Below are 57,671 nucleotides of genomic sequence, written 5' to 3' on the forward strand. Positions count from 1 at the left end.
CCTCGTCTCTCCCATTGTGGGATCTGACAAGACACCTTTTAATAAAAAGTAGAGGGACGTCATGTCAAATAAAAGTAGCAAGTTAAGTCGTCGTGAGTCGCGTGAAGCCGCGGCAGAGTTTATCCATAATTTAACCGGCCAGCCTTTTCCCAGCTCGCATAAAGTCTATGTCGAAGGTCAGCAAACGGGTGTGCGCGTGGGGATGCGTGAAATCACTCTGAGCGATACCTTTGTGGGCGGCACAGAAGAAGAGCCGGTGTTCGAACCTAACGATCCAATCCGAGTGTATGACACTTCCGGCCCCTATACTGACCCTGAAATCGATATAGATGTGCGCAAGGGCTTAGCAAAGTTTCGGGAGCGCTGGATTTTAGAGCGAGACGATACCGAATTACTCGACTCAGTTACATCGCAGTTTTCACAGCAGCGCATGGCCGATGAAGGTTTGGATCACATTCGTTTTGAGCACTTGCCGAAAATTCGCCGAGCAAAAGCTGGGAAAAACGTTACCCAGATGCATTATGCCCGCCAGGGGATCATCACCCCAGAAATGGAGTACGTAGCCATTCGTGAAAACATGGGCCGTGCTGAATTACGCAAAGAAATACTAGAGCAGCAACACCAAGGGCAGTCATTTGGTGCCAGCATTCCGGAGTTTATTACCCCTGAATTTGTACGCGATGAAATTGCTCGTGGCCGCGCCGTACTACCTAATAATATTAACCACCCAGAAACTGAGCCGATGATCATTGGTCGCAACTTTTTAGTGAAAGTAAACGCCAATATTGGTAACTCTTCGGTGAGCTCTTCCATTGAAGAAGAAGTGGAAAAAATGGTGTGGTCGACGCGTTGGGGCGCCGATACTGTGATGGATTTATCTACCGGTCGTTACATTCACGAAACCCGAGAGTGGGTGGTGCGTAACTCACCAGTTCCGGTTGGCACCGTGCCCATTTATCAAGCGCTGGAAAAAGTGAATGGGGTGGCCGAAGATCTGACTTGGGAAGTGTTCCGCGATACCTTAATAGAGCAAGCGGAGCAGGGCATTGATTACTTTACTATTCATGCTGGGGTATTACTGCGTTATGTACCCATGACGGCAAAGCGGGTGACTGGTATTGTCTCTCGTGGTGGCTCAATTATGGCGAAATGGTGTTTGGCTCACCATAAAGAAAACTTCCTCTATACCCACTTTGAAGAGATCTGTGAAATTCTTAAGCAATACGACGTTTGCTTCTCTTTAGGGGATGGCCTGCGTCCGGGCTCGATTGCCGATGCCAACGATGAAGCCCAATTTAGTGAGCTGCGCACCCTAGGTGAACTGACGAAAATTGCTTGGAAACACGATGTTCAGGTGTTTATTGAAGGCCCAGGTCACGTGCCAATGCACAAAATCAAAGAAAACATGGACGAACAGCTTAAGCACTGTGATGAAGCGCCGTTTTACACTTTAGGGCCACTGACCACAGACATTGCACCGGGTTACGACCACTTCACGTCAGGTATTGGGGCGGCGCAAATTGCTTGGTATGGTTGTGCTATGTTGTGTTATGTCACGCCGAAAGAGCACCTCGGCTTGCCCAACAAAGAAGACGTTAAAGAGGGCCTGATCACCTATAAGATTGCCGCTCATGCCGCCGATTTGGCCAAAGGCCACCCTGGCGCCCAAGTGCGCGATAACGCCTTGTCTAAAGCGCGCTTTGAATTCCGTTGGCACGACCAATTTAACCTTGGTTTAGATCCGCAGCGCGCACGGGAATACCACGATGAAACCTTGCCGCAAGAGTCTGGCAAAGTGGCGCACTTTTGCTCCATGTGTGGACCTAAGTTCTGCTCGATGAAAATTACCCAAGACGTTCGTGACTATGCCAATGCGTTGGAAGCCAAAGGCATTGATCCCAACAAACTGGGGGAAGAAATTGAGATCCAAATGGTGGATGTCGAAGCTGAAATGCAAGCCAAATCAGAAGAGTTTGTAAAGTCAGGTTCTGAGCTTTACCACAAAGCAATTTAATCGCGAGCTACTTTTCACTTGGCTTAGTAACGACTTATATAGTGGCATGCGGCAGCTGCCTTTAGCGAATACCGCACTCTGTGTAAGTGGTTGCTACAAAGGAGAAAAACTATGTCGAGGCAAGCAAAGGTTGCCATTTTAGGGTTTGGCTTAGTGGGGCGGGTTGCCGCACTGATGTTGGCCCCACGTTATCGGCTCAGTGTCTTTGAACAAAGTGCCGAGTCACAGCAAAGTAGTGCCGGCAGTGTCGCCGCAGCCATGTTGGCGCCACTCGCCGAGTCGGTGATGTGTGACGCTAATCTGGCTGAAACGGGGCTCAGAGCGATGGATTTATGGCCGCCGTTGTTGCAGCAGCTCGACACTCCGGTTTTCTTTCAGCAGCAGGGATCGTTAATCGTGGCTCACGGTCAAGATAAAGGCGATCTTCGCAGCTTTGCCCAGCGTCTCAAACCGTTGCAAGGGCATGAGCCTCAAGCCCTCAATAGCCAACAAATTACAGCGCTTGAGCCGGAATTATCTGGCACCTTTCATCAAGGGTTGTACTTACCTTGTGAAGGGCAATTAGACAACCAAGCATTTTATCGCAGCAGTTATCAGACGCTAAAAAACAGCGGAGTTGAGATCCACTTTTCTCACCCTTGTAACAGCCAACAAATCGCACAGCTACGGCGTGACTACGATTGGGTGATTGATTGTCGTGGCCTTGGTGCCAAAGATGAGCGACAAGGGCTCAGAGGGGTGCGTGGTGAAGTCGCTCGGATTTATGCACCAGAAGTGAGTCTGAACCGCCCAGTGCGCTTGATGCACCCTAGGTATCCAATTTATATTGCGCCTAAGCCTGAGCACCAATTTGTCATTGGGGCAACGGAAATTGAGTCGCAAGACTCGGGCGATATTACCGTGCGTTCGACCCTAGAGTTGCTTTCTGCCGCGTATTCTGTGCATCGTGGTTTTGCTGAAGGGCGCGTGGTTTCGTTGTTGGCGGGACTGCGGCCCGCGTTTCAAGATAATCATCCAAAAATTGAACGGCAGGAGAATCTAATCAGTATCAATGGTTTATATCGTCATGGATACTTGTTGGCACCGGAAATTGTCCGCCAAGCACTGTCACAGGAGTTATTATGAAAGTTGAATTGAATGGCGAAGAGATCCACCTTCATCGCTCACAAAACATTGAAGAATTTATTAGCGCCAGAGGTGCCCAGCCTCCTTATGCGGTGGCACTTAATGGCACTTTTGTTTCTCGTACCGAGCTTGCCAGCACCATGCTCAATGATGGTGATAAAGTTGAGCTGTTATCGCCTATTCAAGGAGGCTAGTTATGTCAGTGAGTACTGACGCGCCGCTTACCATTTATGGCGAGCAGTTTAACAGCCGCATGCTGATTGGCTCTGCGCTCTACCCTTCGCCTGACGTGATGCAATCTGCCATCACGGAATCTGGGGCTGAGATTGTCACGGTCTCCCTCCGGCGCCAACAAAGCCAACACGCTGGTGACGACTTTTGGTCGTTAATCAAAGAGCTAGGGCTAATGGTATTGCCTAACACCGCAGGCTGCCACAGTGTTAAAGAGGCGGTGACATTGGCGCAAATGTGCCGTGAGGTATTTGAAACCGACTGGATTAAGTTGGAGCTTATTGGCGATGAATACAATTTACAGCCCGATCCCATCGCTTTATTGCAAGCAAGTGAAATTTTACTGCAAGATGGCTTTAAAGTATTGCCCTATTGCACAGATGACTTGGTCTTGTGTCAGCGCTTAGATGCCCTAGGGTGTGAAGTGTTGATGCCATGGGGTGCCCCCATTGGCACAGGTAAAGGGCTATTAAACCCTTATAACTTGCGTACCATCCGTGAACGTCTACCCCATCAAACGTTAATCATAGACGCTGGCTTAGGGCTGCCTTCTCATGCTTGCCAGGCGCTTGAGCTCGGTTATGATGCGGTGTTATTGAACTCAGCGGTGGCTGGCGCTGGCTGCCCAATCACTATGGCGGGCGCTTTTAAAGCCAGCGTTAACGCTGGGCGTTTATCTTATTTGGCCCAAGCGATGCCGGAAAAAGAGGTGGCAACACCTTCGACCCCCACCATGGGGATGCCATTTTGGCAGCATAATTAACCTATAAATGCTAAGGAGTTTTCATTGTCTCATATCGTATGGAGTATTGCGGGTTCTGATTCAGGGGGGGGGGCAGGTATCCAAGCGGATCTAAAGGCAACCCAAAGCTTCAACGTGCACTGCTGTACCGTGATAACCGCGTTGACAGCACAAAATAGCTTAGGCGTTGAAGCGCTTAATCCAGTAGCAACGGATGTCATTGAGTCGCAGCTAATGGCGCTGGCTCAAGATATGCCGGCGGCAGTGATTAAAATTGGCATGCTCGCCAATGTGCAACAAATCCAATTGATTGCTGAACACCTGTCACATTATAAGGCCACATGGTCTGTGCCGCCGGTGATTGTTTACGACCCCGTGGCGATTGCAACCAGCGGCGATTCATTAACTGAAGAAGACACCGTAGATGCACTAAAAACCCATTTGCTGCCTTTAGTGGATGTGGTTACGCCGAACACCCATGAAACCCAGTTGCTTACGGGAGTGTACTTAATTGGTCCCAGTGCAGTAAAAGAGGCGGCTGCCAAGCTGCGTGACTTTGGTGCCAAGTCGGTGGTTATTAAAGGCGGGCACTGGGACTATCCAAAAGGATATTGTATTGATTATGCCACGGATGGTGACAACGAGTATTGGCTCGGCAATGAAAAAATTCAAACTCCACACAGTCACGGCACCGGATGCAGCTTGTCATCGGTGATGGCTGCGTGTGTGGCCAAATCATACCCATTCAAAGATGCGTTTATTTTGGCCAAAGCGTATATCAATGCCGGACTAAAAGCGGCACGACGTTATGGGGAAGGGGTCGGGCCTGTGGCGCATACTGGTTTCCCTGTGACGCTGGATGATTACCCGCAAGTAATTGAAGCCGGCTCTTGGTTGGCAGATGAACTTGAGTTTGCACTGCCTGAAGAGTTTAACTTTGCTGCGGGGTTTGCCAGCATTGATGAACCAATGGGGCTTTATGCTGTGGTAGACAGCGCAGACTGGGTAGAGAAGTGCCTGGCCTTAGGGGTGGATACAGTGCAGTTAAGGATAAAAGATCCACAACAAGCCAATCTTGAAGCGGAGATAGAAACAGCCATTGCCCTGGGGCAAAAATACGCTGCGAAGGTGTTTATTAACGATTACTGGGAGCTGGCGATTAAGCATGGAGCGTATGGCGTTCATTTAGGCCAGGAAGACATCGATAAAGCCAACCTAATTGCTATTCAAGAGGCAGGGTTACGCTTAGGTGTGTCTACTCATGGTTTTTATGAAATGTTGCGTGCCCATAACTATCGCCCCAGTTATTTAGCGTTTGGTGCCATTTATCCTACTGCCACTAAAGATATGACGGGGCAGATCCAAGGGCTAGAGAAGCTATCGCAGTTTGTGCCGTTGATGGCATCCAGTTACCCCACCGTCGCCATTGGCGGAATAGATTGCGAACGAGCTGCGGAAGTTGCGGCCACTGGAGTATCGAGCATTGCGGTGGTGAGAGCGATAACTGAAGCGCAAGACCCTGAGCTTGCCGTTGCGACATTAAAGCAGGCCATGGCCGATAATGACTGAGTTGAATGATAAAGAGCGGCTACGCTACAGCCGCCATTTACTCTTAAAGGAAGTGGGAGAGCAAGGTCAGCTGAGGTTAAAGCAGGCCCATGTGGCCGTGGTCGGTTGTGGTGGCCTAGGTAGTCCAGCCTTATTCTACTTGGCAGCCAGTGGCATAGGAAAGCTCACATTGATTGATGACGATGAGGTTGAGCTGTCTAACTTACAGCGGCAAATCTTGTATAAGATTAATCATTTAGGACAAGCGAAAACACAAGCTGCAAGCAAAGTGCTGGCAAGCTTAAATAATGAAATTACCCTTAACCCCGTGGCTTCTATGCTCAGTGAGCAGAATATTGCTGATTTACTTAACCAAGCCGATGTTGTGCTCGATTGCAGTGATAACTTTGCCACACGGTATTTACTCAATCGCTACTGTGTAGAGCAGAAAAAGATATTGGTTGCCGGCGCAGCAATAGCCACTGAAGGTCAGTTGATGTGCTTTGACTTTCGCCATGAGTCAGCCTGTTATGAGTGTATTTTTCCTTCAGGTGCAGCAGCGGCGCCGCAGAACTGTGATAACTTTGGCGTACTGAGCCCATTACTTGGGATCATCGGGGCCAAGCAAGCCATGTTGGCCATCAATACGCTATTAGGCCATCATCAAGGCAGTTTATTTATGTGTTTTGATGGTATGAGTTTAAAGCAGCGTCAGCTTCATCTGAGCAAAGACGCAAGTTGTGCTTGCTGTGGTCAATAACGGCAAAGGTGGAAGGTGGCTTGAGCGTTACCACTCAAGCCAAAGGGATTACTGATTGTGGATTTTTGCAAACGGCGTACCCATACGTGTGACCGTTTCAGGTTGTTCGCCGTCTAAAAAGTCTGCTTGATTTGCACCCCAAGCTAAAATAACAGTCGAGCCGAGTTTAAAGCGACCCATTTCTTCGCCCTTTTTCAGGGAAATGGCATTATCGCCGCTACTTGGGTAAGTCCAAGTAAAGACACTTTTACCAGCTGGTGGCGTCACTGTGCCTGCCCAAACGGTTTCTATGCTGGCGACAATGGTGGCACCCACCAGTACCATGGCTAACGGGCCAATTTCGGTATCAAAAATGGCGACCACTCGCTCGTTTCTAGCGAAGAGGTTAGGGACGTTTTGCGCCGTTAACGGGTTGACCGAGAATAAGTCCCCAGGCACGTAAGTCATTTTACGTAAGGTACCATCAATAGGCATGTGGATACGGTGGTAATCTTTCGGTGCTAGATAAATGGTGGCAAACTTACCGCCTAAATACGGGGTAACGTCTTCTTCTTGTCCACCTAACAGAGTTTGTAGGCTGTAATCATGGCCTTTAGCTTGAATAATTTGACCATCAACCACTTCACCTAGTTGGCTAATGGCGCCATCTACTGGATGGGCAATGATGTCTTGCTGCTCAGCTAGCGGGCGAATGCCTGGTTTTAACGGCCGCGTGAAAAACTCATTAAAGCTCTTATAGTGAGCCGGATCTTCATGCAATGCTTCGCTCATATCGATGTTGTACTGCTTGATAAACAGCTTAATAAGCTTGGTGGTTAATGCACCAGCTTCGGCTGCGGCGAGTTTGCCTACTAAGCGTGATACTGCATGCTTAGGCAGTGCGTATTGCATGGCAATTTTAAGTTTATCCAAGTTCACGGTTTTACGTTCCTAATTGGTTAGCTCTGTTACTGGCAAAGTTCCAGTCACTGTGTTGCGCGTCAATAATGAGCAAGATAAATTTTATCAGACTCTAGGGGCTCGCGCACCTGCTCGGCCATCGGCCATGGATTCTAAAATACGATGGTAACTGTCGTAACGCAGCTCGCTGATTTTTCCTTCGTCCACTGCCTCGCGAATTAAGCAGCCTGGATCGTTAAGGTGCTTGCAGTCTCGAAAGCGACAGCCACCAATAAACTCGCGGAACTCTTTAAAACACCAAGTCACTCGTTCTACCTCTAAATGCCATAAACCAAACTCACGGATCCCTGGGCTATCAATCAAGTTACCACCGGAGGGCAGGTGGTGTAGTCTCGAGACCGTGGTGGTGTGCTGCCCGAGGCCGCTATTCTCTGATACTTCTTTAGTGAGGATATCGGCATCCGGTAAAACTGTATTGACTAATGTGGACTTACCAACGCCTGACTGACCGACAAAAATATTGTTGTTGTCTTTAAGGAGAGATTTAAGCTCATCAATGCCTTGTTGGGTTTCATTACTTACTAGTAGCACGCGATAGCCTAGGTCACGGTAAATATCTAAGATATCGTCGACATACTCGAGCCCTTCTTGGTCGAGTAAATCGATTTTATTCAGCAGTAGAATGGGTTCGATGCCCATATCTTCACAGGCCACTAAGTATCTATCGATGATCTGTGGAGTAAACTCTGGCACCACGGCAGAAACCATAATAATTTGATCGATATTGGCGGCGACCACTTTGACGCCATCATAAAAGTCGGGGCGAGTCAGTTGGCTACGGCGCTCGTGCACTGCTTCTATTACGCCTGCTAAGTCTCCTTCACTAACTTTGGCACGGCGGAATAATACTTCGTCACCACAGACTAGGCTGGACACCGTGCGACGAATATTACAACGCAATATTTCTTGGCTGTGGGTCTCAATATCGGCGTGTTGGCCAAAACGACTGATCACTACGCCTGCTTCAGCTGGCCCCAGATTATCATTTTGCCATGAAATATCAGGTGCTTGCGTGTTTTTAGCAGTGCTGATGCGTTTTTGTTGATTGGCTCTGATCCTACGGGATTGGCCCTTACTGAGTTTTTTTTTCTTTGCCATGTCTATAATCTGTTTAAGCTATGGGGTGCAGAGCGTTCAAAATTAGGCTATAAATCAATAAAACGCCGCGCAAGGTAAAAAAAGCTTTAGGTCGAGTGTTGAAACTAATATGATATATCTAATTGCATTGGATCTAAAGGAAAGTACCGCTAAGGTAATGTATGTCTTTTCATGAATCAAATTTGATCTGGCTCGACCTCGAAATGACGGGGTTAGAACCAAAAACAGATAGAATCTTAGAAATCGCGACGGTGATCACCGACGGTGATCTTAATATCCTAGCTGAAGGTCCTGTTGTGGCAATTCATCAAAGCGATGAGTTACTGGATGGCATGGACGAGTGGTGCACCAACCAACATGGTCGCTCTGGGCTTACTGCACGTTGTAAAGCAAGTCAGTTCACTGAAGCGGATGCAATTAAGCAGACATTAGACTTTCTAACCGAATGGGTACCACCTGGTGCATCACCTATGTGTGGTAATTCAATTGGTCAAGATCGTCGTTTTCTTAACAAGTACATGCCAGAGCTGGAAGAGTATTTCCATTATCGCAACTTAGACGTTAGTACAATTAAAGAGCTTGCGCGACGTTGGAAACCTGAACTGTTAGACGATATTAAGAAGAAAAGCTCCCACCTTGCCCTTGATGACATTAAAGATTCCATTATGGAATTAAAGGTTTATCAGGAAAAATTCTTCAAAGTCTAAAAAAATACTTGCAAAGCAAATATTATCTTGTAGAATCCTGCCCCGCTTGAGAAGACAAGCCCTGCGGGGTTTTCAGGCTTTTAAGATGCGGCACTAGCTCAGCTGCTACAGGTGATAGACGCGACCTTGTCTTTGTTACCGACAACACAATGAGCTAATTATGGAATGCGGCACTAGCTCAGCTGCTAAAGGTGATAGACGCGACCTTGCCTTTGTTACCGACAATACAACGAGCTAACTATGGAATGCGGCACTAGCTCAGCTGGTAGAGCGCGACCTTGCCAAGGTCGAGGTCACGAGTTCGAACCTCGTGTGCCGCTCCAAACACTTTCTTATGTGTATAACTAAACTTTTGTGATGCGGCACTAGCTCAGCTGCAGTAGGTGATCAACGCGACCTTGCTTTGTTACCAACAAATCTAGAGCTAAATTTTGTGATGCAGCACTAGCTCAGCTGCTACAGGTGATAGACGCGACCTTGCGTAGTTACCGACAATTTGAGAGCTAAAAAATGTGATGCGGCACTAGCTCAGCTGGTAGAGCGCGACCTTGCCAAGGTCGAGGTCACGAGTTCGAACCTCGTGTGCCGCTCCAAACACTTTCTTAGGTGTATAAACTAAACTTTTTTGATGCGGCACTAGCTCAGCTGCAGTAGGTGATCAACGCGACCTTGCGTAGTTACCAACAAATCCGGAGCTAAAAAATGTGATGCAGCACTAGCTCAGCTGCTACAGGTGATAGACGCGACCTTGCGTAGTTACCGACAATTTGGGAGCTAAATTTTGTGATGCGGCACTAGCTCAGCTGGTAGAGCGCGACCTTGCCAAGGTCGAGGTCACGAGTTCGAACCTCGTGTGCCGCTCCAAACACTTTCTTAGGTGTATAACTAAACTTTTGTGATGCGGCACTAGCTCAGCTGCAGTAGGTAATCAACGCGACCTTGCCTTTGTTACCAACAAATCCAGAGCTAAAAAATGTGATGCGGCACTAGCTCAGCTGGTAGAGCGCGACCTTGCCAAGGTCGAGGTCACGAGTTCGAACCTCGTGTGCCGCTCCAACTTTCCTTTTATTCATACCTTGTAATACTGCTCAGATACGTTCAGATATATCGCCTTATTCCACCGTTTTTTTGCAATAAACTGATTGCTTAATTTTAGCACTACGCGTAAAATACGCGCTCTTTCGGCCCAACAATTATCGTTCCTTGCCTTAACCCGACTGGCCGAAACGGGACAAGGCTATATTAACCGTAAGGAATATCCATGCGTCATTACGAAATCGTATTCATGGTTCACCCAGACCAAAGTGAGCAAGTACCTGGTATGATCGAGCGTTATACTGGTTCTATCACTGAAGCTGGTGGTACTATCCACCGTCTAGAAGACTGGGGTCGTCGTCAACTGGCATACCCAATCGAGAAGCTTCACAAAGCACACTATGTTCTATTGAACGTTGAAGCACCTACTGAAGTAATCAACGAGCTTGAAACTTCTTTCCGCTACAACGATGCAGTACTACGTAACCTAGTTATGCGTACTAAGAATGCAGTAACTGAAGCATCTCCTCTTGCTAAAGAAGAGAAAAAAGAAGCAGCTTCTGCTTAATCGTTGTTGAGTTCGGATTTGACTAACCTCTTGAGGTAATGGTGAGTAATCAGGTTGACCTGTATACTAATCAATATCTGCTTTCGGGCGTGATTTGTAAAACACCAAAATTTAGTCAAAGCCCAGCTGGGATCCCACACTGCATATTTGTGCTAGAGCATAAATCAATGCAGCTAGAGGCAGACCTAACCAGAAACGCTTACGTGCGTATCCAAGTGGTTGCCAGCGGTGAACAGTTCCGAAACCAAACAGAGCATTTATACGTTGGGCAAGCATTACAAGTTCGCGGTTTTATCAATCGCCACGAGAGTCGAAACGGCTTGAGTCAACTGGTTTTGCACGCACAACATATTGAAAGAATTAATTGAGGAAATTACTCATGGCACGTTATTTCAGACGTCGTAAGTTCTGCCGTTTCAAAGCGGAAGGCGTACAACAAATTGATTACAAAGATCTGGCTACTCTTAGAAACTACGTAACAGAAAGTGGCAAAATCGTACCTAGCCGTATCACAGGTACTAGCGCTAAATACCAGCGTCAGCTAGCAACAGCTATCAAGCGTGCTCGCTACCTAGCCCTTCTTCCATACACTGACTTACACAAGTAAGCAGCTGATTACTAGTTTTTAAAAGGTGTAGAGACATGCAAGTTATTCTACTAGACAAAATTGCAAACCTAGGTGGCCTAGGTGATCAGGTTAATGTTAAAGCTGGCTTCGCGCGTAACTTCTTATTCCCTCAGGGTAAAGCAGTTCCTGCAACTAAAGCTAACATTGAAACTTTCGAAGCACGTCGCGCTGAGCTTGAAGCGAAAATCGCTGAAGAGCTAACTGCAGCACAAGCACGCGCAGAAAAATTAGAAGCACTTGCAGAAGTGACTCTAGTTTCTAAAGCGGGTGACGAAGGTAAGCTATTCGGTTCTATCGGTACTCGCGATATTGCTGATGCTATCTCTGCAGTAGGTGTTGAGGTTGCTAAGTCAGAAGTTCGTCTTCCTCTAGGTACTATCCGTGAGACTGGCGAGTTTGACGTAGATATCCAAGTACACGCAGACGTTACAGCTACGATCAAAGTAATCGTAATTGCTGAAGCTTAATAACTAATTAAGCACAAAAAGCCGTGCATGCTAATGCGCGGCTTTTTATTTTTATAGTCTCCAAAATACTACCCAGATACTGTGGGTGACCATTTTTATTTTATACTCCCTAACCCTTGCCATCTCAACTTACTTACTACAACTAATTAGAGAGCAAATGCTCCTACTCACACTTGCAAAGTGTACCTACGGCTCGTGTAGATATTGATGCCGGTGCAAAGTGGCGTCACGGCAACAAGAAGACCGTGGCTTACTAGTTGCTTTGTTGCGCCAGCAACCTTGGCGTGAGCAGCGTTATAGTCCCCTAACAAAATAACACTATGGTCCCCAGCACTTCCTTAGCCAAAGTTGATTTAAGTAGTCCGATAAAAAACTTTTCTTTGCTTTTAAACCTTTCTCGCTTTAGTTGACGTCTAATCCAGTACCAATAAGTTAAGTTAGCAAGTTGAAACAGGCAGTTGAACTTGGGTTGCTTTGTTTGCATCACGGTATGTGCGAAGATTAAGCCGTCAACTCAAAGGATAAAACGCATGATAATTAATGCCAAAGAGGCATTTTCACAAGAACAAACCGATGCGCTAGTGGCGAGGTGTCAGCAAGGGGATCAAAGTGCTTTTCGTACTTTATTCGAGCAACATCATCGGCGAGTGTACGCACTGTGTTTACGTTTACTGGCGGAGCCTGCTCATGCAGAAGATGCATGCCAAGAAGTCTTCGTACAAGTGTGGCAAAAGATTGCGCAATTTCAGGGGCAGTCACAATTTACCACTTGGCTGCACAGTGTCACCAGCAATATCGCCATTAGTTATTTGCGCAAGCAAAAAAACTGGTTACAGAAAGTGGTGAGCTTTGAGCAGTCAGGTCTAGATGAGCAAGCAGCAGCCATGCTGGGCGACCTAAATGGTCTCGATCAGCTTATTGTTCGGTTACCAGAGCGCGCCAGGTTAGTTTTTGTTTTACATGCGGTAGAGGGCTATCGCCATGAGGAAATTGCCAACATGTTAGGTATGGCTGTGGGGTCGAGTAAATCGCAATACCATAGAGCACGAAATTTATTACAGGAGTGGTACAACAATGAGTAAACCCTCATTCGATGAATTTATGCAAAATGCACTGGAACAAAAGTCGCAAGCGCAGCCACAACGCGATTTATGGTCTGGGATAGAGCGTGCGATTAACCAGCCAGCAGCGATTGAACCTACTCCAAGTAGTAATCACTGGCAGAAGTTATCGGGTATTGCAGCATGCACCATTGCCGGGTTACTCGCATGGCAGGTGGTGATGAACCAACCGCAGCAGGACTCGCTGGCTAACATTAGTGCCTTTTTTGAACAGCAAAAGCAGTCTTTATTGGTGCAGTATCAATCGCAACCGGCATTAACATCCGATTGGCAGGTGCAGCTACAGGAACTGGAAGACGCGGAGCAAGCGATTAAATTATCGCTTAAGCAAGACCCAGAAAACGCAGCGCTGTTAAAAATGTTAGCGCAAGTATACCAGCAGCAACTTGACCTAATAAACAAGGTTCATGAGCCACAATGGCAACAAATTTAGGAGAATGAGGATGAGAGCATTACTATTAACCTTAGCGGCATTACCTGCGTTGGCCCTTGCCGGAGAGCAGATAGACAAAGAATTAAACATTCCCAGTGATGGTAAAGTCATTATTGAAAACCAGCGTGGTGATGTAGTGATCAAAACCTGGGACAAAGGCGTGTTTAAGGTCACCGGTGAGTTAGATGACAAAGCAAAAGGCTATCGCCTAGAAAACCAAGGTCAGGTGACCGAATTTATTGTAGAAATGCCTAAACGCTATCAAAGCTGGGGTGGGCGAGGTGGCTCGGAACTGACTATTTTTATGCCGCGCACCAGCGAGCTAGATTTTGAGGGCGTAGTGGTTGATGTGGAAGCGGCGGATTTGCAGGCTGGAGCTCGTATTAAAACCGTGAATGGCAATATCGAGCTGCGCCAAGCCAGTGGCAAAATCACTCTGGAAACGGTGAATGGCGACATTGATACTCGTGACCTTTCTGGCAATATTCAGTTTGAGACCGTAAATGGTGATATTGAAGACATTGACTCTGCGGGTAAGCTGAGATTTAGCGCGGTCAATGGCGAAATTAAGACGCAAACCACAGCCAATGAGCTACGCCTAGAAAACGTCAATGGCGAAGTGGAATTAAGAATGAGTGAGTTAAAAGACCTGAGACTGTCCACGGTAAATGGTGAAATTGAAGTGTATATGGAGACCCTTGCAAGCAACGCTAACCTCAACCTCGACAGTGTCAGTGGCGATATTGAGCTGTACTTCCCGGCAGAGGTATCCGCCCGCTTTGATATTAATGCTCATTCCGGTGGCCGTATTAATAACCAATTGAGCTCAGATCAAGTGAAAAAAGAAAAGTATGGGCCAGCACGTTCATTGGAGTTTGTGTTAGGCGATGGCGATGCCGATGTTGAAATTGATACGGTCAGCGGCAATGTTGAGCTAAAGCGTCAGTAGTCGTGTTTATAGACAAGCTTTCTGAGCTTAAAGCCGGTGTTTTTATAGCACCGGCTTTTTGTTGTTTGCAGTTAATCTGAGACCAGATACAATAGAGGGCCGTCGACCTCTCATTGTTGTGATATGGCTAAATCTGATCTACAAGTTGATACCTTAAAAGTACCACCCCATTCCATTGAAGCCGAGCAATCTGTGCTTGGTGGTTTAATGCTCGACAACGAAGCATTTGACCGCGTGGCAGAATTGGTGGTGTCTCATGACTTTTACACCAGAACCCATAAGTTGATCTTTGAATCGATGGAAAAGCTGGTGGAATTAGGTCAGCCCATCGACTTAATCACCATTTCTGAGAACTTAGAAAAGAATCACCAACTGGAAACGGTAGGTGGCTTTTCTTATTTAGCTGAAATCGCTAAAAACACCCCGAGTGCTGCCAATATTGATGCCTACGCGAGCATTGTACGCGAGCGCGCCGTGGTGCGCGAGATGATTGGTGTTGCCAACGAAATCGCGGAGGCGGGCTTTAACCCTGAAGGGCGTGATAGCCATGAGCTATTGGACTTAGCCGAAAGTAAAGTGTTTAAAATTGCGGAGCAGCGCTCAAAAAGCACCGAAGGGCCGCAAAGCATTCATAACATACTGGAAAAAACCGTCGATAAAATTGAAGAGCTATACCAGTCGCCGCAAGACGGGGTGACTGGGGTGAGCACCGGCTATGGCGATCTGGATAAGATGACCGCCGGATTACAACCTTCCGACTTAGTGATAGTTGCGGCACGACCTTCAATGGGTAAGACCACCTTCGCCATGAACTTGGCTGAGCACGCGGCTATGACCCAAGACAAGCCGGTGCTTATTTACTCTTTGGAGATGCCCTCCGATCAGATCATGATGAGGATGCTGGCTTCACTAGGCCGTATAAACCAGACCAAGGTACGTACCGGGCAATTAGATGATGATGATTGGGCTCGCTTGTCATCCACCATGGGGCTGTTGATGGAAAAAGGCAAAATGTACATTGACGATGCCTCAGGCCTCACGCCAACCGACGTGCGCTCAAGAGCACGACGTATTGCTCGGGATCACGGCGGCATCAGTATGATCATGGTGGATTACCTGCAACTTATGCGAGTACCGAGTTTATCCGATAACCGTACCTTGGAAATTGCCGAAATATCGCGCTCACTGAAAGCCTTGGCAAAAGAGTTAGAATGCCCAGTTATTGCACTATCGCAGCTGAACCGTACCTTGGAGCAGCGGGCAGATAAGCGACCAGTGAACTCCGACTTGCGGGAATCGGGCTCTATCGAGCAGGATGCCGACTTAATCATGTTTATTTACCGTGATGAAGTATACAACGAAGACAGCCCAGACAAAGGCACAGCCGAGATCATCATTGGTAAACAGCGTAATGGTCCGATTGGTAAGGTTAGGTTAACGTTCCAAGGTCAATACTCACGTTTTGACAACTATGCTGGTCCTGCTATGGACGATGAGTATTAATAATTTACAAGAGTAGTAAGCATGCGATTAGCCTGTGCCGAAATTGACCTAACTGCGTTACAAGCCAACTTGAAGCGCACGCAACAGATGGCGCCCAACAGCAAAATAATGGCGGTGTTAAAAGCCAATGCCTATGGTCATGGTTTAGTGAAGGTGGCACAGCACCTTAACGAAGCCGATGCCTTTGCGGTCGCCCGCATTGACGAGGCGCTGGCACTCAGAGCTGGTGGTATCACCAAGCCGATTGTGCTGCTTGAAGGCTTTTTTCATGCCTCAGACTTACCGATTTTATTGGCTAACAACCTCCAAACAATTGTACATAACATTCAGCAACTAGAAGCCATAGAGCAAGCGCAGCTCGATGCTAAACTCACGGTATGGCTTAAGGTGGATACTGGCATGCATCGTCTAGGCGTTGAGCCAAGCGAGTTTTTAGCCTTTCATAAGAGGTTAAAAGCCTGCGCCAACGTTGCCGATACTATTCACTTGATGACCCACTTTGCCTGTGCCGATGATAAACACAATGATCAGACGCAGGTGCAGCAGGCGCTGTTTACTCGTCTCGTCGATACGCTATCTGGACCACTTTGTTTAGCCAACTCTGCAGCGGTGATTGGCTGGCCACAAACCCATGGCGATTGGATCCGTCCTGGGTTAATGCTCTATGGTATATCGCCCATGCAAAATGGCGTAGGCCAGCAGCATGGCTTGCAGCCTGTGATGCGCTTGACCACTAAGGTCATTGCTATTCGGCAGCTAAAAGCCAATAGCCCAGTAGGCTACGGCGGTCGTTGGCAAAGCCCGTGTGATACCCAGTTAGCGATTATTGGCGTGGGTTATGGCGATGGCTATCCACGCCACGCCCAATGCGGCACGCCTGTGGTGATCCGCAATAAACGCTACGGCATTGTTGGCAGTGTTTCTATGGATATGATCAGCGTTGACATTGGCGCCAACCCCGATGGCATTCAGGTGGGCGATGAGGTGGAAATGTGGGGGCCGAACTTAGCGGTGGAAGAGGTAGCCCGCTGCGCAGGCACCATCCCCTATGAACTGCTTTGTAACGTTACGCCCCGGGTGAGCTACGAATATTGCTGACCTTGTAAGGTGGCTATAAGCCGTCTGGCGCCGCCGTGGTCGCGGTGCTCGCCTAGGTAGACCCCTTGCCAAGTACCCAGTTGCAGTTCTCCATTAGCAATAGGCAGCGTCAATTCACAGCCCAGAGTGCTCGATTTGATGTGAGCTGGCATATCGTCATCGCCTTCATAATCATGGCGATAATAGCTTTGCCGTTCAGGCACAAAATGATTAAAGTGGCTTTCCATGTCCATGCGCACGGTAGGATCGGCGTTTTCATTAATGGTTAAACTGGCCGAGGTATGTTGTAAAAATAAATGCAGCAGGCCGACCTTAATCTGTTTAAGCTCTGGTAACTGTTGCAGAATTTCATTATCGACTAAGTGAAAGCCCCGGTTGCGAGGCTTAAGCGTGATGTGTTTTTGTTGCCAAGTCATCAGGAAGTGTACTTTACTGTTGTGCTAGTTTATCGAAGCTGACCTCAATGTTAGCGTTACCATCAGCGGAGGTGAATGGCATAATAAGCTTGGGCCCTTCGCATTTATGGGTAATAGTATGACCTGGGCCTGACACCACAACAGGTGTGGCCATATCAAATTCATAGCCTTTTTCGCCCAATAGATTCTTAGCACCACCGGTGACCATGTTAGTGATTTCACCTACCATGTCAGTGACGTCTTCATTTATGGAGTCTGGTCGTTCACCCAGCATGCGCTCCATAATGGTTAGCGCGAGGCTCTCATCAAACGTGATGGAAAATGACCCCTTGGTTTGTGGACCCACCATACCAATCAGTCCAGAAACATCGCCCTGTGCCACTTCGTCCTTCTTAACCTTGGGCTTACCCGGCGTCAATTCTGTTTGCGCCATCGTGGCTAAGACATTGATTAAAGATGATAAAAAGGGGTTGATGAACTCTACATTCATATTTGATTTCCCTTACGCATTATTTTTTAATTTGCCGTTGTTACTCTTAAGTGTAGAGGGATTTTTGCGCGCTCGCACTTAATCTTTACACTTTTCACAACGACCATGTGCTTCAATGGTTTGCTCTGAAACGATAAACCCCGTCTCAGCTGCTAGGTTATTTAACTCGTGCGAAATCGCACTAGAATGAAGCTCTTGAACGTGTCCGCAGCTGTCGCAGATCAGTAACTGAACAGGATGAATATGATCGAAGTGATGGCAAAGCATGAATGCATTGGTACTTTCAATCTTGTGAATAAAACCTAATTCAGACAGAAAGTCTAACGCGCGGTATACGGTAGCAGGCTTAGCTGCAGATTCGGTAAGTTTTAATTCTTCAAGTAAGTCGTAAGCGCCCACGCCACCTTGCTTTGAGGCCAGTAATCTAAATACTTTTTCTCTGATTGGAGTGAATCTTGCGCCACGGTTATCGCATACTTGTTTAGCTTTACTAACTAGTAGTTCTATATTCATGATTTAAATCCTTACACTGCTCTGCAATACTAACATATTATTTTTATTAGTCTTGTATTTCGCCGATTAATTATTTTACCGGCATGAGCAATGAAACTAGGAGCTCTGCTGTAACTTACTGTGCCGCTCCAGATAATAGTCAGTGAATTCAGAAGAACTTAAAGGCTTGCTAATGAGGTAGCCTTGACCAAAGTCACAATCCAGTTGTTCTAATGTCAAAAGCTGCTCAACGGTTTCAACGCCTTCTGCGACTACGGTCATAGATAAATCATGGGCCATAGTGATAATGGTTTTGACCAGTGCCATTGACTCTGAAGAGCTTTGCATATCATTAATAAAGCTTTTATCGACTTTAAGGACATCAAATGGGAAGTGTCTTAGGTAGTTTAATGAAGAGTAGCCGGTGCCAAAATCATCCAATGACAAAGTCAGTCCCAGACCGTGGAGTTGATCCAACACCGTGCGCGCTTTAGATTGCCCTGAGATCAACACCCCTTCGGTGATTTCAAGCTCGATATGACGTTTGTCCATGGGAATATCGTCGAGCATAGCCGTGACTTTTGCTACTAAACTAGGCTCTTTAAACTGCCTTGGTGATAGGTTAATGGCAATACGAAAACCGGGATGTAAGGTTTGCTGCCAGCTGAGCGACTGCTGAATGGCTTGAAATAGCACCCACTCACCAATGTCAATGATCAAACCACTTTGCTCCGCCACGGGTATAAACTCATCGGGTGAAACTGGACCGAGCTGTTCACTGTGCCAACGCAGTAACGCTTCGGCGCCAAAAATACTGCGGTCTGCGATGTTAAACTGTGGCTGGTAGAAGACTTCAAACTCGCCTTTGTGCAGCGCTACTCGCAATGCTTCTTCTATTTCTAAACGCCGGTTAAGTTGCCGCCCCATGGTTTGATTAAATAAACAGTAGGTGTTGCGACCAAGGTTTTTAGCGCTATACATGGCGGTATCTGCATGGCTCAGCATGTCGGTTGGGGTACGAGCATCGCCGGGGTAGACTGCCACGCCTAAGCTAATGGAAATATTAAACTCGCGCTCCATAACCGCAAGTGGTTGTTGAAATTGCTTAACCAACTTTTCAGCCACTGGTGTTACTGCGGCTACTGACTTAAAACCGCCCATTAAAACAATAAACTCATCGCCACCAAGGCGTGCTACGGTGTCTTGTTTTCTCAAGCTTTGGCTTAACCTATTCCCCGCGGCAATCAATACCTTGTCACCCACTTCATGGCCCAAGGTATCATTAATCTTTTTAAAATCGTCAAGGTCGATAAAAAACACCACCGCCACTTCTTTGTTACGCTCGGCGTCTAGTAATAGTTGCGAGAGACGCTCTAAGGCTAAAAAACGGTTGGGCAAATCGGTTAGGGTATCGTAAAAAGCGTGGTGTAAAATAACCTCTTCTTGACGCTTTTTTTCCGTTATATTGCGCACTGCTATTACTAGCAAGTCGGTATTAGGGATAGGGGACAATCTGGCTTCAAACAGTTTGCTTTGGCCGTCAAAGTCCAGCGAATACTCAAGCTGCGTCATACTGTGATATCGCGTAGACGAGTTAATCGCCTGATTAAACTGCTTAGCGACATGGCTTGGTAAAACTTCTGCTATGGTTTTATTAATAAAACTGTCGGGATCGACATACAAATCTTGCGCTTCACCGGCATGGTACTCAATAATTTTTCCTTCTTTATCAATGATAAAGAATAAATCCGGCAGCGCAGAAAAAATGCCATCAATAAAAGCCTGTCTTTGCCGGAGTTTATCAGTCGCTATGGCTTGCTCTTGCCAGTTTTCTTCCAAGGCTTGCGCCATGGTATTCAATTGCTTTGCTAGCACCGCAAATTCGCCTTTGCCATGTACCTCAGCCCGACTGCCAAGCGACTGTGAGGTGAGTTGTTTGCCAACTTTAATGAGGTAGTTAATAGGGCTGTGAATATAGCGGCGAATAAACACTAATAGGCCTGTTAATAGGGCCATCAACAGCAAAAAAAGCAGTGCTAGCTTAACCGTAAATTGCTGTTCTAGCTCCGCAATGACAGGTGATAAATCATACGTTGCGATTAACTGTAATGGCGCGGTATCAGTGGCATTAAGTGGCTCAATAGTGCGCGTGGCAACTATCGCTTGTTGGGCGGGTAGGTATTGAGTGCTTAAATTGTCTGAATAACCTACTTCTTGCAGCCACTGCTGGTTTTGCCGCTGAGCCAACCAAGTGGCGGCGGCTTGTTTGGTGGGGTTTGAATCTGCCGCAACCAATTGCTTGTTTTGCGCTAAAAAAAGAGTGATATAGCTGGGGTTTTCCAAGTAACTGTTGATAAGCTCCGCTGTGGCACTGTCTTGCAGCGGCTGGTTGCTGATGGCTTTGGCTAAATGGTTAAGCTCGGAACTTAGCTGCAATTGAAACGTAGAGATTAAACGCTCACGTTCGCTGACAAAGGAGGTGGCGACAATAATGAGCGAGAAAAATAAGCAAAAGGCTAGGGTGCCCCAAGTTAACGTTTTCTTTAAGTTAATCGCAATTATTCGATTTTCCATAAATACCTATGCGCGCCTATAAACAAATGTAAATACGGAACTATTACATGGATGCATTCCGTTACAGGCTGGAATGGCAGAGTGTGTTATCGAGTCCGTGAAGTTACCTTAGTTCAGTGTAGTTCAGCACTGCGGTTATGTAGCAATAAAGTCAAAAAACTCAGCAAAAATTGATATAAATCTATCCCTGTAATCGGTTCAATCTTGTTAAACGCTAAATTGAGCGCAAAGCCATTGCGACAGCAAACCTTTGTTAACTATAGTGGTTAAAAAGAGAGCAACAGAGAACAAGTAATGAAACTAACGCTAAGAAAAACCTTTACTGCTTTGTTACTGACCACAGTGAGTGTCAGTAGTTTTGCTTATGACCGCGTGACTGGTAAAGGCTTTGCCAGCCGCTCTGAGGTGATTGCCACACAAGGCATGGCAGCCACCTCACAGCCGCTTGCCACGCAAGTGGCATTAGACATCTTAAAGCAAGGTGGCAGTGCCGTGGATGCGGCGATTGCGGCAAACGCCATGCTCGGGCTGGTGGAGCCAACCGGTTGCGGTATTGGTGGCGACCTGTTTGCCATCGTCTGGGACGCCGAGCAACAAACCCTATCCGGGCTCAATGCTTCGGGGCGCTCACCGCAAAGCTTAACCTTAGAAATGCTACAGCAACAAGGTGATACGATCCCATCTTATGGGCCATTACCAGTATCTGTGCCTGGCGCCGTGGATGGTTGGTTTGAGCTACATGAAAAGTTTGGCAAGTTGCCCATGGCCAAACTATTGGCACCGAGCATTGAGTACGCCCGCAACGGCTTTCCTGTTTCTGAGCTGATTGCCTATTATATGCAGCGTTCGGTATCGGCTCGTGCTGAGTACCCCGGATTCAAAGAAGTGTTTATGTCTGATGGTGCCATGCCTAAAAAGGGGGAGATCTTTAAAAACCCCGCGTTGGCAAACACCTATGAGCTGCTTGCAAAGCAGGGCAGAGATGCTTTCTACAAAGGTGAAATAGCCAAAGAAATCGATAAATATATGCGTGAAAATGGTGGCTATCTTCGCTACGAAGACCTAGCGGCGCATCGCAGTGAGTGGGTAAAGCCCGTGAGCAGCGACTACCGAGGCTACACCCTTTGGGAGCTACCACCGAATGGTCAAGGCATTGCGGCACAACAAATTTTAAATATTCTTGAAGGCTACGATATTAAAGAAATGGGTTTTGACAGCCCAGAATATATTCACACCTTTGTGGAAGCGAAAAAGCTCGCCTTTGCCGACAGAGCGAAATACTACGCCGACCCTGACTTTAACGACATTCCCGTTGATTATTTGATCTCGCAAGCGTATGCCGATAAGCGCCGTGCTCTAATTAACCCCAATAAAGCAGCTAAGCGCGACCAAGCAGGGCCTGTAGAAGGAGACACCATTTACCTCACCACGGCAGACAAAGACGGCAACATGGTCTCGCTGATCCAAAGTAATTACCGTGGCATGGGCTCAGGTATGACACCAGAGAAACTGGGCTTTGTACTGCAAAACCGTGGCGAATTATTTGCCCTTGAGGAAGGCCATTACAATGTGTATGAGCCCGGTAAACGTCCATTTCACACCATTATTCCGGCTTTTGTCACCAAAGATGGCAAACCTTGGATGAGCTATGGCGTAATGGGCGGCGCAACACAACCGCAAATGCATGCTCAGATCCTGATTAATATGATTGATTTTGGTATGAATCTGCAAGAAGCCGGCGATGCTCCCAGAATACTACACACGGGCTCGACTCAGCCCACGGGCGAGGTAATGACCGATGGTGGCTACGTCAGCCTTGAAACGGGCTTTTCCATGGAAACCCGTCGCGAGCTCATGAAAAAAGGCCATACTTTACGCAGTGCTGTGGGACCTTATGGCGGTTACCAAGCCATTATGCGTGATCTTACCTCTGGCGTTTACTATGGCGCCTCTGAAACCCGCAAAGACGGCCACGCCGCGGGTTATTAAACCCGTTGCCAGCATTGTGAATTATTGCAATGCTGGCATTGATACGTTGCTTTTCTCCTTGTAAACATAAGCTCTTGAGTCACGCAGAGTGCTGTTCGCTACTATGCATTCAGTGCTACTCTTGAGCGTTCTTTTCTCTGACTCTAAGTGGTTCTATGGCGATGTTATGGGCTTAAAAGAGGAGCGGAGGCTCCATGAGAAAGTTTCCCTTTGAATTATTGTGATAGCTGGCCCTTTTTTAAAGGCCTTACCAGCATTAAAAAATAAAGAGGAATAATTTCTACGCCGTCAAAGAGAAGCCAATAGGTATGATCTATATGAAGTTAAATACATTGCAGAATATACTCACCACTTTAACCACCAGTTGGCAGTGATTAAAGTGGTTGGTTATGAATAGATATGGAATCTATTTTTAGCTAAGGTTTTGATTTTTATTGCTTTAAATAACAAGTTATAAATATATGAATACTATTCAATATTCTGGATCTGCTCGCGCATTTGCTCAATTAACACCTTAAGTTCAACGGCGGCGTTGGTGATGTCGCTGTTGATGGACTTCGAGGCTAGGGTGTTAGACTCGCGGTTGAATTCTTGCATCATAAAGTCGAGGCGTCGGCCGCAGGCGCCGCCTTTTTTGAGGATCTTGTGGGTTTCTTTTACGTGCGATTTGAGGCGATCCATTTCTTCGGCAACGTCTTGCTTTTGCGCTAGGTAAATGAGCTCTTGCTCAAGGCGGCCTTCGTCCACGTCTACGCTCAGCTCTTCCAGCTTCTGCGAGAGCTTTTCGCGTTGCCACTTGGCGACTTCTGGCATATGGCTTTCGACAATGGCCACTTGCTCTAAAATACCATCAAGGCGGGTGGTGAGCATGGTTTCTAGGTTCTCACCTTCGCTGGCGCGGGCCGCTTTAAAGTCTTCTACCAGTTCATCAAAGCCACTAAGCAGAGCGCCGTTGACGGTGTCTAAGTCGATTTCTTCGGCTTCCATCACACCTGGCCAGCGCAAGATGTCTACTGGATTGATGTCGCCACCGCTTTGCGTTTGCACCCATTTGGCGCTTTCAACCAGCTGTTTGGCTAATGAGTCATTTACGCTCAGTTGACCAACATGAGCTGGGTTGGCGGTGAACTTTAGGAATACTTCGACCTTGCCGCGTTGAAGGTGTTTGCGCAGGCGTTCGCGTATTACTGGCTCTAAGCCTCTAAATTGTTCTGGTGCGCGGATAAAGGTTTCAAGGTAGCGTTGATTAACCGAACGAATTTCCCAAACCCCAGTGCCCCAATCACCTTTCACTTCTTTGCGGGCGTAGGCGGTCATACTATGGATCATATAAAGTTCCTAAATTAACTTAGTTTAACCGGGCCATTATAGCCGAATTTCCACACAGCTCTAAAGTGAATTTTATTTTTCCGGCAATCGCGTGGCATAGTGCGGGCGATCCCTTTATAATGAACGGCAAATTTTGATGATGGGAGAACGTGGATGCGTCCAAGCGAAAGAACAGCAAAGCAGATCAGGCCAGTTACTTTTACGCGTAACTATACAATGCACGCTGAAGGCTCAGTGATGGTTGAGTTTGGCAATACTAAGGTGCTATGTACAGCGTCGGTAGAAGCTGGTGTGCCACGCTTTATGAAAGGCCAAGGCAAAGGCTGGATCACGGCAGAATACGGCATGCTTCCGCGTTCTACACATACTCGCAATAATCGTGAGGCGGCGCGCGGTAAACAGGGCGGTCGTACTATGGAAATTCAACGCTTAATCGCTCGCGCATTACGTGCCGCGGTTGACTTAAAAGCGCTAGGCGAGAACACCATCACTATCGATTGTGATGTTATTCAAGCCGATGGTGGTACACGTACCGCTTCCATTAGCGGTGCCTGTGTGGCCTTGGTTGATGCCCTTACACACATGCGTGCTAAAGGCATGATTAACGTTAACCCGCTTAAGTTTATGATTGCGGCTATTTCTGTTGGGGTATATAAGGGTGAGCCAATCACCGACTTAGAATACCTAGAAGATTCAGAAGCTGAAACCGACATGAACGTCATCATGACAGAAACCGGTAAACTGATTGAAGTGCAAGGCACAGCAGAGGGCGAACCTTTCTCGTTTGAAGAGTTAGATGAGCTATTGGGCTTAGCTAAGCACTCTATTCGCGAAATCATCGATCTACAAAAGCAAGCGTTAGCGTAATCATACGGGCAGCACAACATGAAACAGTATCAAAAAGAATTTATTGAATTTGCACTTGAGAAACAAGTGCTTAAGTTTGGTGAGTTTACTCTGAAGTCAGGCCGTACTAGCCCATACTTCTTTAACGCTGGGTTGTTTAATACCGGTCGTGATTTGGCACGTTTGGGGCGTTTTTATGCCGCTGCGCTAGAAGACGCTGGGATTGCATTTGATGTGCTATTTGGCCCTGCCTACAAAGGCATTCCAATTGCTACCACCACTGCGGTTGCACTCGCTGATCACCACGACAAAGACGTACCCTATTGCTTTAATCGTAAAGAGAAAAAGCAGCACGGTGAAGGCGGCAACTTAGTGGGCAGTGCCCTTGAAGGTCGTATTATGCTGGTAGATGATGTGATCACCGCAGGTACTGCGATCCGCGAGTCCATGGAAATTATTGCTGCCAATGGTGCTGACTTAGCGGGTGTACTTATCGCGCTAGACCGCCAAGAAAAAGGCAAAGCCGAGCTTTCTGCGATTCAAGAAGTAGAGCGCGACTTTAATACTCAGGTGGTATCCATTGTAAAACTGGCTGATTTAATTACCTATCTTGAGCAGCAAGGCGACATGGCTGAGCACTTAGATGCGGTAAAAGCGTATCGTGATAATTACGGGGTAGCCTAACTCGCGGTCCGTAACCTGTCCTATACTGACGATGAATACCAGCCAACGGCTGGTATTTTTTTTTCTGCACTGTAATGTTTTACAGTCAACAATAAAGTCAGCCACCAATAAGCTGAGTATGTTAATCTAGAGTGCAATGAAGAAATAAAGAACAATTACGCATGCATGTACATATTTTAGGGATTTGCGGCACCTTTATGGGAGGTATCGCCGCCATTGCCCAGTCACTGGGTCACAAAGTTACCGGTTCAGATCAAAACGTCTACCCGCCCATGAGCACGCAATTAAAGTCGCTAGGTATTGCGCTTACTCAAGGCTACGACCCGGCGCAACTGGCGGATGAACCCGATGTGGTGATCATTGGCAACGCCATGAGTCGTGGTAACCCCTGTGTCGAATATGTGTTAGAAAAAGGCTTACGTTATACCTCCGGGCCTGAGTGGCTAAAAGAACACGTACTGCGTGACGCTTGGGTGTTAGCGGTAGCAGGTACCCATGGTAAGACTACTACCGCCAGCATGCTCGCTTGGCTTTTGGAGTATGCAGGGCTGCGACCGGGCTTTTTAATTGGCGGCATAGTACAAAACTTTGGCGTGTCGGCACGCACGTCAGATACGCCATTTTTTGTCATTGAAGCCGATGAATACGACACTGCCTTTTTTGATAAGCGCAGTAAGTTTGTTCATTATTTGCCGCGCACCTTGATCATGAACAACCTAGAGTATGACCACGCCGACATTTTCCCAGACTTAGCGGCCATACAAACCCAGTTTCATCACCTCATTCGTACCCTACCTGGACAAGGCAAAGCCATTTATCCTGCCGATGACGTCGCGTTACAAGAGGTGGTGGCACGAGGATTTTGGAGTGAGCAGGAATCGCTGGGTAAAGAGTGGTCGTATAACTTGCTCAAGGAAGATGGTTCGGTGTTTGAAGTATTATTGCATGGCGAAAGCCAAGGGCAAGTGAACTGGGATGCCATTGGCGTGCACAATGTGAAAAATGCCCTGATGGCCATCGCTGCAGCCCGTCACGTAGGGGTTGCGGTCAGTGTCAGCATTGCTGCCTTAAGTGAATTTAAATCACCCAAACGCCGTATGGAAATAAAAGGCGAAGTCAATGGCGTAACCGTTTACGACGACTTTGCCCATCATCCAACCGCCATCAAAACCACTTTGGCGGGACTTAGAGCTAAAGTGGGCGAGGAGCCCATCATTGCTATTTTAGAGCCGCGCTCCAACACCATGAAGTTAGGTGTTCATCAAGACACCTTATTGGCTTCACTTGATGCTGCCGATGAGGCCTTTTTATATGAACCAGAGGGGCTAAGCTGGTCGTTAAAAGCGCATGCCGAAAAAGCAGGCCGGCAGTGCTTTAAAAGCATCGATGACATTGTGGCGGCGGTGGTTGCCAAGCAATCGAGCAATACGCATGTGTTAATCATGAGCAATGGTGGTTTTGCTGGCATTCACGACAAACTTTTAACCGCATTAAAGAAATAAGTTATGACAAAACAAAACTTTAAAGGGCCAATTACCTTGGCTTTTAGTGGCGCATCGGGCGCGCCTTATGGCTTGCGTTTGCTGGACGTTTTAGTGTCGTTAAACTATCAAGTGTACGTGCTGATCTCGAGCGCCGCACGGGTGGTGCTGGACACCGAGTCCAAGGTAAAATTGTCGGGCAATGAACAAAAAGCCAGTGAGCAGCTAACGGCTCGATGTAAAGCGCAGCCGCAGCAAATACAGGTATTTGGTAAAGATAACTGGTTTAGTCCGGTGGCTTCGGGCTCAGCGGCGCCAAAACAAATGGTGGTGTGTCCTTGTAGTGCCGGCAGTGTTTCGGCGATTGCTTTAGGCGCTTCAGATAATTTACTTGAGCGAGCGGCAGATGTGGTGATTAAAGAGCGCGGACAGCTTATTTTAGTCCCGCGAGAAACGCCTTTTAGCCCAATTCATCTAGAAAACATGCTCAAGCTTAGCCAGCTGGGGGTCACCATTATGCCAGCTGCACCCGGATTCTATCACCAACCACAAAGCATTGACGATCTTGTGGATTTTATGGTGGCAAGAATATTAGACCATCTCAATATTGAACACCAGCTAGCGAAACGCTGGGGCTATGGAGACTAATAACAAGATGACAGTAGCACTGAATATTAAAGACCTAAGAAAGGTCTATAGCAACGGTGTTGAAGCCGTTAAAGGCATTGACTTGGAAGTCCAAGAAGGGGACTTTTTTGCTTTGCTAGGCCCAAATGGGGCTGGTAAATCCACCACCATTGGGGTAATTGCGTCTTTGGTTAACAAAACCGCAGGTAGTGTTGAAGTGTTTGGCCACAGCATAGACACCGACCTAGAAGCGGCCAAGTCTCATTTAGGTTTGGTACCGCAAGAGTTTAACTTTAGCCAGTTTGAAACCTTGAACCAAATCCTAGTTAACCAAGCCGGTTACTATGGTGTGCCCCGCGACCTTGCGCATCAGCGGGCTGAGAAGTACCTAAAACAACTTGGCTTGTTTGACAAAAAAGACAAGCAGGCGAGAACCTTATCTGGTGGTATGAAACGCCGCTTGATGATCGCCAGAGCCTTAATGCATGAGCCTAAGTTATTGATTTTAGATGAGCCTACCGCAGGGGTCGACATCGAGCTGCGCCGCTCTATGTGGGACTTCTTACGTGAAATCAACCAGCAGGGTGTGACCATTATTTTAACCACCCACTACCTCGAAGAAGCCGAGCTATTGTGCCGCAATATTGGCATTATCGATCAAGGCATTATTGTCGAGCACACCACCATCAAAGCACTGTTGGCGAAGCTGGATAAAGAGACCTTTGTATTGGATCTCAAGCCACCAATGCAGCCGGTGACATTAAACGGTTATGACTTTGCAACGGTTGATGACCACACCATTGAAGTGGAAGTGGCCAAGTCACAAGGCCTGAATGGCGTCTTTGCACAGCTATCTGAGCAAGGCAATCAAGTATTAAGTATGCGCAACAAAGCCAACCGCTTAGAAGAACTATTTGTTGGCTTATTAGAACAGGGGAGAGGGGCATAATCGTGTTTAAATACGGCGTCGCGTTAAAAAGTATTTGGATTAAAGAGTGTATTCGGTTTTTGCGCATTTGGGTGCAAACCCTAGTGCCACCGGCCATTACCATGACATTGTACTTTGTTATTTTTGGCAGCCTCATCGGCTCGCGCATTGGTGAAATGGGTGGCTTTAGTTACATGGAGTTCATTGTCCCAGGCCTTATTATGATGTCGGTGATCACTAACTCCTACTCCAATGTGGCTTCGAGCTTTTATTCCACAAAATTTCAAAAGAGCATTGAAGAGCTATTAGTAGCCCCCGTACCAAACTATATTATTGTGCTGGGTTACATGGGCGGAGGAATGGCTCGTGGCATGTTGGTGGGACTGTTAGTGACACTGGTGAGTTTATTTTTTGTTGATATTCAAATTCATAATTTGGCGGTGATTGTGCTGACGGTGATTTTAACCTCGGCGGTATTTGCCCTCGGCGGTTTAATCAATGCGGTGTTCGCCAATAGCTTTGATGACATCAGCATTATTCCAACCTTTGTGTTAACCCCACTGACGTACCTCGGTGGCGTGTTCTACTCTATCACTTTGCTGCCAGAGTTTTGGCAGGGAGTGTCGCAGATCAACCCGATCATTTATATGGTTAACGCCTTTCGCTTTGGCTTTTTAGGGGTGTCGGATGTGGATATTACCGTGGCGTTCTCTGTGCTAGGCGTATTTATTTGTGGCTTGTTCTTTGTTGCTCTGCAGCTTATCAAGCGCGGTGTTGGCCTAAGACATTAAAAGGTTTGTGCTGCTGGGTGCCATCACAGCAGCGCAATCACATAAATTCGGGTAAACTAGTCACCATTCAACCTTAGATAAAGTTAGGTTATGACAGAAGCAAATTCTCGTTCTATTACCACCAATCAGCAAGGCCTGCACGACAAGCTGGATGACATAGTGCTAAAGCATGTGGCAGCTGAGTTTAAAAAGCCCATTGCCGCCCACACGCAAACGGCCTTTGATGAAGTGAATGCGCAAGTGCAGGTATTTACTGGGCCTATTATTCTTGATTCGTGCTGCGGGGTTGGTGAGAGCACGGCTAATTTAGCCAAGCGCCACCCAGATGCCTTAATCATTGGTATTGATAAGTCAGCGCATCGCTTGGAAAAACACGACGTTGAGTATAAGCAAACGGAGCAAGGCCAGTACATGCTGGTTCAGGCCGACCTCAATGACTTTTGGCGCTTAGCTGTGGCGGCAAAATGGCAGATAAGCCATCATTACTTGCTCTATCCCAACCCTTGGCCCAAAGCCAAGCACATTCGGAGACGTTGGCATGGCAGTGCGGTATTCCCCTTTATTATTAAACTGGGTGGTCAGCTGGAGCTGCGCAGTAATTGGGATATTTATGTCAAAGAGTTTGCTCGAGCATTAGCGCTTTGCAACATTAACGCCGAGGTTGAGCCCTACAGTAGTGATGAAGCGATCACACCGTTTGAACGCAAGTACTGGGCCAGTGGCCAATCGAGTACTCGCCTTCGTGTTAACCTAGAGTCAGCTAAATAAGTTCATATGCTGCCAGCTCGATGTCTGGCAGCGATGCTTAATTGTGCACTGCATTGGTGTCGATATTAATGTGACCACTGGGCTTAGCTACCCAGTCACCTTGCAACCGGGTGACGCCCAGTGCAATTAACACTTCAGCTTGCTTACTTGAATTTACCCCTGTTACCGTTAAAGTGATGCGCTTGGCATTACAATGTTTGGCCTGATCGGCGATGGAGCTTTGCAACGTTGGGTCTTCAATCAGCAGTTCGCAGCTTCCCTCATCTAAGCAGATGGCATCCAGAGGCAGTTTTAATAAGCGGCTAACCGTTAAAAAGCCGCTGTTTACTCCACTGACCGCAACTTGAGCCCCCTTGGTTTTAAGCGATTGCATGATTAAACTCATGTCGCTAAAGTTTTTTAATACGTCACTTTCATCAAATTCGAATGTGATTAACTGGGGCTGTGGATAGCGTCTAAGTAGCTGGCACAAAAAGTCAAAGTATTCCGGATCGGCGGCCTCACTGTGGCTAAGTGTTAGTGCCCATGCGTGATTACTTTTACGAAACCGCGTAAAGCAGAGCTCTAACAGCTTCATGGTTATTTTGCCGTGTAGTTTCGGCTGCTGTATTACCGGGTAAAACTCATTGATATCAATGATCGCGCCATGTTCACTTAATACTCTTGCAGTGCAAAAATACTGAATATTGTTTTGGTCAAAGCTGGCCCGTCTGGCGGTGTAAAATGGGATGATGCGATCCGACTCACAGGCATGCTGCAACAATCGAGTTAAGCGTAAGTTCTCCACTTGCTGTTGCGGATTGAGTTGCCGCTGGGTCTCAAAGTAACACACGCTCAGGTTTTGCTGTTGTGCTTGCCGCAGTGCTAAAAAAGCATTTTCGAGCAGTAGGGCGCAATTGCCCTTAGCAACACCGGCACATAGGTTTACATATAAGTGTGGCGCTTCATAAATGGGTTTAGTGCTAGGAAAAGACTCACTTAAGTTAGCTAAAAAGCGCTCGCCATTTTCAACGCTGGTTAATAGCGCCAATTTTGAGGTAGTGACGCGATACACTGCAAAAGGCTGGGTAAACTCAGAAAAGTAATGCATGACTTTAGCCATGATATTATCTCCCACCTCAGTGCCATAAAAACTCATAATATCTTCAAGTTCTTTTACCCAAACAACACTCAAACACAGGTGCTGTGACTTGGAGTTCTTAAGGGCTTGCTGCAAGGCGATGCGGTTGCCAAATCCAGTACGGCTGTCTGTGGTTAAGGTTTTGCGGTAGTAAATAAAGTACAAACTCATCACTACTAAAAACAGCACTAAAAAGAAACTGGCATCGATGGCGGCGGCCACTACACTGGCGTGTAAACGCGATTCTAAATCATGGATGGTAATATCGGCGCCTGCAATGTAGGTACTGCCGTCGGGGAGCACAAAGGGAATAAACACGCTTTTAAAGTAGCCCCATTGGTCTTGGGCTACTTCAAATACCGGCTCGGTGGAGTGGAATGCGCTTTTTAGCGTAACCGACGCTTCAGAGTAAATATCATGATATTGAGTGAGGCGATTTAGCCTAATATCTTGGGCGGTAAAGCTCGAGGCGGTAAAATGCACATGGGGCGGTTTCAGCTCCATGGTGTAAACGTACTCAACCCCTAATGCGTTGGCTAATTGCGTGAGTTCCTGGCTTTTTTTCTGGAACTGCTCACGCGACACCGAGTCGCTCTGCTGATGATACTGCTGGCCGACAATGACATTGGCACTTTGCGCGGCATCAATCAGTTGGGCATCAATACGCGCCATAATATCGCTGCGCGTTTCATAATAACTGGCAACCACATAGGTGGATAGCGCAGCAATAAAAACCACCGAAGCTAATAGTAACCAAGCGGATGGCAATCGAGTGGTAAACCCCAGCCAATTGTTAACCGGTTTAAAAAAGTGGTTGGGGCGCTTTAAGCGCGACTTTAACGGCTGAACCAAGCTCCGAGTATTCATGATAGTCCTTTACCTTTGCAGGTGTGCGCAGAGTTTAATCCTCCGCGTTTAAATCAGTCATCGTGCACGTACGATATTATAACCATACTACATAATCGCCATCTTGCTAACACAATTGCGGCAGCTCAAGCTGGCTTGGTGGCGTTGCGTACTTATACCTTAACCGGATGTGCAATTGTATCTAGTTATGTAAAACAATGATTAATGACGTAATATCACTTAACTTTCGCTGTAATTTCATTAAATTGTCAAGGTATCGTGAAAATTAAGGCGACAAAACAAGACAATTCTCTTTCTTTACAGTAAAGTTAGCCATTTCATAGTTCATAATCTCTTGTGTCAGCAATATCGGTTGTACTTTGCGTGCCTAGTGAGCATCGCAGCAATCGCTATTATCCTGCACTGTTTGATGTTTAGGTAGTATTGATGGGTCCAAAGCGTTGTGCCGTTGCATCTGAAGAAAGCTTAATGCGTATATTTACTGTGCCTGAAGCACCAGATTCAACCTTAAGCAGAATCGAGCAAGAAATCTCGAGCAATTTGGCTGGCTTTTTAAATGAAAACATAGCGGCCGTCGAAAAGCCATTGCACGAAATTGAAAAAGATTTCCAGTCTGCGGTGATCCCAGAAGTGCCGATGTTTGTCTCTGACTACGCACAAGATATTATGGAGCAGCTGGTGGCACATTCAGTGCACACCGCTGCACCTAGCTTTATTGGCCATATGACCTCGGCACTGCCGCATTTTGTGCTGCCCTTATCAAAGCTCATGGTGGGGCTGAATCAAAACCTAGTTAAGATCGAAACCTCAAAAGCCTTTACGCCCCTTGAGCGTCAAGTGTTGGGCATGATGCATCACCTAGCCTATGGTGAAAGCGATACCTTTTACGATAAGTGGATGCATAGCGCTAAAACTTCGTTAGGGGCTTTTTGTTCCGGAGGCACTGTGGCGAATATCACCGCACTGTGGATTGCACGGAACCGTTTATTAAAAGCCGATGGCGAGTTTAAGGGCATTGCAGCTCAGGGCATGGTGGCTGCTATGTTGCACTATGGCTACCGTGGATTGGCGGTATTAGTATCTGAGCGCGGCCATTATTCTCTAGGCAAAGCCGCCGATGTTTTGGGCTTAGGACGCGATAACTTTATTTCAGTCCCCACAGGCAGTGATAACCGCGTAGATGTTGCTGCCATGCGTGAAAAGGCGCAGCAGCTACAAGCGCAGGGGATCAAGGTAATGGCTTTGGTGGGCGTGGCTGGTACCACGGAAACCGGAAATATCGATCCACTTCATGACATGGCCGATTTAGCAACCGAGTTAGACTGCCATTTTCACGTCGATGCCGCATGGGGTGGAGCCACTTTACTGTCTAACAATAACCGTCATTTACTCAATGGCATTGAGCGGGCAGACTCCATTACCATAGATGCCCACAAACAAATGTATGTGCCAATGGGGGCGGGCATGGTGTTATTTAAAGACCCCGCCGCTTCTGACGCCATTGAACACCATGCCGAGTACATTCTCCGTAAAGGCTCAAAAGACTTAGGCAGTCACACCTTGGAGGGCAGTCGTCCGGGCATGGCGATGCTAGTTCATGCTTGCTTGCGAGTGATAGGGCGGCAAGGTTATGAAATGCTGATTGATAAGGGCATTGAAAAGGCGCGTTATTTTGCAGAATTGATCAAGCAAACTGCGGATTTTGAGCTGATCTCAGAACCTGAACTTTGTATTCTTACCTATCGTTATGTGCCAGAGCCAATCAAGCAAGCCATCGCCAAAGCCGATGAACAAGAAAAAATAGACATCTATGCTGCGCTCAATCGTTTCACCGCTAGCATGCAAAAACGCCAACGTGAGGCGGGACGCTCGTTTGTTTCTCGAACTCGGTTGACACCAGAGCAGTACGATCACCAGCCTACGGTGGTGTTTCGGGTTGTTTTAGCCAATCCGTTGACCTCAGAAGAGATGTTAAAAGAGATCATGGCGGAACAGCAAGAGTTAGCGGCCAGCGATCCGGTGTTTAAGAAATATCTCGCCAAATACCTCCCTTAATTTAACCCAGGCGGGATGATTATTGCATCATCTCGTCTAATTCCATGTGTTTTTGATGCCAAGGCGGTTGCTCCTCTTATTATTCATATATTTTGTTGAAACACTGAGAAATCCAAACATTATTAGCGAATTCACTCTATTTGCTACTATGCTTAATGAACTTGGCGGGTTAAGCTAACAAAAAAGGCACTCTCTTCGTATTATGTTGAAGAATTTCAGTACTGTTACTCAAAGATTGCGGCGATTAAGCTCACAAGAGCTTGATGTATCTGGCTCTCATCAAAGCTTTTTAAGCGATATTCTTGATGAAGGCAAATTAACGCTGGATGTCAGTCGAGTAACGGTGTGGTTGTTTGACGACTTAAACCAACCACAACAACTAGTGAATGTGGCCAACACCGACTGGCTCTCTGGTGATATTCCTGAGCAGTTACCGGCCTTACAATATCAAGATTTTCCCGCTTACTTTGCTGCGATTAATAGCGGTCAGTCAATTAATGCAGATGACGCAAGAATTGATGAGCGTACCAAAGAGTTTGAAACCCCTTACCTTATTCCTAATAACATTGTCACTATGCTTGATACGGTGATTTTTAAAAATGGTATTCCCCATGGCGTGGTCTGCTGTGAAGGTCTTGGAACAATAAGACAATGGCATAAGGACGAAATTGCTTTTGCTGAAATGATTGCAGACTGTTGCAGCCGTAGGTTGTTGGTGAAAGAGCTGTGGCAAATGCAGCAACAGTTAACCGATATGGCGTTTAAAGATCCATTAACGGGCCTTAAAAATCGCCGTTACTTAATGGACTGTGCGGCGCGTGAAATCAGCCGCCATGCACGTTTTGATCATCCCCTAAGCGTGATGATGTTAGACATTGACCATTTTAAAGAGGTCAATGATAACCATGGCCACGAAGTAGGCGACCTAGTATTGCAGCGTTTTGCACAAGTGTGTGAAAGCACCTTGCGACTAGAAGACTGCATGTGCCGCTTAGGAGGCGAAGAATTTGTGGTGTTATTACCCAACACCGCTTCCGGTGATGCCCTTATTATTGCTGAGCGTCTGCGTCAAGTGTTACAGCAATCTGCCATTGCAACGCCCAGCGGGGAAATCTTTATTACCTCTAGCTTTGGGGTTGGGCAAGTGAACACCAATATGGCGTTTAGTCATGCTCTTAAAGCCGTCGATCATGCTGTCTACCAAGCCAAAGCCGCTGGGCGTAACTGTGTTATTGCCGCTCAGTAGGACCATGACGGCGAATGGCTCTTACTCTGATGTTTAGCCAGTGGCGCAGTAGATAAGCATAAGCCCAAGCGCTCAATGCGGTTAAATTTTGATGGCGCTGGTACAACTCATCTGGGGTAGTGAATATCCCTAAGTCTTCACAAATGCTCAGCTTTTGAATATAACTTCCCGTCAATGAAAACTGGTTGTCTGGGCTGTGCAGACAAGTGGTGGCAATGCCAAAGCCAATAAACTCTTGCTGCTGTGGATAGTGCCGCTGCACTTGCTTAAGGTACGCCGAGTCAATGATATAACCCTCTAATTCTACCCAATGTTGGTCTAGCCACACCTCCACCCAGCTATGGACAATGGTTTTCGGTGCCAATAGTCGCAGTGGTGCTGGTAATAGGCCGCGTTTTAATTGTTGCTTTACTTTGAAACCATGCACTCGCGCGGGTATCTCACAGGCTCGTAACAAGGCCACTAATAAGGTGCCTTTGGTGTTACATTGACCATAGCCTTGCGTTAGCACTTGGCTGGCGGTTTGCTGGTCGTTTTTACTGTAGCCAAAAGCAATTTCATCTCTAACAAAATTATAAATTTGCTCAGCGGCGGCAATGGCAGCTAACTGCTTCCAGCCTCTGGATTTCACTAGTTGTTGAATGTCAGGGTGAAGGTAATCTACTAATGGAGTAGGGGTTAAATATGCTTGCATAAGTGTGCTCCTCTTTTTTATTAGTGTGAGTGAAGAGGGCGGGTGGTGGCTTGAATAAACTGGCTACATTTTAGACTTTTTCTTTATTTCTGAGTGTGTAATGCCTCACTGGGGGTTAAGCCAAACTGGCGTTTAAAGGTACGGCTAAGGTGAGCGCTATCGGCAAAACCTGCAATGGCTGCAGCCATAGTGAGGTTATCGCCTCGCTGTAATGCTCTAATGGCGCAAGTTAAACGATGCCAGAGAATATAGGGCCGCCAAGGGGTGGCCATTTGGGCTTTAAATAGGTGTAAAAAGCGGCTTTCAGACAGGCATAATGTTGCTGCCACATCGCGGGCATTAATGTGCTGAGGCTGTAGGCAAGCTTGGCCACTGGCACAGGCATCAAGTTGTTGTAATAGCGAGACGATTCTGGGGTCTGTGGCCACCGGGTTGTTGCCACTGAGCTTTAGTAAGCCTGTCAATTCACTGAGCTGCATGTCGGCGTTGATCACGCTCTCGAGTGCCACTTCCATACCATTAGCTTGTTGTAACCTGGCTTTAAGTTGTTGCCCGAAATGACTTTGCGGCTCTACTAATAGCACCCATCCTGCCGCCATATTGACACGGTGAAGGACATTGCTGTTAATAACGCTAGCACCTGTGATGAGCTGCTCAGGTATGTGAGTAATGCAACCGCCATTGGCGAGGTTGACTTGGATCAGGTGGTGGCGATGCCACGTCGCATTGAGGTTGTGAGTATAGGCGGCAAACAGGCCTAGGGTAAGAATGAACGGCATAAATAAAAATGCCGAAGCGTTCACTTCGGCATCTCATTTTAGCTGGCAAAGGCGTCTTGCAATGGCGGAACCACTTGCTTTTTACGGCTCAATACGCCGTCGAGCCACACTTGGCTTGCTTCAGTCGTCACCTCGTAGGCGTTGGCAATAATGGCTTCATCATCAGATGCAATAAGCACTTGTGAGCCTTCTTTCATGATGTCTGTTAGTAGCAGCATCACTGTATGGCGATCGCCTTCTGCTTTTAGCTTAGCGATATCGGCGTGAAGGTCTTCTTTAATGTCATCAAATACGCTTAAATCAACCACTTCTAGCTGACCAATACCAACTAGGTTGCCATTCATGTTGAAGTCTTTAAAGTCACGCATAACGAGGTCACGTACTGGCGTGCCATCAACTGCCGACTTCACTTTAAACATTTCCATACCCAGAGCTTCGGCATCATCAACACCGGCAATTTCTGCTAAGGCTTCAACGCATTTGATGTCGGCTGTGGTGCACGTTGGTGACTTGAAGATAACGGTATCGCTTAAAATCGCACACATCATGATGCCAGCGATATTGGCTGGAATTTCAACACCATAAAAGTCATACATCATTTTAATGATGGTGTTACTACAGCCAACTGGGCGGATCCAGCACTCAAGTGGCGTTGACGTTGTTAAGTCGCCAAGCTTATGGTGATCAACCACACCGACTACTGTGGCTTGGTCAATGTCGTCTGGCGCTTGTGTTTTTTCAGTGTGGTCGACGATGTAAACGTCTTCGCCGGCATAACTCATTTTGAGTTCAGGTGCCGCAAAACCAAAGCGGTCAAGAATAAACTGCGTTTCAGGTGACACTTCGCCTAAACGCGTTGGAATGGCTTCTTCGCCAATTTGGTTTTTTAAATGCGCAAGCGCAATTGCGCCGCAGATTGAATCTGAATCAGGGATCTTGTGACCCACTACATACATTGCCATGGACGGAACTCCTTAAAATTTTGCCCTCATTCTAGCAAATAAAAAGCGCAGTTTAATAGTTTTACCTGTGTCCAAACGGGGAGTTTTTGCTGCTATTAGACTAAAGTCAGCTATCGCTGCACAGAGAAGTTGTTTTGTTACTTACTTTTGCTGTTGCGGCTTTTTTTATACACTAACAAGGAACTAACCGCAGGAGTGTGTTGCATGGTAAAAATGAGCCGCAAGGCTTGGAACAATGTGGTCATCTTTTCCATGTTGCTGATGATTTTCTTTCTCAATGGTTTGCACTACAAACTGAACCCCAGTGATGAAGCGTTGGAGGTGGAGTCGGTGTTACCAGAGCAGAGCTTTGTTTTGGCGTTGGCCTTTCCCGGTTACAAAATTGAACGCATTGGCACCAGCTGGCGTATAGAGTTACCGCAAGGCAGCGATAGCCGTTACTCAACCGAGCAATTACAGCAGTTAATTGCCAAGTGGCAGCAGCTACAAGTACAAGTGATTAAAGCCCCCGAGCTTGAAGACCAGCAAGCGCTAACGGTGGCGCGGTTTTGGCTTGCCACAGAAGAGCTGCCTTTGAGTTACCAGCTATTTCGCGAAGGTAAGTATTACTACCTATTTGATAAGCGCGGTAAGCGTTGGTTTGAACTTGAGCCTGCCCAAGCACAAGCGTTATTTTTACCGATAGCCATTAGCAATTAATGATTAAGAGATAAGCCCCCTTATGCCAGAGTTACCTGAAGTTGAAGTAAGCCGATTAGGTATTAAACCCTATTTAGAGCAACAAGTTATCCAACAAGTGTGTGTTCATAATGGCCAGTTGCGATGGCCGGTGCCGGAGCAAGTGCAATTGTTGCAAGGCGAGCGGGTGTTGGCAGTGAAGCGCCGCGCGAAATATCTGCTGCTGGAGACCAGCAAAGGCACCGCCATTCTCCATTTAGGTATGTCTGGCAATCTGCGTGTGGTTGATTGCCATGAAGAACTGAAAAAACACGATCACATTGAGATTAAGTTAGACTCGGGTAAGTCGTTACGGCTCAATGATCCGCGCCGCTTTGGTGCGTTTTTGTGGCAGGAAATCGACCAGCAACATAGCGTGTTGGCGAAATTAGGTCCTGAACCCTTAACTGAAGAGTTTACTGCGGCGTCGTTATTTGCCCAAAGCCGTGGTAAAAAACAGGCCATCAAGCAGTTTATTATGGACAATCATGTGGTGGTCGGTGTGGGCAATATTTACGCCAACGAATCCCTATTTAAAGCGGGGATCCATCCGAAAAGAGAAGCCGGAAAAATTTCACTGCAGCGATATGAGCGCCTAGTGCCGATAGTCAAAGCCACCCTAGCCGCTGCCATTAAACAAGGCGGCACCACCCTTAAAGATTTTGCCCAAAGTGATGGCAAACCGGGCTACTTTGCTCAGGAGTTATTAGTGTATGGCCGTAAAGGAGAGCCATGTAGTGAGTGTGACACCACGCTAAAAGAGATCCGTCTAGGTCAACGTAGTACCGTATACTGCCCTAAGTGTCAGCGCTAGAAATCATTCCAACCCACATCTATACCCGCCCAAGGTAGGCCACTTAATAAAGCGAAACGGTACAAAAAAGCGCAGCCGAGTGCTGCGCTTTATTAACGGTTTGAGTTACAGTTTAAAGGGCGCCACGCCCTTGGCCTGCATCATATAGCCTGTTTGCGCGATATCGCCTTTCCATGTCGCCACCTGCATGGTTCCAGTCACTGTGATGGCATCGTAAAGGCTTTCGATTGGTACACCGCCTTTGATTTTGACATGCACAATTTGGTTAGGTGGTGGCGGTGGCACATGAATACAAGCACCAAAATAAGGCACCAATAAAAACTCGGTGATCACTTCACTGTCGCCTTCTAGAGGCACCACGAACCCAGGTAAGCTTACTTCTTTGCCATCAAGTGCTTTCACCACAGGTGCGTCTAAGTCTGGTTGCACCCAGTTTTGCTCAGCACCTTCGTGGCTAGCGGCGTCTTGATTGCTGATCTGCACATGTCCTTCGGGGATCAGATCTTCCCAAAAGATTTCTTTTGCTGGCGCCGCTTGTGCAGCGGTAGTAAACAAGGTGGCAAGCAGCAGCGCCACACTATATAAAAACTGAGTCGATACCTTTAACTGCATCTTGGTCCTCTTATGTTTTGATTTGCATGCCATCGGCAAGCGAGTAAAAGTAAGCTCGAGCGGCGGGGATCGCGCCGATGATTGTACCTGCCACTATAATACCGCCAAGCAAGGTAAGTTCATACCCTGTGAGGGCATTGATACTAAGGACAATACCAAACTGGCTTTGCAAGCCCGCTTGTGCAGCCAGTAGTAAGATATAAAACAGTGCCACGCCGGCCAGGCAGCCAAGCACGGTGATAAATATCGCTTCACTGATCAGCAGGCCAAAAATATGCCAAGGTCTTGCCCCCACCGAACGCAAAATAGCCAATTCTCGGCGGCGTTGATTGAGGGTGGCAAGCAAGGAGGTGAGCATACCGAGTAGGCTGATAAGCACCACAGCAAGGCTAATCAGTAGGAGTATTTTCTCAATAATGTCGAGCATATCCCACAGCTCTCTGAGTGTCACCCCTGGCATAATGGCCAACAGCGGCTCGTCCTGATATTGGTTAATATTGCGACGTACTTGCAAAGTATACAGTGGCGAGTCAAACCCAAGCAAAAAGGCGGTAAGCTGTGAGGTGTTGCCGATCAAATCCCCAGGCTCTGTGTCGAGGTTGCTTAACCGCGCCGCTTCATTAGACTTTTCATGGTCATGGTCATGGTCATGGTCATGGTCATGGTCATTGGAAGCGGGTTTGTTGATCATTCGTCCTGGGCTGCGGTGACCGTTATTATGCATGGCTTCAATGGCGCTTAAGGGCACATGCAAGGTTTTATCTACTGGGGTGCCTGTGGCTGCTAGAATACCGGAGATCACCAACGGATTGTCGTCATGGTGGTGAAAGCTGGTATTGCCCATGCCATGAGAAATGACAATTTTTTCACCTAATTGATAGCCAAGCTGCTGGGCTACGGTGGCCCCTAATACCACCTCTTGGGCGTTATGAAATGGCCGTCCGGCGGCAAAGGTAAGGGCTTGCTTTTTGGCATACTGGTAATGTTTGAAATAGTTATCATCGGTGCCCAATACCGCAAAGCCTTTATGGCTGTCGCCAAGGCTAATTGGGATACTCCAAGCGACACCGCGCTGCGACTTAATGTATTCATAACTTTGCCACTGCACGGCATTATTGGCATGGCCAATTCTAAACACGCTGGATAACAATAATTGAATATCGCCGGTTCTGGCGCCAACAATTAGATCGGTACCCGAAATGGTATTGGCGAAGCTGGATTTGGCATCTTGGCGAACTCGCTCAACACTGAGCAGTAACATCACACTGATGGCGATAGTGGCAAGCGTTAGTAAGACACTGGCTTTACGATTAAGGGTGCTTTTGTAGGCTAAATTAAGCAGCATTGTTGCCCCCTTGGTTAATCGCTAACAAGCTGAGTTGCTTATCGAACAGTGGCGCTAAGCTTTTATCGTGACTGACAAAAATAATGGTGGCGCTGTATACCCCGCCAAGTTTAAACAACAGCTTGATAAAATCATCACGGCTATCGGCGTCCAGTGCCGAGGTAGGCTCATCGGCAATAATAAGTTCAGGGCGGCCAATAAATGCGCGTGCGGCAGCAACGCGCTGCTGTTGACCGATGCTGAGCTCGGCGACACTGCGTTGTTGTGTTGCGGCATCCAACCCCAGCTCCGTCAGTAGTGACTGCGCCTCTTGTTTAAGCGTATGTCCTTCAGCTTGCACCACTTGAGTACGTTTTTTTGAAAACTCACACCCTAGAGTGACATTTTCAATCGGAGATAAATAGGGCAGTAAGTTGAAGTTTTGAAATATGGTGCCAATGTGATCGGCACGAAAGCGATCGCGTTGTGCGCGATTGAGCTTACTTAATGCCATACCGGCGATGGTGATGTCGCCGCGTTGACAATCTAACGTGCCGGCTATCAGTCCCAATAGAGTCGACTTACCGCTGCCGCTAGGGCCATGTAAAAACACATGTTCGCCGCGTGCAATAGTAAGCTGTGCGATGTCCAGTACAGGATCACTTTGATCCGGCCAAGTAAATTGCAATTGGTTTATGGTCAGCATGTTACGTTTCTTCCACTTAACAGTACTGTGATGGTATAACAATTGTGCTAAAAGCAAAACCAACATAAGTTGGGCAACAAGCGAATAAGTTAAATTGTGATTTTTCCTCAGCTCGACTATCATAGAGGGCCTAACCCCCTCATTATTTTGTGCCCTTTAGCAAGGCGCATCCTGTCATCGGAGTAACAATGAGTAGCTACAAAGTTTTAGACGTCAATGACGATCTTCCTATCCGCACTAAAGGTGCGGTTCACAGTGGTAAAGTACGTTCAGTATATTGGTTAACCGACGCCGATAGTGCTCGCCTAATTGCAGAGAAAAACTACGATGTACCAGCCGACACAGAATTAGCGATTATGGTGATTTCCGACCGCATTTCTGCGTTTGACTGTATCTGGCAAGGTGAAAATGGTTTAAATGGCGTGCCTGGCAAAGGCATAGCCCTAAATAGTGTCGCCGCACACTGGTTTAAACTATTTGATCAAGCAGGCTTGGCGGGTAACCACATTGTTGATATTCCGCACCCTTACGTTTGGATTGTTCGTAAGGCCAGCACCGTAAAAGTTGAAGCCATTGCGCGGCAATACATCACCGGTAGCATGTGGCGTGATTATGCCAAAGGTGTGCGTGAGTTTTGCGGCTTACAGCTGCCTGAAGGACTAGTGGCAAACCAAAAGCTAGATAAGGTGCTAATCACGCCATCTACCAAGGGCATTATCACTGGGCTGGACGATGTTCCTGCGGTGGATGATGTCAATATCTCGCGGCAAAACATTGACGATAACTTGGCGGCATTTAACTTTAAATCTGCCGCTGACGTCGATAAGTATGAACAACTGCTTACCGAAGGGTTTCACCTTATCAGTCAAGAGCTTGCGAAACTTGACCAAATCTTTGTTGATACCAAGTTTGAGTTTGGTTATGTCGAAGACAGCGATGGCACTGAGCGCCTTATTTACATCGATGAAGTTGGTACTCCAGATTCATCACGTATTTGGGATGGTCCGGCTTATCGTGATGGCAAAATTATTGAAAATTCGAAAGAGGGCTTCCGCCAGCTGTTGATAAACAATGTGCCTGACAGTGATGTGTTATTGAATAAGGCGCGTATGGATGAGCGCGAAGCCTTAGCCCGGGAGTACAAGTTACCCCAAGAGGTGATGATGGCCGTGAGTGATACCTATGTGGGCATTGCAAGCAAGATCGTCGGTCAACAGCTGGAAATCCCAAGCGATCCACGTCAAGAGGTGATCACCATTCTTGATAAACACTATGGCTTAATTGCTTAAGTCATTCCAGTTAAGAAAGTTGCCCTAATATCAACTATATTGGGGCAAATATCTTAAATCACTTGCAATTAGTCTTAAGGTCTCTTTTACTTAGGGTAACTAATGCAATTTACAGAGTTAGAAATGCGCTTTTCCGTCCTCGCTCGGCTAGTTTGTGCTTTACTGACACTGATGGCCGTGGTTGGCTTTACCGCTAACGCCACACAGTTAACCATTACTGATGCCAGTGGTGAACCGCTGCAACACGCTGTGGTTGAGTTGCCACAGCCGGTGCAAACACCTGATTCAGTGGCAATTATGGATCAAGTCCATAAGCAATTTGTGCCTTATGTGCTCACCATTCAAAAAGGCCAACAAGTTAATTTTCCCAACAGTGATGACATTCGTCACCATGTTTACTCTTTTTCCCCTACCAAGCCGTTTGAATTGAAACTGTACGCCGGAACTCCTAATGCGCCATTACAATTTAATAATGCCGGTGTGGTGGTATTGGGGTGCAATATTCACGACTCCATGGTGGGCTATATTTATGTCTCTAATGGTAACCAAGTGTTAATTAGCAATGCCAAAGGCGTGGTGCAAATACCACACAATGTGGATAGCGTGACGGTATGGCACCCAGAGCAGCAAGATGAAATAGCCAGCCGTAAATCGGTCACTTTGCCAAGTGGTGTTGATAGCCATACAGTGATGATGAACACCGAACCTCCAGCGCCAAGAAACACCTTTGGTGAGCGCTTTGGAAACAATGAATGAATAATAGCTTTAAGAATAAAATCATAGGCTTGTGTGTGGTGCTTATTCTGCTCACTGCAGTGATGAGCTTAGCCAGCTTTTGGTGGTCTACCAGCCAGTTCAACCAAGCCCAAGTACAACGAAAAATTCAAGTTGCGCAAAATGTCTATCAGCAATACTTAAAAGCCCGTGAGCGACTTTTGGTCACCGCTGCCACGGTACTTACCGCTGACTTTGGCTTTAAACAAGCGGTGGCTACTCGAGACGCACAAACCATTAGCAGCGTACTGCTTAACCATTCTCGCCGCATCGATGCAGATTTAATGCTGCTGTTAGATGTGAAAGGTCAGTTGATCTCTGCCAATGTTGAGGGGCTAGACTTTCCAAGTGGCACCCAGAGTTGGATGACCGCACTGCAAGATCATAATGATCATTCTGCTTTTGTGGTGTTAAATGAGCAGCTCTATCAAGTGATTATTTTGCCGGTACGGGCTCCGAGAACCATCGCCTATTCGGTAATAGGGTTTCAAGTCAATGAGGCTGTCACCGACGACTTAAAAGAATTAACTGGCATGGAAACCAGCTTTGTCGGTCAAGCCGATAACCTCAAAGCCAGCTCATTACCTGCTTTGCCTCCTGGCGAAGACCTATTTTCGTACCTAGAAAATCAAAAAACACAACGCTGGTTGGGGGAGTACCCAGTTTATCAAAGTGCTGAAGTGGCGCTGCCGTCACTGGCATCCAATGCCATTAGCTTAGTGTTAAGTGCCGACTTAACTACCCAGTATCAAGAGTTTGATAAAATGGTGCTGACCATCGTACTGCTAAGTGGCGTAACCATTTTGCTCGGCTTTATCACCAGCGGTGTGCTGGCAAAAAACCTCACAACACCACTGAGTCAGCTGACGGAATTGGCGAAACGTTTTGCCACCGGTGACTACTCTGCCAAGTTAAAAGAGAGTCGTCCAGCTCGAGAAATTTGCCAATTGGTGGATGCCTTTAATGATATGGGTGAAAACATCCAAGAGCGGGAAGAAAAAATTCGCTTTCAAGCCAGTCACGATAGCCTTACTGGGTTCTTTAACCGCAATGCCGCGCTGGATAAGTTGCATGGCATGCTGAAAAGTGGCGCAGAGTATTATTTTATTGCCATTGATATAAAAGGCCTACGTCATATCAATGATAAGTTAGGGCCGCGGGTTGGCGATGACTGCATCAAGGTGGTGGCGAAACGCATCGCCAGCATCAATACCACAGGGCTCAATATTCGACTTGGGGGGGATGAGTTTTTAGTGGCGCACCAGGCTGGTGGAGCTGTCGACCCACAAGAATCGGTGCTATGCATTGTGGAATATGCCGAAAAGCTTCATGACGCTCTGTGCCAGCCTTATGTGGTGCAAGGGTTAGATATTGCATTGCACTTTAGTGTTGGTGTGGTGCACTACCCGAAACAAGCTCACACCCCTGAAGATGTGGTACGCCGCGCCCTTATCGCAGTAGACACCGCCGCCCATGACGGCCACGATGTCTATTACTATCAATCCGGTGAAGATGAAGCACACTTAGAGCGCTTGCAAATCATTGATGAATTAAAGCACGCCATCCAAGAAGATGACGGTCAGTTATTTATGACGTATCAGCCTAAGCTCAATATGAAAACGGGGCAGATTGATAAAGTAGAATCGTTGATCCGCTGGCAGCGTAAAAGTGGTGAGTGGGTGTCGCCGGAATTATTTATCGACCTGGCTGAACAGTCGGGGTTGATTGTTGATTTAACCCAGTGGGTGGTAAAAACGGTGGTTGCGCAAGTGGCGCGCTGGTTGCAACAGGGTGAAAACATTAAGGCGGCGATTAATGTCTCGGCGCAAGATATTGCCGATAAACACTTTTTACCTCATCTTGAGCAATTGCTTGGCGACATGAAGGTGAAGCCTGAACTTATCACCATTGAGCTCACTGAGCGCGATATGATCGAAAATGAAGAAAAGGGTATTTTAGCGCTGCAGGCGTTGAAAAAGTTGGGCGTGCAGGTGTCATTAGACGATTATGGCGTAGGTCAAACGTCGTTAGGTCGATTGAAAATGCTGCCCATTGATGAGTTAAAAATGGACAAGGTGTTTATTTTAAAACTCGCACAATCCGAAAAAGATCAACATATTGTGCGCTCGACCATTACTCTGGGTCACCAGCTAGGCTTTAGTGTGGTAGCTGAAGGGGTGGAGGATAAAGCCTCTTTAGACATACTTGATGCCATGCAGTGTGATTATGCACAGGGGTATTATTTAAGTAAGCCGCTAAAGGCGGCAGATTTTGATAGCTGGCTTAGGAGCTACAATGAAGTGGGTTAACTGTTTGTTGTTGTTACTGTGCACGCAATCGGCTTGGGCGGCCACAGGAAAGCTGTTGGCAACTCCTGGGGTGTCGCAAGTGGAGGGCAGTGCTGGCGGGGGCATTGTGCCTTGGGCACAGTTGGCAGGCTATGCATCGGACGATGAGTGGTCCATGTCTGGCTTTTGTAGTCGGGCGAGCTTATCGGACTATCAACTGGATGTGTGCGGCGTGCAAGCGAACCTGTTTGATCGCGTTGAACTTAGCTATGCTCAGCAAGATTTCGATGTGGATGCGTTAGGGCTCACTATCGAGCAAGATATTGTTGGCGCGAAAGTGCGCTTGTATGGCGATATTGTTTACAGCGACTACCCGCAATTGAGTGTTGGGATACAGCACAAATCGTTAGACGATGCGCTGGTGGCCAACTTGCTTGGAGCCGCAGATGACTCTGGCACGGATTATTACCTAGCGGCCAGTAAACTTCACCTTGGCGCCGTTTGGGGCTACAACTGGTTTTGGAATGTCACCTTGCGCCATTCTCAGGCAAATCAACTGGGGATCTTAGGCTATGGCGGCAACGATGAGGGAACGCCGTGGCAAGCAGAGGCCAGTAGTGCTATTTTCCTTAGCCGTCAGTGGGCCGTGGGCGTTGAATATCGGCAAAAAGCGGATAACCTAGGGTTAGGAGAATCTGATTGGCGTGATGTGTTTGTGGCTTGGATCCCCAATAAATCAGTGAGCGTAACCGCGGCTTGGCTTGATTTGGGCAATATTGCGGGGCAACCTTCGCAAACGGGTTGGTATGTGTCTGTGACGGGGTACTTTTAAATGAAGCGCTTTAACTTTTCTATTTTGGCTCTTGGCTTTTTACTCGCTTCGGGGTGTAGCAGTGTGGCTGATGATCGCAGCCTCTATGCGCAAATAGGTGGGCAAGCTGGTGCAGAGCAGCTGGTGGATGCGTTTATAAAAGAAATCGGTAACGACCGCGATATACTGCCCTATTTTAAAGCCTCTAACGTCAGCCACTTTCGCCGCGGCTTTTTAGCCCATTTATGCGATACTCTCGATGGCCCGTGCGAGTATCAAGGCGATACTATGGTGCAAATTCACACCGGCATGAACATCAACGAAAAAGACTTTAATAAGGTGGTGGATCTACTGATAAACGCCATGAACGAGGTGGGTATTAGCCACCCCGTTCAAAATCAGATCTTGGCACGTATGGCGCCTATGCGTGAAAACATAATCAATATCTAAGGTTGCTTACGCAGCGCTTATGTCACACCAATAGCAGGTTGTTGCGTTATTTTGAGCCGCGAGCGGCTTAGCTTGGCAACTGCCCCGATGTTTTTTTTCTCTCTAAATACATTCTGGTGCGGTGCTTTAGGTTGCGCAAAAAAGTGCTGCGATTACTGTGCTTGCCCTTATTTAGTTTACTAATTTCACTTTCAAAGCCCAGATCTTCAGAAATGGCATAAGGCTTTATGCCTAGTAGGTTTAGGTTAACTTCGCTATGGAATTGAATATCAACGTCCACAGGACGGAAAAATGGTTTTCTTTGCAGTAGCTTTTTTGCCCCTGATAAGCTGATAGCATAGCCTTGAGTACCATTAGGAACTTTGCGGTAATTGCCCAAAGTAAACTCTTCGTTCAATGGCTGCTGTTGAAAAAATGGATTGTCGCGATTATCGGATAATTTAATCAAATCCCAATCAGTTAACGACGCTATATTGGCCAGCACAGCAGCAAAACTAGGCTCAATATGTAAATCATCCTCCAATACGATGGCGTAAGGTATATTTTCATCTACCAGTTTTTGCCATATTCGCATGTGGCTAATGTAGCAACCAATCTCACCGAGAGTCAGATCACGGTGATAATACCGTCGGTTCGCTGCGGCATCATACCAGTGAGATACTTCTTCTAGTGTTAATGCTTTACCTACGGTGGCATTAAAGCGTGTTGCGACCACTTGGCTTTGCATGAGCCGTTCATACGTGGCGTCAAAGCGTTCCTTGCAAGTTTCCATATTAATAACAAAAACAGGTGCGGTCATAGTCTTTATCCAAACTAAGCTGATAATTTATTATTTCATCTTTTACAATATCTTTGTAGGTACAGAGTAGAGAGAATAAAATACAATCAATTTTGTTACCTAGTAGACAAAATTACTGAAATTTTACGGGATTTTCGGTAACCTGAGTGTAATAAAACGGTCATGCAAAATGCTGTACTGTCTATCGAGGTTCGTCTCAAAGTGCTAGCTTCAGCATTGCAAGCAATCAAAAGAGAGTCATTGTGAAAAAAGTCATCACCTTTGGCACGTTCGATATTTTCCATGTCGGACACGTCAATATTTTAGAGCGCGCAAAAGCATTGGGCGATCACCTTATTGTGGGGATCTCCTCCGATGAATTGAACTATGCCAAAAAAGGCCGCAATCCAGTTTACTCTCTGGCAGAAAGAGTCAAAATCATCAGCTCACTGCGCTTTGTTGATGAAGTCTTTGTGGAAGAGTCATTGGAACTCAAAGAGCAATATATACGTGATAGTCAAGCGGATGTGCTGGTCATGGGTGATGATTGGCAAGGCAAGTTTGATCAATATAAAGCGTTTTGCGATGTGGTTTATTTACAGCGCACGCCTTCCATTTCGACCACTGAAATTATTGAAGTAGTCAGACAGCCACAAGATAACTAAATGCAGCAGGTCGTCGATAGCCAATGGCTCCACGAACATTTCGCCTCGGTCAAAGTGCTTGATGCCGGGATCGTAAAACCAGGCTTGCCTGGGCCTTATAAAGCAGAAGCGGTGATCCCAGGAACACTGCGGTTTGACATTAGCCATGCGTTATCGGCTGCCGATAGTGATCTGCCAAATAGCTGTTGTAGTGCAGCCCAGTTCCAAGCTGAGATGCGCCAGCTAGGGATTAACAACGAAGACGTACTGGTGGCTTACGACGATAAAGGCATGTTCAGTGCTGCACGGGCCTGGTATATGTTAAAAGCCATGGGGCATAAGCGTGTTTATGTGCTTGATGGTGGACTTCCTGCATGGCAGCGCTGTGGTTTTGATGTGACACAAAGTTATGCCCAGGCAACTGCGGTGGGTAACTTTACTGCGAACAGTCACGTTGTAGGCTTTGTAGATAAGCAAGCCGTAATCGAAAATTTAGCAAGCGAAAGAGCTACTGTGCTGGACGCCAGAGGCGCGTCACGTTTTGCCGGTATTGGTGATGAACCACGTAAAGACATGCGCAGCGGCCATATCCCTAAAAGCCTTAACTTACCTTACACTGAGCTACTGGATGAGCAAGGCTTGTTTAAGCCTAAAGCCGAGCTGAGCAAGCTATTTGCAGCGCGTGTAGCAGAACTCTCACAGCCATTAATATTTTCCTGTGGCTCTGGGGTAACCGCTTGTATTTTAGCTTTGGTGGCTCACGAGCTTGGTTATCAACACCTGTCGGTCTATGACGGTTCGTGGAGCGAGTGGGGAAGTGACCCAAATGTCGCTGTGGAGCGGGGCTAATAGTGCTAAAAACAAAAAGGTGCTGTTACAGCACCTTTTTTGTGGTCTAAATTACTTAACTATTTTAAATAGCTTAAACAGGTTTCCACCTCGTTTTTAGAACCTAAGATCACTCCGACACGTTGGTGGATCTCTTTAGGCTGAATAGCTAAAATTCGTTCGCGACCCGTGTGCGCCGCGCCGCCAGCTTGTTCAACCAACATCGCCATGGGGTTGGCTTCATAGAGTAAACGTAGTTTAAATGGCTTGTTTGGATCTTTTTGGTCTTCTGGGTAGGTAAATAACCCGCCACGACATAATACCCGATGCACGTCACCGACCATGGCGGCAATCCAGCGCATGTTAAAGTTTTTTCCTCGTGGGCCTGTTTCACCGGCAAGCAAGTCGTTGATGTAGGTTTGCATTTCTGGAAGCCAATGGCGCTGGTTTGAAGCGTTAATAGCGAATTCTTTGGTGTCTTCTGGAATTTTGGCAAAGTCTTGAGTTAATAAGAAGCTGCCATGGGTCTTATCGAGTGTGAAAATACGTGTGCCTTTGCCAGTGGCGAGTGCCAGCGTGGTGGACGGCCCATATAAGACATAACCGGCAGCGACTTGCTGATGGCCTGGCTGCATAAAGATGCTCGGATCGCTGGGATCAGAACCCTCAGGTGCTTCCATAATTGAGAAAATGGTACCTACCAGTGAGTTAATATCGGTATTTGATGAACCATCTAGTGGGTCAAAGGCGACGATATACTTGGCATTGGGGTTACCGGCAACGGTAAAGTCTTCCTCTTCAGAAGCAATGGCTTTGACATAACCCGATTCCAACAAAATATCTTTGAGTAATTGGTTAGACAGTACATCGAGTTTCTTTTGCGTTTCGCCCTGAATATTTTCATCTAGGGTCGAGCCGAGTACACCAGACAGAGCACCTTGGCCAACGCGGAACGATATTTCTTTACAGGCCGCGAGAATGGTTCGAATTAACGATACTAACTCTCGAGAACAACCATCTTCAATTAACACCGGAGGGAGTCTACGCATTTTTTAAATCCTGATTACCTTATGTTTATAGCTTTAATGAATGTGAGAGGCGCTATAAACTGCGCTGTAATTTGTCTTGAAAGACTGTAAATTGTATACAATTTCGTATACAACTAGGGGTTAAGACTTCCAAAACCATAAATAACAAAGGCAGCTATGAGAAAAATAACGTGTTTCACTCACACTGTTTTGACTTTGTTACTGTGTATGATAACTCAAGCACAGGCAGCAATTAAGTCAATTGACGAATTTACTGACAGTTTTAATTATCATCCCGGCTTTTATAGCTTCTACAGCGATGCCACCACCGGCAAGTTATACCTTGATATCGACAAGCTAGATACGCCTTTCTTACTGCAGCATAGCCTGCCGTATGGCGTGGGTTCGAATGACATTGGTCTTGACCGTGGTCAGTTAGGTGGTACTCACTTAGTACAGTTTGAGCGCTTTGGCGACAAAGTCATGTTGCGTGCCATCAATACCTATTACCGTGCCAGCGCCGATAATGCGGCAGAGCAGCAAAGTGTGAAAGAAGCATTTGCCTCTAGTATCCTGCATGGCTTTAAGGTGGTGGCTGCCGACGAAGACAGCGTGCTGGTGGACTATACGCCTTACTTGCTTAGCGATGTCCATGGGGTTTCGCGCACGCTAGCTAACCGCAAACAAGGCAGTTACAGCCTAGATGGCAGTCGCAGTGCGGTATTTATGCCGCGCACCAAAGCCTTTGTAGAAAACACGGAATTAGAGGCGGTACTCACGTTTAAAGGCAGCAAGCCTGGTGAATATGTGCGCCAGGTCAGTGCTGACCCTTATGCCATCACTGTGCACCAGCACCACTCATTAATTCAACTGCCAGATGACAACTACCAACCGCGTGCCTTTCATCCACAATCGGGCTACTGGAGCATTGAGCATAAAGATTATTCGGCGCCGTTAGGTGAGTCGATGTTGGTTCGTTACATTCCACGTCATCGATTGAGTAAAAAAGACCCTCAAGCCGACCTGTCTGAAGCGGTTGAGCCGATTGTGTATTATTTGGATCCTGGCGTTCCAGAGCCGGTAAAAACCGCGCTTTTAGATGGCGCAAAATGGTGGAACCAAGCCTTTGAAGCGGCAGGGTATAAAGATGCCTTTCAAGTGAAAATGTTACCCGAGCACGCCGATCCTATGGACGTGCGCTACAATGTTATCCAGTGGGTGCACCGTGCCACTCGTGGTTGGTCTTATGGCGCTTCTGTTATTGACCCGCGCACCGGTGAAATCATTAAAGGGCATGTCACTTTAGGCTCGTTGCGCGTACGCCAAGATATTCTGATTGCCGAAGCGCTCGCTTCGCCCTTTGTTGAGGGCAATGAGATCACCACGCAATTACATGAAATGGCGCTGGATCGCATTCGCCAGCTCAGTGCTCATGAAATTGGTCATACCCTAGGAATTGCCCATAACTTCTCGGCCTCAGCAAAACAGCGAGCTTCAGTGATGGACTATCCGCATCCTTTGGTTGGCTTTGATGACCAAGGCAAGCTTGATATTACCTCGGGCTATGCCAAAGGCATGGGCGCTTGGGATACTCAAGTGATTAAATATGGCTACAGTGACTTCAATCAAGCCGAAGAGCATGAGGCACTGGCTGCAATTTTAGCGGAAAATAAAGCGCTGGGATTGGAGTTTATTTCTGATGCCGATGCGCGGCCGCAAAGTGGCGCCCACCCAACGGCTCACCTATGGGATAATGGCAGTGACCCTGCACAAGAGTTGCTACGAGTACTGGATATTCGTCAGCAAGCATTAGCTGATTTTGGGATTAACAGTATTAAAAAAGGCGTGGCGTTATCACAGCTAGAAGAAAAACTGGTGCCGCTGTATTTATTCCACCGTTATCAAGTGGAGGCGGCAGTTAAGTTAGTGGCTGGCGTTGACTATGACTACGAAGTGCGTGGCGATGATGCTGTAAAAGGGGCGCAAGTGGTCAGTAAGGAAGTGCAACTACAAGCGCTAAATGCTGTGTTACATACCCTACAACCTGAGTCGTTGCAGATCCCTGAGTCTATTCTGGCGCTTATTCCACCGAAAGCCTACGGCGAGTATAAAACCCGTGAAAGCATTAAAGGTCGCACAGGACCTACTTTAGACGCCATGGCCTTGCCAGAGGTTGCGACCGCCCATAGCCTGAATTTGTTGCTTAATCCACAGCGGTTAAATCGCTTGGCTCAACAGCACGCCCGAAATCAGCAGCACCTTGGCACGACAGACTTGTTAAATGAGGTATATAAACAAGTGTTTAAAGTCAGTAAAGCGGATGGTATTACGCGTAAGCTGAGTCAGCGAGTGCAGTACTTAACCGTTAATAAACTGGTGGCGTTAAGCCAAGAAACTCAACTGGCGCCAGAGCTACAGGCCGAAGCGCGCTACTACCTTGCTCAGGTAGCCAAAGACTTTAATCAGGCATCGGTATTCAGTGATGTGGAGCTGAGCGGCGCATTTGAGCATATGTTGGCAGAAAAGATCAGCCAATACCTGGCAACAGGTGAGTGGTCTGGTTCGTTCAAACCACTGGCTATGCCTCCAGGTTCGCCTATTTAAGCACTTAAGGCATGTGTGTTCAGCCCTGACCAGAGCTGTTAGTGGCTGAACACAGATCTGTTTTTGCTGCTTAGGATAACTCAACCTTTGATGGCACTATCTATTATTCTCTGTGGCCAACCTGGATGCCACGACTATTAGTCGCTTATTGAAAACAGTTCTCGGCAATAATTGATTTTATAATTCCTTGGCTCGGTTTTATTTTTGCCATATCAAGAAACTCATTGGGCTGATGCGCCTGATTGATTGAACCGGGTCCCATAACAATGGTTTCACACCCCAGCTGCTGTAAAAACGGCGCTTCAGTGCAGTAATTAACCGCAATAGCGGCTTCACCAGAGAGGCGCTCCGCCATTTTGACTAACGCAGAATCCGTCGAGCCGGTAAAGGCGGGGATAGGTTCGTGCATATCAACCACAGAAACACTGTTTGGGTATTGTGCGTTGATGGGAGCAACCGCCTGGAGTAGCATGGCCTGCAATTCTTTAACGCTGAGACCGGGCAACGGGCGCATGTCTATGTGCAGTTCACAACAGCCGCAAATACGGTTGGCATTATCGCCACCATGAATATGCCCAAGGTTTAATGTGGGATACGGAATCGCAAAATGAGGAACTGAATATTTATTCTTTAATTCCTCTCGTAATTGTAACAGCTGAGTAATGACTTGGTGCATTACTTCAATGGCATTGAGACCACGCGCTGGATCTGAGCTGTGACCGGAGCGCCCAACCACCCGAAGCGCCGAAGTCATATGGCCTTTGTGGGTAAAGACTGGGGTCATATCGGTGGGCTCACCAATAATACAACGCGCCGGTGTTAAGCTAGGGTGCTTTGCGACCTGCTGTGCCCCAGCCATGGTGGTTTCCTCATCGGCGGTGGCCAGGATGATGAGCGGAGCGCTTTGCTTTTGTTCATCCAGTTCCGCAATAGCTTGCAAGACAAAAGCAAAGAAGCCTTTCATATCAATGCTGCCCAGGCCATGTATTTTGTTGTCTTGCTCAGTGAGTTTAAACGGGTCAAACTGCCAACGGCTGTCATCAAATGGCACCGTATCGGTATGGCCGGCTAACATTAACCCTCCCTTACCTTCACCTCGCTTGGCGATTAAATTAAACTTATCTTTATCACTTTGCAGTGGCTCTACTTCTACGCTAAACCCCAAGGACTCACACCACTTTGCCAGTAACTCAATAACACCGCGATTAGACATATTAAGGTGGCTTTCCATGGCGCTGATAGAAGGAGAGGCGATCAACTGCTGATACATCGCCATGAACGAAGGTAATTTCATAAAAAAATCCTAAAATATTTATTCAAAGTTCTTGCATAAAAATATAAAGGTGTTTACAGTGAATATCAATTCACTTTTTCAGCATAATTATATTGGAATGGCAATGCGACGATTTAACTTCAACAAATGTACACAATACCAATTCACTTAATTAAGTGGTCTATTTGAGGCAAGAAAATTTTGTCGATAACCAGGCAGAAATTTTGCTATTTAGTTGTTCTAAATAAGAAATTTTTAACGCAGTTAGCGGCAAATTTGCTCCCTCAAATTGAGCAAGTATTAATGCGGATTGGTATACCCCCAAGTATTGATTGACGACTTTTGAGAACACCATGTTGAATGTATCTATAATCGGAGCTAGTGGCTACAGTGGCGCAGAGCTTGCCAAGCTGGTTGCTAACCATCCCAAGTTAACGCTTAAGGCGTGCTTTGTCTCTGCGCAAAGCCTAGATCAGCATAAGCTATTAAGCGAGCTTTACCCCGAACACAGTGGTTTGTTAGACATTGAATTGCAGCCGCTTACGGCCGAGGCCTATGAAGACATTGAGCAACACAGCGATTACGTGTGTTTGTGTACGGATCACCATGTCAGTGTTGAGTTGGCAACAAAGTTTCTTGCTATGGGCAAGCGGGTATTTGACTTATCTGGCGGCTTTAGGCTCTCGAGCAACCGTGATTACCAAGACTACTACGGATTTTCTCATCCTCAAATTGAATGGCTGCAGCAAGCTAAATATGGCTTGGCAGAATGGTATGCCGACTCTCTACACGGTGCCCAGCTGATAGCAGTGCCTGGATGTTACCCAACAGCCGCATTAAACGCCTTAAAACCACTGCAGCAAGCAGGTTTACTTGCTGAGCAAAAAATCATTATTAATGCCGTTTCTGGGGTGACCGGGGCGGGCAGAAAAGCCAACCTCGGCAGTCACTTTTGTGAAGTTTCGTTAGCGCCTTACGGGCTATTTAACCATCGCCATAGTCCAGAAATTGAAAAGTACCTGGATCATCCGGTGCTCTTTACCCCGCATTTAGGCAATTTTAAACGCGGTATTTTGGCCACCATGTATGTGCAGTTGCAGCCACAAGTAACGCCAGAGCAGGTTACTGAGGCCTATCAAGTGTTAGCAGACGAGCCATTGATCCGCTTAAAGGGCGCTGCCATGCCAAGCATTAAAAGTGTCGCCGGGCAGCCCTTTGTTGACATCGGCTGGCAACAGCAGGGGCAGCAGTTGATTGTAGTGGCAGCCATAGACAATCTACTTAAAGGTGCTGCGGGTCAAGCGCTGCAATGTATGAATCTTGCTGCCGGCATGGCGCATTTTGAAGGGTTGGGAGTAGCACAATGAGCAAACAAACATGGGTAATTAAACTGGGCGGTGCGGTACTCAATCACAGCGGCGCAGCCAATGCCTTATTTGTGGCGATGAAAGAAATTCAACAGCAAGACCCAAGTAAACAATTTGTCATTGTGCATGGTGGTGGCGCCTTAGTGGATAAATGGCTAGCGGACGCCGGTTTTGCCACTGCCAAACACCAAGGGTTGCGGATCAGTCCGCAAGAGCAAATGCCTTATATTGTTGGCGCTTTGGCAGGATGTGCTAACAAACAACTGATGGCTGAAGCCATCACCGCAGGCCTCAGTCCGGTGGGTTTGTGTCTTTACGATGCCGGGTTTAGTACCCAGCAGAAACTTAAAGCATTAGGCCGGGTAGGCAGTTGCCAAGCCCATGAGGTTGGTATGCTAGCGCCTATTTTGGAGTACGACCGCTTACCGGTGGTGAGTTCGGTGGGGATTGGCGCTGATGGTAACTTATATAACGTTAATGCCGACGAAGCCGCCGCCGCGATTGCCAGTAAACTCGGCGCAGAGCTTATCTTTATGACCGATGTAGCGGCGGTGCTCGATGGCGATAAGCAGCCACTGACCCTGCTTGATGGCGAGCAAATACAACAACTGATCACTGAAAAGGTCATTGTGGGCGGGATGGAGGTCAAAGTTAAGACCAGTCTTCACGCTGCCCAACACTTACGACGAGGGGTGTACATCTCAAGCTGGAAAAAGCCTGAGAACTTAGTGGCACTGCTCAATGGTGAGCATGTCGGTACCCAAATTCAGCCGTAGGAAAGATCATGACAGGACAATTTTTAACGGGTCTAGAATTAGACCAAAGCAAGGTGTTGGCGCTGCTCGCACTTGCCAAAAACATCAAAAATCAACCACAGGAATACAGTCAAGCCTTAGCAGGCAAGTCGGTAGTCACTTTATTTGAAAAGCCGAGCTTAAGAACGCGAGTGTCGTTTGACATTGGTATTCACAAACTCGGTGGCCATGCGGTTTATTTAGACCAACAAAATGGCGCCATGGGCACGCGAGAGTCGGTGAAAGACTTTGCCTTGAATATTTCCACTTGGGCCGATGCCATTGTGGCCCGAGTCAATCAGCATCAAACTTTGGCGACCTTGGCGGAGTTTTCCAGTGTTCCTGTGGTAAACAGTTTGTGTGACTTATATCACCCATGCCAAGCGTTGGCAGACTTCCTTACCTTGTCGGAAAGTTATGAGGACGTCAGTGAAATTAAAATTGC

General features: G+C 47.1%; 56 protein-coding genes and 4 tRNA genes (1 of these 60 running past the window's edge). 43 read left to right on the forward strand and 17 right to left on the reverse strand.

Going from position 1 to position 57,671, the window contains the following annotated elements; genetic code table 11:
• Positions 1-61: 61 nt before the first annotated feature.
• The 6 genes from thiC (at position 62) to R3P39_RS15365 (ending at position 6,420) form a co-directional block, all read left to right on the forward strand.
• Positions 62-2,014, forward strand: coding sequence for a phosphomethylpyrimidine synthase ThiC (gene thiC / locus R3P39_RS15340; protein ID WP_336568532.1), 1,953 nt, complete (start codon positions 62-64; stop codon positions 2,012-2,014).
• Between the two features lie 111 nt (positions 2,015-2,125).
• Entirely contained in the window at positions 2,126-3,139 is a 1,014-nt protein-coding gene (locus R3P39_RS15345; protein ID WP_336568533.1) for an FAD-dependent oxidoreductase, read from the forward strand.
• Complete coding sequence (gene thiS, locus R3P39_RS15350; protein WP_336568535.1) at positions 3,136-3,333, forward strand: sulfur carrier protein ThiS; 198 nt, start codon at positions 3,136-3,138, stop codon at positions 3,331-3,333. The genes R3P39_RS15345 and thiS overlap by 4 nt, the downstream gene beginning before the upstream one ends.
• A 2-nt stretch (positions 3,334-3,335) precedes the next feature.
• Complete coding sequence (locus tag R3P39_RS15355; RefSeq protein ID WP_336568536.1) at positions 3,336-4,133, forward strand: thiazole synthase; 798 nt, start codon at positions 3,336-3,338, stop codon at positions 4,131-4,133.
• A gap of 24 nt (positions 4,134-4,157) precedes the next feature.
• Positions 4,158-5,681, forward strand: coding sequence for a thiamine phosphate synthase (gene thiE, locus R3P39_RS15360; protein ID WP_336568538.1), 1,524 nt, complete (start codon positions 4,158-4,160; stop codon positions 5,679-5,681).
• On the forward strand, positions 5,674-6,420 hold the full coding sequence (locus tag R3P39_RS15365; protein ID WP_336568539.1) for a HesA/MoeB/ThiF family protein: 747 nt from the start codon (positions 5,674-5,676) through the stop codon (positions 6,418-6,420). The genes thiE and R3P39_RS15365 overlap by 8 nt, the downstream gene beginning before the upstream one ends.
• A 48-nt stretch (positions 6,421-6,468) precedes the next feature.
• Here the strand turns inward: R3P39_RS15365 and asd are convergent, their stop codons facing one another.
• Both asd and rsgA read right to left on the reverse strand, forming a co-directional pair.
• Complete coding sequence (gene asd / locus R3P39_RS15370) at positions 6,469-7,338, reverse strand: archaetidylserine decarboxylase (RefSeq protein WP_336568540.1); 870 nt, start codon at positions 7,336-7,338, stop codon at positions 6,469-6,471.
• An 87-nt stretch (positions 7,339-7,425) separates the two neighbouring features.
• Positions 7,426-8,478 carry a small ribosomal subunit biogenesis GTPase RsgA gene (gene rsgA / locus R3P39_RS15375; RefSeq protein ID WP_336568542.1) on the reverse strand — a complete coding sequence of 351 codons (1,053 nt, stop codon included), beginning with the start codon at positions 8,476-8,478 and terminating at the stop codon, positions 7,426-7,428.
• Between the two features lie 161 nt (positions 8,479-8,639).
• Between rsgA and orn the strand changes: the two genes are divergently transcribed.
• From orn to alr, 14 genes are all read left to right on the forward strand, one after another.
• On the forward strand, positions 8,640-9,185 hold the full coding sequence (gene orn, locus R3P39_RS15380) for an oligoribonuclease (RefSeq protein WP_336568543.1): 546 nt from the start codon (positions 8,640-8,642) through the stop codon (positions 9,183-9,185).
• Between the two features lie 247 nt (positions 9,186-9,432).
• Positions 9,433-9,508 (forward strand) — tRNA-Gly (locus R3P39_RS15385).
• Between the two features lie 194 nt (positions 9,509-9,702).
• Positions 9,703-9,778, forward strand: a tRNA-Gly gene (locus tag R3P39_RS15390).
• Between the two features lie 195 nt (positions 9,779-9,973).
• Positions 9,974-10,049, forward strand: a tRNA-Gly gene (locus R3P39_RS15395).
• A gap of 116 nt (positions 10,050-10,165) precedes the next feature.
• Positions 10,166-10,241: transfer RNA gene (locus tag R3P39_RS15400), tRNA-Gly, on the forward strand.
• Between the two features lie 205 nt (positions 10,242-10,446).
• Positions 10,447-10,788: a 30S ribosomal protein S6 gene (gene rpsF, locus R3P39_RS15405; protein WP_023400735.1), complete on the forward strand. Its 342-nt coding sequence runs from the start codon at positions 10,447-10,449 to the stop codon at positions 10,786-10,788.
• Positions 10,789-10,826: 38 nt separating this feature from the next.
• Positions 10,827-11,156 carry a primosomal replication protein N gene (priB, locus tag R3P39_RS15410; RefSeq protein ID WP_010368809.1) on the forward strand — a complete coding sequence of 110 codons (330 nt, stop codon included), beginning with the start codon at positions 10,827-10,829 and terminating at the stop codon, positions 11,154-11,156.
• 11 nt (positions 11,157-11,167) lie between these two features.
• On the forward strand, positions 11,168-11,395 hold the full coding sequence (rpsR, locus tag R3P39_RS15415) for a 30S ribosomal protein S18 (RefSeq protein WP_002962753.1): 228 nt from the start codon (positions 11,168-11,170) through the stop codon (positions 11,393-11,395).
• A 35-nt stretch (positions 11,396-11,430) separates the two neighbouring features.
• Positions 11,431-11,883, forward strand: coding sequence for a 50S ribosomal protein L9 (gene rplI, locus R3P39_RS15420; protein ID WP_336568563.1), 453 nt, complete (start codon positions 11,431-11,433; stop codon positions 11,881-11,883).
• 530 nt (positions 11,884-12,413) lie between these two features.
• On the forward strand, positions 12,414-12,965 hold the full coding sequence (locus tag R3P39_RS15425; protein ID WP_336568564.1) for an RNA polymerase sigma factor: 552 nt from the start codon (positions 12,414-12,416) through the stop codon (positions 12,963-12,965).
• Positions 12,958-13,437 carry a hypothetical protein gene (locus tag R3P39_RS15430; RefSeq protein WP_336568565.1) on the forward strand — a complete coding sequence of 160 codons (480 nt, stop codon included), beginning with the start codon at positions 12,958-12,960 and terminating at the stop codon, positions 13,435-13,437. Before R3P39_RS15425 ends, R3P39_RS15430 begins: the two co-directional genes overlap by 8 nt.
• A 10-nt stretch (positions 13,438-13,447) precedes the next feature.
• On the forward strand, positions 13,448-14,386 hold the full coding sequence (locus R3P39_RS15435; RefSeq protein ID WP_336568567.1) for a DUF4097 family beta strand repeat-containing protein: 939 nt from the start codon (positions 13,448-13,450) through the stop codon (positions 14,384-14,386).
• 123 nt (positions 14,387-14,509) lie between these two features.
• Entirely contained in the window at positions 14,510-15,889 is a 1,380-nt protein-coding gene (gene dnaB / locus R3P39_RS15440) for a replicative DNA helicase (RefSeq protein WP_336568568.1), read from the forward strand.
• Positions 15,890-15,910: 21 nt separating this feature from the next.
• Positions 15,911-16,987, forward strand: a complete 1,077-nt coding sequence (gene alr / locus R3P39_RS15445) for an alanine racemase (RefSeq protein WP_336568570.1) — start codon at positions 15,911-15,913, stop codon at positions 16,985-16,987.
• Here the strand turns inward: alr and R3P39_RS15450 are convergent.
• The 4 genes from R3P39_RS15450 to R3P39_RS15465 form a co-directional block, all read right to left on the reverse strand.
• Entirely contained in the window at positions 16,972-17,403 is a 432-nt protein-coding gene (locus R3P39_RS15450) for a secondary thiamine-phosphate synthase enzyme YjbQ (RefSeq protein ID WP_336568572.1), read from the reverse strand. The genes alr and R3P39_RS15450 overlap by 16 nt on opposite strands.
• 13 nt (positions 17,404-17,416) lie before the next feature.
• The gene (locus tag R3P39_RS15455; protein ID WP_336568574.1) at positions 17,417-17,893 is read right to left on the reverse strand and encodes a chemotaxis protein CheX; all 477 of its coding nucleotides are present in this window, start codon (positions 17,891-17,893) and stop codon (positions 17,417-17,419) included.
• Positions 17,894-17,971: 78 nt separating this feature from the next.
• Entirely contained in the window at positions 17,972-18,406 is a 435-nt protein-coding gene (locus R3P39_RS15460) for a transcriptional repressor (RefSeq protein ID WP_336568575.1), read from the reverse strand.
• 96 nt (positions 18,407-18,502) lie between these two features.
• On the reverse strand, positions 18,503-20,959 hold the full coding sequence (locus tag R3P39_RS15465) for an EAL domain-containing protein (RefSeq protein WP_336568577.1): 2,457 nt from the start codon (positions 20,957-20,959) through the stop codon (positions 18,503-18,505).
• A 294-nt stretch (positions 20,960-21,253) separates the two neighbouring features.
• Between R3P39_RS15465 and ggt the strand changes: the two genes are divergently transcribed.
• Entirely contained in the window at positions 21,254-22,948 is a 1,695-nt protein-coding gene (gene ggt, locus R3P39_RS15470; RefSeq protein WP_336568578.1) for a gamma-glutamyltransferase, read from the forward strand.
• A gap of 468 nt (positions 22,949-23,416) precedes the next feature.
• Here ggt and R3P39_RS15475 read toward each other — a convergent pair whose 3' ends face one another.
• Entirely contained in the window at positions 23,417-24,277 is an 861-nt protein-coding gene (locus tag R3P39_RS15475) for a YicC/YloC family endoribonuclease (RefSeq protein WP_336568579.1), read from the reverse strand.
• Between the two features lie 153 nt (positions 24,278-24,430).
• Between R3P39_RS15475 and rph the strand changes: the two genes are divergently transcribed.
• From rph to trmB, 7 genes are all read left to right on the forward strand, one after another.
• On the forward strand, positions 24,431-25,144 hold the full coding sequence (gene rph / locus R3P39_RS15480) for a ribonuclease PH (RefSeq protein WP_336568581.1): 714 nt from the start codon (positions 24,431-24,433) through the stop codon (positions 25,142-25,144).
• Positions 25,145-25,162: 18 nt separating this feature from the next.
• A complete protein-coding gene (gene pyrE / locus R3P39_RS15485; RefSeq protein ID WP_336568583.1) occupies positions 25,163-25,807 on the forward strand; it encodes an orotate phosphoribosyltransferase in 645 nt (214 codons plus the stop codon).
• A 161-nt stretch (positions 25,808-25,968) separates the two neighbouring features.
• The gene (gene mpl, locus R3P39_RS15490) at positions 25,969-27,309 is read left to right on the forward strand and encodes a UDP-N-acetylmuramate:L-alanyl-gamma-D-glutamyl-meso-diaminopimelate ligase (protein ID WP_336568585.1); all 1,341 of its coding nucleotides are present in this window, start codon (positions 25,969-25,971) and stop codon (positions 27,307-27,309) included.
• A 3-nt stretch (positions 27,310-27,312) separates the two neighbouring features.
• The gene (locus R3P39_RS15495; protein WP_336568586.1) at positions 27,313-27,936 is read left to right on the forward strand and encodes a flavin prenyltransferase UbiX; all 624 of its coding nucleotides are present in this window, start codon (positions 27,313-27,315) and stop codon (positions 27,934-27,936) included.
• Between the two features lie 7 nt (positions 27,937-27,943).
• A complete protein-coding gene (locus R3P39_RS15500) occupies positions 27,944-28,864 on the forward strand; it encodes an ABC transporter ATP-binding protein (protein WP_336568587.1) in 921 nt (306 codons plus the stop codon).
• Positions 28,865-28,866: 2 nt separating this feature from the next.
• Positions 28,867-29,634: an ABC transporter permease gene (locus R3P39_RS15505; protein WP_336568588.1), complete on the forward strand. Its 768-nt coding sequence runs from the start codon at positions 28,867-28,869 to the stop codon at positions 29,632-29,634.
• 90 nt (positions 29,635-29,724) lie between these two features.
• Complete coding sequence (gene trmB / locus R3P39_RS15510) at positions 29,725-30,402, forward strand: tRNA (guanine(46)-N(7))-methyltransferase TrmB (RefSeq protein WP_336568590.1); 678 nt, start codon at positions 29,725-29,727, stop codon at positions 30,400-30,402.
• A gap of 37 nt (positions 30,403-30,439) precedes the next feature.
• On the opposite strand, the gene R3P39_RS15515 is transcribed toward trmB, so the two are convergent.
• Positions 30,440-32,389 (reverse strand): EAL domain-containing protein, encoded by a 1,950-nt coding sequence (locus tag R3P39_RS15515; protein WP_336568591.1) that lies wholly within the window; start codon positions 32,387-32,389, stop codon positions 30,440-30,442.
• A gap of 426 nt (positions 32,390-32,815) precedes the next feature.
• On the opposite strand from R3P39_RS15515, the gene panP reads away from it, so the two are divergent.
• Positions 32,816-34,444 (forward strand): pyridoxal-dependent aspartate 1-decarboxylase PanP, encoded by a 1,629-nt coding sequence (gene panP / locus R3P39_RS15520; RefSeq protein WP_336568592.1) that lies wholly within the window; start codon positions 32,816-32,818, stop codon positions 34,442-34,444.
• A 202-nt stretch (positions 34,445-34,646) separates the two neighbouring features.
• Positions 34,647-35,690, forward strand: a complete 1,044-nt coding sequence (locus R3P39_RS15525) for a sensor domain-containing diguanylate cyclase (protein ID WP_336568593.1) — start codon at positions 34,647-34,649, stop codon at positions 35,688-35,690.
• On the opposite strand, the gene R3P39_RS15530 is transcribed toward R3P39_RS15525, so the two are convergent.
• The 3 genes from R3P39_RS15530 to R3P39_RS15540 form a co-directional block, all read right to left on the reverse strand.
• Entirely contained in the window at positions 35,674-36,384 is a 711-nt protein-coding gene (locus tag R3P39_RS15530; RefSeq protein WP_336568594.1) for a transglutaminase-like domain-containing protein, read from the reverse strand. The two genes, R3P39_RS15525 and R3P39_RS15530, sit on opposite strands and share 17 nt — an antisense overlap.
• An 83-nt stretch (positions 36,385-36,467) precedes the next feature.
• Positions 36,468-37,187, reverse strand: a complete 720-nt coding sequence (locus tag R3P39_RS15535; RefSeq protein ID WP_336568595.1) for a helix-turn-helix transcriptional regulator — start codon at positions 37,185-37,187, stop codon at positions 36,468-36,470.
• A gap of 14 nt (positions 37,188-37,201) precedes the next feature.
• Entirely contained in the window at positions 37,202-38,125 is a 924-nt protein-coding gene (locus R3P39_RS15540) for a manganese-dependent inorganic pyrophosphatase (RefSeq protein ID WP_336568596.1), read from the reverse strand.
• A 204-nt stretch (positions 38,126-38,329) separates the two neighbouring features.
• Here R3P39_RS15540 and R3P39_RS15545 point away from each other — a divergent pair, with 204 nt between their 5' ends.
• The gene (locus tag R3P39_RS15545) at positions 38,330-38,824 is read left to right on the forward strand and encodes a hypothetical protein (RefSeq protein ID WP_336568597.1); all 495 of its coding nucleotides are present in this window, start codon (positions 38,330-38,332) and stop codon (positions 38,822-38,824) included.
• 22 nt (positions 38,825-38,846) lie between these two features.
• Complete coding sequence (gene mutM / locus R3P39_RS15550) at positions 38,847-39,656, forward strand: bifunctional DNA-formamidopyrimidine glycosylase/DNA-(apurinic or apyrimidinic site) lyase (protein ID WP_336568598.1); 810 nt, start codon at positions 38,847-38,849, stop codon at positions 39,654-39,656.
• A 105-nt stretch (positions 39,657-39,761) separates the two neighbouring features.
• Here mutM and R3P39_RS15555 read toward each other — a convergent pair whose 3' ends face one another.
• Genes R3P39_RS15555 through R3P39_RS15565 form a run of 3 tightly spaced genes read right to left on the reverse strand, consistent with a single transcriptional unit; the run spans position 39,762 to position 42,298 of the window.
• Entirely contained in the window at positions 39,762-40,268 is a 507-nt protein-coding gene (locus tag R3P39_RS15555) for a DUF3299 domain-containing protein (protein WP_336568599.1), read from the reverse strand.
• 10 nt (positions 40,269-40,278) lie between these two features.
• The gene (locus R3P39_RS15560; protein ID WP_336568601.1) at positions 40,279-41,613 is read right to left on the reverse strand and encodes an ABC transporter permease; all 1,335 of its coding nucleotides are present in this window, start codon (positions 41,611-41,613) and stop codon (positions 40,279-40,281) included.
• Positions 41,603-42,298: an ABC transporter ATP-binding protein gene (locus tag R3P39_RS15565; protein WP_336568602.1), complete on the reverse strand. Its 696-nt coding sequence runs from the start codon at positions 42,296-42,298 to the stop codon at positions 41,603-41,605. Before R3P39_RS15565 ends, R3P39_RS15560 begins: the two co-directional genes overlap by 11 nt.
• A 188-nt stretch (positions 42,299-42,486) precedes the next feature.
• Between R3P39_RS15565 and R3P39_RS15570 the strand changes: the two genes are divergently transcribed.
• From R3P39_RS15570 to R3P39_RS15590, 5 genes are all read left to right on the forward strand, one after another.
• A complete protein-coding gene (locus tag R3P39_RS15570; protein ID WP_336568603.1) occupies positions 42,487-43,587 on the forward strand; it encodes a phosphoribosylaminoimidazolesuccinocarboxamide synthase in 1,101 nt (366 codons plus the stop codon).
• Positions 43,588-43,689: 102 nt separating this feature from the next.
• Positions 43,690-44,343 carry a methylamine utilization protein gene (locus tag R3P39_RS15575; RefSeq protein ID WP_336568606.1) on the forward strand — a complete coding sequence of 218 codons (654 nt, stop codon included), beginning with the start codon at positions 43,690-43,692 and terminating at the stop codon, positions 44,341-44,343.
• A complete protein-coding gene (locus tag R3P39_RS15580) occupies positions 44,340-46,670 on the forward strand; it encodes an EAL domain-containing protein (protein ID WP_336568607.1) in 2,331 nt (776 codons plus the stop codon). Before R3P39_RS15575 ends, R3P39_RS15580 begins: the two co-directional genes overlap by 4 nt.
• Positions 46,657-47,481, forward strand: coding sequence for a DUF3034 family protein (locus R3P39_RS15585; RefSeq protein WP_336568608.1), 825 nt, complete (start codon positions 46,657-46,659; stop codon positions 47,479-47,481). The genes R3P39_RS15580 and R3P39_RS15585 overlap by 14 nt, the downstream gene beginning before the upstream one ends.
• The gene (locus tag R3P39_RS15590) at positions 47,482-47,910 is read left to right on the forward strand and encodes a group I truncated hemoglobin (RefSeq protein ID WP_336568609.1); all 429 of its coding nucleotides are present in this window, start codon (positions 47,482-47,484) and stop codon (positions 47,908-47,910) included.
• Between the two features lie 67 nt (positions 47,911-47,977).
• Here the strand turns inward: R3P39_RS15590 and R3P39_RS15595 are convergent, their stop codons facing one another.
• Positions 47,978-48,709, reverse strand: coding sequence for a glycosyltransferase family 25 protein (locus tag R3P39_RS15595; RefSeq protein ID WP_336568610.1), 732 nt, complete (start codon positions 48,707-48,709; stop codon positions 47,978-47,980).
• Between the two features lie 242 nt (positions 48,710-48,951).
• On the opposite strand from R3P39_RS15595, the gene R3P39_RS15600 reads away from it, so the two are divergent.
• The gene (locus tag R3P39_RS15600) at positions 48,952-49,353 is read left to right on the forward strand and encodes an adenylyltransferase/cytidyltransferase family protein (RefSeq protein ID WP_336568611.1); all 402 of its coding nucleotides are present in this window, start codon (positions 48,952-48,954) and stop codon (positions 49,351-49,353) included.
• Complete coding sequence (locus R3P39_RS15605) at positions 49,354-50,181, forward strand: sulfurtransferase (protein ID WP_336568613.1); 828 nt, start codon at positions 49,354-49,356, stop codon at positions 50,179-50,181.
• A gap of 59 nt (positions 50,182-50,240) precedes the next feature.
• Here the strand turns inward: R3P39_RS15605 and R3P39_RS15610 are convergent, their stop codons facing one another.
• On the reverse strand, positions 50,241-51,209 hold the full coding sequence (locus R3P39_RS15610) for a class 1 fructose-bisphosphatase (protein ID WP_336568615.1): 969 nt from the start codon (positions 51,207-51,209) through the stop codon (positions 50,241-50,243).
• Positions 51,210-51,365: 156 nt separating this feature from the next.
• On the opposite strand from R3P39_RS15610, the gene R3P39_RS15615 reads away from it, so the two are divergent.
• A complete protein-coding gene (locus tag R3P39_RS15615; protein WP_336568616.1) occupies positions 51,366-53,792 on the forward strand; it encodes a zinc-dependent metalloprotease in 2,427 nt (808 codons plus the stop codon).
• A 145-nt stretch (positions 53,793-53,937) separates the two neighbouring features.
• On the opposite strand, the gene argE is transcribed toward R3P39_RS15615, so the two are convergent.
• Complete coding sequence (gene argE, locus R3P39_RS15620; RefSeq protein WP_336568618.1) at positions 53,938-55,086, reverse strand: acetylornithine deacetylase; 1,149 nt, start codon at positions 55,084-55,086, stop codon at positions 53,938-53,940.
• Positions 55,087-55,421: 335 nt separating this feature from the next.
• Between argE and argC the strand changes: the two genes are divergently transcribed.
• The 3 genes in view from argC to R3P39_RS15635 are tightly spaced (at most 8 nt apart) and all read left to right on the forward strand, a layout consistent with a single transcriptional unit that may run on beyond the window.
• Positions 55,422-56,432 (forward strand): N-acetyl-gamma-glutamyl-phosphate reductase, encoded by a 1,011-nt coding sequence (argC, locus tag R3P39_RS15625; RefSeq protein WP_336569333.1) that lies wholly within the window; start codon positions 55,422-55,424, stop codon positions 56,430-56,432.
• Positions 56,429-57,208: an acetylglutamate kinase gene (gene argB, locus R3P39_RS15630; protein WP_336568619.1), complete on the forward strand. Its 780-nt coding sequence runs from the start codon at positions 56,429-56,431 to the stop codon at positions 57,206-57,208. Before argC ends, argB begins: the two co-directional genes overlap by 4 nt.
• An 8-nt stretch (positions 57,209-57,216) precedes the next feature.
• Positions 57,217-57,671: the 5' end (the start) of an ornithine carbamoyltransferase gene (locus tag R3P39_RS15635; RefSeq protein WP_336568620.1), read on the forward strand. The gene runs 466 nt beyond the window's last position; only the first 455 of its 921 coding nucleotides appear in the window; it begins with the start codon at positions 57,217-57,219; its stop codon lies beyond the right edge, outside the window.

Origin of the sequence: Pseudoalteromonas sp. UG3-2 (assembly GCF_037120705.1) — a bacterium.
Taxonomy (GTDB): Bacteria; Pseudomonadota; Gammaproteobacteria; order Enterobacterales; family Alteromonadaceae; genus Pseudoalteromonas.

Coding starts and splice junctions, on each gene's coding strand:
- thiC (WP_336568532.1), top strand. CDS start 62: ATGTCAAATAAAAGTAGCAAGTTAAGTCGTCGTGAGTCGCGTGAAGCC.
- R3P39_RS15345 (WP_336568533.1), top strand. CDS start 2,126: ATGTCGAGGCAAGCAAAGGTTGCCATTTTAGGGTTTGGCTTAGTGGGG.
- thiS (WP_336568535.1), top strand. CDS start 3,136: ATGAAAGTTGAATTGAATGGCGAAGAGATCCACCTTCATCGCTCACAA.
- R3P39_RS15355 (WP_336568536.1), top strand. CDS start 3,336: ATGTCAGTGAGTACTGACGCGCCGCTTACCATTTATGGCGAGCAGTTT.
- R3P39_RS15365 (WP_336568539.1), top strand. CDS start 5,674: ATGACTGAGTTGAATGATAAAGAGCGGCTACGCTACAGCCGCCATTTA.
- rsgA (WP_336568542.1), bottom strand. CDS start 8,478: ATGGCAAAGAAAAAAAAACTCAGTAAGGGCCAATCCCGTAGGATCAGA.
- orn (WP_336568543.1), top strand. CDS start 8,640: ATGTCTTTTCATGAATCAAATTTGATCTGGCTCGACCTCGAAATGACG.
- rpsF (WP_023400735.1), top strand. CDS start 10,447: ATGCGTCATTACGAAATCGTATTCATGGTTCACCCAGACCAAAGTGAG.
- priB (WP_010368809.1), top strand. CDS start 10,827: ATGGTGAGTAATCAGGTTGACCTGTATACTAATCAATATCTGCTTTCG.
- rpsR (WP_002962753.1), top strand. CDS start 11,168: ATGGCACGTTATTTCAGACGTCGTAAGTTCTGCCGTTTCAAAGCGGAA.
- rplI (WP_336568563.1), top strand. CDS start 11,431: ATGCAAGTTATTCTACTAGACAAAATTGCAAACCTAGGTGGCCTAGGT.
- R3P39_RS15425 (WP_336568564.1), top strand. CDS start 12,414: ATGATAATTAATGCCAAAGAGGCATTTTCACAAGAACAAACCGATGCG.
- R3P39_RS15430 (WP_336568565.1), top strand. CDS start 12,958: ATGAGTAAACCCTCATTCGATGAATTTATGCAAAATGCACTGGAACAA.
- R3P39_RS15435 (WP_336568567.1), top strand. CDS start 13,448: ATGAGAGCATTACTATTAACCTTAGCGGCATTACCTGCGTTGGCCCTT.
- dnaB (WP_336568568.1), top strand. CDS start 14,510: ATGGCTAAATCTGATCTACAAGTTGATACCTTAAAAGTACCACCCCAT.
- alr (WP_336568570.1), top strand. CDS start 15,911: ATGCGATTAGCCTGTGCCGAAATTGACCTAACTGCGTTACAAGCCAAC.
- R3P39_RS15450 (WP_336568572.1), bottom strand. CDS start 17,403: ATGACTTGGCAACAAAAACACATCACGCTTAAGCCTCGCAACCGGGGC.
- R3P39_RS15455 (WP_336568574.1), bottom strand. CDS start 17,893: ATGAATGTAGAGTTCATCAACCCCTTTTTATCATCTTTAATCAATGTC.
- R3P39_RS15460 (WP_336568575.1), bottom strand. CDS start 18,406: ATGAATATAGAACTACTAGTTAGTAAAGCTAAACAAGTATGCGATAAC.
- R3P39_RS15465 (WP_336568577.1), bottom strand. CDS start 20,959: ATGGAAAATCGAATAATTGCGATTAACTTAAAGAAAACGTTAACTTGG.
- ggt (WP_336568578.1), top strand. CDS start 21,254: ATGAAACTAACGCTAAGAAAAACCTTTACTGCTTTGTTACTGACCACA.
- R3P39_RS15475 (WP_336568579.1), bottom strand. CDS start 24,277: ATGATCCATAGTATGACCGCCTACGCCCGCAAAGAAGTGAAAGGTGAT.
- rph (WP_336568581.1), top strand. CDS start 24,431: ATGCGTCCAAGCGAAAGAACAGCAAAGCAGATCAGGCCAGTTACTTTT.
- pyrE (WP_336568583.1), top strand. CDS start 25,163: ATGAAACAGTATCAAAAAGAATTTATTGAATTTGCACTTGAGAAACAA.
- mpl (WP_336568585.1), top strand. CDS start 25,969: ATGCATGTACATATTTTAGGGATTTGCGGCACCTTTATGGGAGGTATC.
- R3P39_RS15495 (WP_336568586.1), top strand. CDS start 27,313: ATGACAAAACAAAACTTTAAAGGGCCAATTACCTTGGCTTTTAGTGGC.
- R3P39_RS15500 (WP_336568587.1), top strand. CDS start 27,944: ATGACAGTAGCACTGAATATTAAAGACCTAAGAAAGGTCTATAGCAAC.
- trmB (WP_336568590.1), top strand. CDS start 29,725: ATGACAGAAGCAAATTCTCGTTCTATTACCACCAATCAGCAAGGCCTG.
- R3P39_RS15515 (WP_336568591.1), bottom strand. CDS start 32,389: ATGAATACTCGGAGCTTGGTTCAGCCGTTAAAGTCGCGCTTAAAGCGC.
- panP (WP_336568592.1), top strand. CDS start 32,816: ATGGGTCCAAAGCGTTGTGCCGTTGCATCTGAAGAAAGCTTAATGCGT.
- R3P39_RS15525 (WP_336568593.1), top strand. CDS start 34,647: ATGTTGAAGAATTTCAGTACTGTTACTCAAAGATTGCGGCGATTAAGC.
- R3P39_RS15530 (WP_336568594.1), bottom strand. CDS start 36,384: ATGCAAGCATATTTAACCCCTACTCCATTAGTAGATTACCTTCACCCT.
- R3P39_RS15540 (WP_336568596.1), bottom strand. CDS start 38,125: ATGGCAATGTATGTAGTGGGTCACAAGATCCCTGATTCAGATTCAATC.
- R3P39_RS15545 (WP_336568597.1), top strand. CDS start 38,330: ATGGTAAAAATGAGCCGCAAGGCTTGGAACAATGTGGTCATCTTTTCC.
- mutM (WP_336568598.1), top strand. CDS start 38,847: ATGCCAGAGTTACCTGAAGTTGAAGTAAGCCGATTAGGTATTAAACCC.
- R3P39_RS15555 (WP_336568599.1), bottom strand. CDS start 40,268: ATGCAGTTAAAGGTATCGACTCAGTTTTTATATAGTGTGGCGCTGCTG.
- R3P39_RS15560 (WP_336568601.1), bottom strand. CDS start 41,613: ATGCTGCTTAATTTAGCCTACAAAAGCACCCTTAATCGTAAAGCCAGT.
- R3P39_RS15565 (WP_336568602.1), bottom strand. CDS start 42,298: ATGCTGACCATAAACCAATTGCAATTTACTTGGCCGGATCAAAGTGAT.
- R3P39_RS15570 (WP_336568603.1), top strand. CDS start 42,487: ATGAGTAGCTACAAAGTTTTAGACGTCAATGACGATCTTCCTATCCGC.
- R3P39_RS15575 (WP_336568606.1), top strand. CDS start 43,690: ATGCAATTTACAGAGTTAGAAATGCGCTTTTCCGTCCTCGCTCGGCTA.
- R3P39_RS15580 (WP_336568607.1), top strand. CDS start 44,340: ATGAATAATAGCTTTAAGAATAAAATCATAGGCTTGTGTGTGGTGCTT.
- R3P39_RS15585 (WP_336568608.1), top strand. CDS start 46,657: ATGAAGTGGGTTAACTGTTTGTTGTTGTTACTGTGCACGCAATCGGCT.
- R3P39_RS15590 (WP_336568609.1), top strand. CDS start 47,482: ATGAAGCGCTTTAACTTTTCTATTTTGGCTCTTGGCTTTTTACTCGCT.
- R3P39_RS15595 (WP_336568610.1), bottom strand. CDS start 48,709: ATGACCGCACCTGTTTTTGTTATTAATATGGAAACTTGCAAGGAACGC.
- R3P39_RS15605 (WP_336568613.1), top strand. CDS start 49,354: ATGCAGCAGGTCGTCGATAGCCAATGGCTCCACGAACATTTCGCCTCG.
- R3P39_RS15610 (WP_336568615.1), bottom strand. CDS start 51,209: ATGCGTAGACTCCCTCCGGTGTTAATTGAAGATGGTTGTTCTCGAGAG.
- R3P39_RS15615 (WP_336568616.1), top strand. CDS start 51,366: ATGAGAAAAATAACGTGTTTCACTCACACTGTTTTGACTTTGTTACTG.
- argE (WP_336568618.1), bottom strand. CDS start 55,086: ATGAAATTACCTTCGTTCATGGCGATGTATCAGCAGTTGATCGCCTCT.
- argB (WP_336568619.1), top strand. CDS start 56,429: ATGAGCAAACAAACATGGGTAATTAAACTGGGCGGTGCGGTACTCAAT.